Genomic DNA, 57,671 nt, shown 5'->3' with positions numbered 1-57,671 from the left:
CGCCCGCTACTACGTGTGCGGCATCACGCCCTACGACGCGACGCACCTCGGGCACGCGAACACCTACCTGGCGTTCGACCTGCTGCACCGTGCGTGGCTCGACGCCGGGAAGTCGGTGACCTTTGTCTCGAACGTCACGGACGTCGACGACCCGCTGCTGGAGCGCGCCACCGCCACCGGCGTGTACTGGCGGGACCTGGCCGCCGACCAGGTGGCGCTCTTCCGCGAGGACATGACGGCGCTCGGCATGGTGCCGCCCGCGACGTGGACCGGCGCGGTCGAGTCGGTGCCCGCGGTGGTCGAGGCGGTGGAGCGGCTGCTGGCCGACGGCGCGGCCTACCGCGTGCCGAACGAGCCGGGAGCCGGTGGCGACGACCCGGGCCTCGGCGACGTGTACGCGGACCTGTCCGCCGACCCGGACTTCGGCGCGGTCGCCCGCCTCGACCCGGACGCGATGACGGCCCTGTTCTCCGAGCGCGGCGGCGACCCGCGTCGCGAGGGCAAGAAGGACCCGCTCGACCCGCTGCTGTGGCGGCGCGAGCGCCCGGGCGAGCCCGCCTGGGACGGCGCGTCCCTGGGCACCGGGCGGCCCGGCTGGCACATCGAGTGCGCGGTCATCGCCCGCGACGGCCTCGGCCTGCCGTTCGACCTGCAGGGCGGGGGAGCGGACCTGCTCTTCCCGCACCACGAGATGTCGACGTCCCACGACCGCCTGCTGGGCGCCGGCGGGGCCCGCGTGCACGTGCACGCCGGCCTCGTCGCGTACGAGGGCGAGAAGATGAGCAAGTCGCGCGGCAACCTCGTGTTCGTCTCCGCGCTGCGCCGTGCCGGCGTCGACCCGATGGCGATCCGGCTGGCCCTGCTCGGCCACCACTACCGGACCGAGTGGGAGTGGACGGACGCGGACCTCGCCGCCGGCGTCGCCCGCCTCGAGCGCTGGCGCGCGGCGGTGTCCGGCAACGGGGCCCCCGACGCGACGGCGACCCTCGCCGCGCTGCGGGCCGCGCTCGCCGAGGACCTCGACGGGCCGGCGGCGCTCGCCGCCGTCGACGCGTGGGCCGACCTCGCGCTCGCCCCCGGGCGGGACACGTCCGCCGACCTCGAGGGCGCGCCGGGCGTGCTGGCCCGCGCGGTCAACGCGCTGCTCGGCGTCCGACTCTGAGGCGGCCCGGACGAGGTAGCGAGCTCGGGCCCACGGGAAGGCGTCAGCCCTTGTCGCCGCCGCGGTCGCCCCGGTCGCCCTTGTCGCCGCCGACGTCGCGGCGGCGCAGGTAGCGCTCGAACTCGCGGGCGATGGCCTCGCCGGTCGCCTCCGGCAGGTCGGCGGTGTCCTTCGCCTCCTCGAGCTGCTGCACGTACTCGGCGATCTCGGCGTCGTCCGACGCGAGCTCGTCGACGCCGTGCTGCCACGCCTCGGCGTCCTCGGGCAGGTCGCCCAGGGGGACGGTCGCGGCGATGAGCTCCTCCACCCGCGTGAGGATGGCCAGCGTGGCCTTGGGCGACGGCGGGTTCGCGACGTAGTGCGGCACGGCGGCCCACAGGGACACGGCCTGGAAGCCGCGCCGGTCGGCCTCGTGCTGCAGGACGCCCACGATGCCCGTCGGGCCCTCGTACGTGCTCGGCTCGACGTCGAGCACCGCCTGCAGGCCGTCGCTCTCCGTGGTCGCCGTCATCGGGATGGGGCGCGTGTGCGGGACGTCGGCCAGCAGGGCGCCCAGCGTCACGACCGTGCGCACGCCCAGCTCCGCGGCGAGGTCCAGCAGCTCCGCGCAGTACGACCGCCACCGGAACGAGGGCTCGATGCCGTGCACCAGCACCACGGTGCGGTCGGGCAGCTCAGCGACCGAGACGGTGGTGGTGGGCCAGGTGATGGTCCGCTCGCCGTCCGGCCCGGTCTCCATGACCGGCCGGTTCACCTGGAAGTCGTGGTAGTCCTCCGGGTCGAGCTCGCGCACCTGGCGCGCGTCCCAGACCTCGGCCAGGTGCCCGAGCGCCGCCGTGGCGGCGTTCCCGGCGTCGTTCCACCCCTCGAACGCGGCGATCATCACGGTCTGCCGTGCGGCGTGGCGCCCGGTGGGCTCCGGCTCGGTCGTCATTCGTCCAGCGTATACAGCACGCCCACGGCGCGGGGCCGCGTCGGCGGCCGGGTCGCGTGGCCGGTCTCACCGGGCACGCGCGCCCGGCCCGCCGCCCGCGGTCCGTACGATGGACGGGTGCCCGAGACCCTCGCCCCCGCCCCCCAGACCCCCGAGCTGACTCTCCCCGCGGCCGTCCTGTGGGACATGGACGGGACCCTGGTGGATACCGAGCCGTACTGGATCGAGGCCGAGCACGAGCTCGTGGCCGAGCACGGCGGCACCTGGAGCCACGAGCAGGCGATGCAGATGGTCGGGAACGCGTTGACGGTCTCCGCGCAGATCCTGCGCGACCAGGGCGGCGTCGACCTTCCCGTCGATGCCATCGTCCGCCGGCTCCTGGGGCGGGTCGTCGAGCAGGTGCGCGTGCGGGTGCCGTGGCAGCCGGGCGCCCTCGAGCTGCTCTCGGGCCTCGCCGAGGCCGGCGTGCCCTGCGCGCTCGTGACGATGAGCTACGCGGAGCTGGCCGAGGAGGTCGTCTCCCGCGGGCCCGCGGGCGCGTTCGTCACCCTCGTCACGGGCGACCAGGTGGAGCGCGGCAAGCCGGACCCCGAGCCCTACCTGGTCGCCGCCGAGCGGCTGGGCGTCGACCCGGCCGCGTGCGTCGCCATCGAGGACTCGCCGACGGGGATCGCCTCGGCGCGCGCAGCCGGCGTCGCGACCCTCGGCGTCGAGGCCGTGGTGCCCGTGCCGCACCTGGACGGGCTCAGCCGGGCGTCGTCCCTGGAGGCCGTCGACGTCGCGACCCTCGCGCGCATCGGCGCCGGCGAGGTCGTCGACCTCAGCCGCTGACGGGCTCGACCTCGGGCTCGACCCCGAGGCGGGCGCGCAGCGCGCCCGCCGGAATGACCGGCGGGGTGCCGCCGAACTCGGGGCACACCTCCTGGTGCGCGCACCAGCCGCACAGCCGGCTGCGGCGGGGCCGCCAGTCGCCCGTGCGCGCGGCGTCCTGGATCGCCGACCACAGGGCGCGCACCTTGGTCTCCGTGGCCTCGAGGTCCGGCTCGTCGGGCTGCGCGCGCAGCACCTGCCCGTCGCCGAGGTAGAGCAGCTGCAGCATGCGCGGCAGCACGCCGCGCTCGCGCCAGAGCACCAGCCCGTAGAACCGCATCTGGAACAGCGCGGAGGCCTCGAAGCCGGGCCCGGGCGCGCGGCCCGTCTTGTAGTCGACCACCCGCAGCGCCCCGCCGGGGGCGACGTCGAGGCGGTCCACGATCCCGCGCAGCAGCGGCCCGTCGTCGAGCGCGGTCTCGACGCGCAGCTCGCGCGCCTCGGGCTCCAGCCGGTTCGGGTCCTCGAGGGTGAAGTAGGTGCCCACCAGCCGGCGGGCCCGGGCGATCCACTGCTCGGGCGTGGTCCCGGCGGCGTCCCCGTCGGCGTCGAACAGGGTGGCGTACCGCGGCTCCGCCTCGACGAGCCGCTCCCACTCCGCGGGCAGCAGCGCCTCGGCCGCCTCGGGCGTGCGCTCGCCGAGCGGCGCGTCGTACAGGCGCTCGAGCACCGCGTGCACGAGCGTTCCGCGGGCGGCCGCCGACGACGGCGGCTCGGGCAGCCGGTCGACCACGCGCAGCCGGAACAGCAGCGGGCAGCGCATGAAGTCGCCCGCGCGCGACGGCGACAGCGACGGTGTCGGGGTCGACGTCGGCGACGGTGCCTCGGCCGCCGTCGACGCGTCGGGCACGTCGGGAGCGGCGGTCGTCGTCATGCGCGCCACCCTACGGTCGGCCGGTGACAGGGAGGTGCCGACGACCGGGCGGCGGCCGACGCCGGATAACCTGACCGGGTGACCTCTCGCTCCCGGGGATGGGTGGTCGGCCGCATCGCGGGCGCGCCGGTCCTCGTCACCCCCTCGTGGTTCCTCGGCGCCGTCGTCCTCACCCTGGTGTTCGCGCCCTCGGTCCGGACGTGGTTCGCGCCGCACATGCCGACGACGGGCGTCCTCGTCGTCGCGTTCTCGTTCGTGCTGCTGCTGTTCGGGTCCGTCTTCCTGCACGAGGTGGCGCACGCGCTGGTCGCCCGCCGGCGCGGGCACCAGGTCACGGAGCTCGCCCTGACCCTCTGGGGCGGGCACACGGCCTACACCGGGTCAGGGGCCCGCCCGCTCGACGGTGCGCTGGTGGCGGTCGTCGGCCCGCTGACGAACCTCGTCCTGGCGGGGGCGTTCTGGGTCGCGTTCCAGCTGCAGCCCACCGCCGGGACGGTGCCGGCCGCGCTGCTGCTCGCCGGGGCGTTCTCGAACGCGTTCGTCGGGTTCTTCAACCTGCTGCCCGGCCTGCCGCTGGACGGCGGCCAGATCCTCGAGTCGATCGTGTGGGGCGCGACCGGGTCCCGGTCGCGGGGCACGCTCGCGGCGGGCTGGGTCGGCCGCGCGGTCGCCGTCGGCGTGCTCGTCTGGGCGCTCCTGTGGCCCCTGCTCGAGGGCCGGCAGCCGTCATGGGTGCTGGTCGTGTGGGCGGCGCTCATCGGGGCGTTCCTGTGGTCGGGCGCGGGCGAGGCGATCAAGGGCGCGCAGGCGCGCGCCCGGGTCGCGACGCTGTCCGCGCGCGGGCTCGCGGTGCCCGCCGTCGCGGTGCCCGTCGCCACCACGGTGGCGGGCGTCTCCGCGGCCGCGGCGCGGCACCCCGGCGCCGTCGTCGCGGTCGTCGGCCCCGCCGGCGAGCCGGTCGGCTGGGTGGACCCGGCCGCCGTCGCGAACGTCCCCGCGGCCCGCGCGGACGCTACCCCGGTGGAGGCCGTCGTCGTGCCGTTCCCGCCCGGCTCCGCGGTCACGCCGGACCTCGAGGGCGACGCCCTGCTCGACCGCCTGGCGCACGGCTCCTCGGGGGCGCGCGTCGTGCCCGTCGTCGAGGCCGGCCGCGTCACCGGCGTGCTCGACGTCGCACGCGTCGCCGCCGCGCTGCGCCGGTAGACTCGCCCGTCGTGACCTCCGCCGACGCCGCGCCCGAGAACAACCCCACCGCCGCCCCGGCGCCCACGCCGGGTGCCACCGGCGCCGAGCTGCGCCGCGGCCCGCTGCGCGAGGGGGACCGGGTCCAGCTGACCGATCCCAAGGGGCGCCTGCACACCATCACGCTCCAGCCCGGCGGCACGTTCCACACGCACAAGGGCTTCTTCCGCCACGAGGACCTCATCGGCCGGCCCGAGGGGTGGGTCGTGACGAACACGGCCGGCATCGAGTACCTGGCGCTGCGGCCGCTGCTGAGCGACTACGTCCTGTCGATGCCGCGCGGCGCCGCCGTCGTCTACCCGAAGGACGCCGGCCAGATCGTGCAGATGGCCGACATCTTCCCTGGCGCGCGCATCGTCGAGGCGGGCGTCGGCTCGGGCGCGCTGACGATGTCCCTGCTGCGCGCCGTCGGCGACGCCGGCGAGCTGCACTCCATCGAGCGGCGCGAGGACTTCGCCGCCATCGCGCGCGGCAACGTCGAGTCGTTCTTCGGCGGCGAGCACCCGGCGTGGCGCCTGTCGGTCGGCGACCTCGCCGACGTCCTGCCCACCGTCGCCGAGCCCGGCAGCGTCGACCGCGTCGTGCTCGACATGCTCGCGCCGTGGGAGAACGTCGACCCGGTCGCCCGCGCCCTCGTGCCCGGCGGCGTGCTGATCTGCTACGTCGCGACCGCCACTCAGCTCTCGCGGACCGCCGAGGACCTGCGCGCCGACGGCCGGTTCGCCGAGCCGCAGGCGTGGGAGTCGATGGTGCGCGGCTGGCACCTGGAAGGCCTCGCGGTACGCCCGCAGCACCGGATGATCGGCCACACCGGCTTCCTGATCACGGCCCGGCGGCTCGCGGACGGCGTCGCCCCGCCGGAGCGCACCCGTCGCCCGGCCAAGGGCTCCTACCCGGCGCCCGACGCCGAGTGGTCCGAGGAGGAGCTGGGCGAGCGCGCCGTCTCGGACAAGAAGATCCGCCGCGTGCGCCGCGACCTCGGGGTCGCCCCCGACGCGGAGGTCTGACCGGGCCGGACCTCGTGGCGGGGTCCGTTGGCGGGGTCACGGCCCGGTCACCGTCCGGTCTCGGTCGGGCGACGTCGCGACCGCTCCGTGAAATGAACCCCCGGACGTCCGCGTTGATGTCTAGGGTGCTGTACTCCGGGGGCGCCTCCCGCCCGGGCAGGTGACCACCCGGGACGCACGAGAGGGGATGCGATGACCGACAACCCTGTCCGCCCGGACTCGTCGGGGCTGCCGACCGGACCGAGCCACGACGCCCAGCTCGCCCTCCTCGCCGCGAAGAACGAGCGGCTCGCCGAGGCGCTCCGCGCCGCGCGCGACCAGATCGTCGAGCTCAAGGGCCAGATCGACGAGCTCGCGAAGCCGCCGGGGACGTACGCCACCTTCCTCGCAGCGCACGACGACGGCTCGGTGGACATCTCGTCCGCGGGCCGCAAGATGCACGTCCAGGCGAGCCCGGGGCTCGACGTCGAGGCGCTGCGCCCCGGCCAGGAGGTCAAGCTCAACGAGGCCATGACGGTGGTCGAGGCCGGCGGCTACGAGCGCACCGGCGAGCTGGTCACCGTCAAGGAGGTCCTCGACGCCGAGCGGGTGCTGGTGGTGGGCCGTGCCGACGAGGAGCGCGTCGTGCGCCTCGCCGGGTCGGTCGCCGACGCCACGCTGCGCGTCGGCGACGCCCTGACCGTCGACGTGCGCAGCGGGTTCGTCTACGAGGTGGTGCCCAAGTCCGAGGTCGAGGAGCTTGTCCTCGAGGAGGTCCCGGACATCGCCTACGAGGACATCGGCGGCCTCGGCCCGCAGATCGAGCAGATCCGCGACGCCGTCGAGCTGCCGTTCAGCCACCCCGACCTGTTCCGCGAGCACGGGCTGCGCCCGCCCAAGGGCGTGCTGCTGTACGGCCCGCCCGGGTGCGGCAAGACGCTCATCGCCAAGGCGGTGGCGAGCTCGCTCGCGGGCATGGTCGCGTCCGCGCGCGGCGGGGACCCGGAGGCGAAGAGCTACTTCCTCAACGTCAAGGGCCCGGAGCTGCTCAACAAGTACGTCGGCGAGACCGAGCGGCACATCCGCCTCATCTTCGCCCGGGCCCGCGAGAAGGCGACCCAGGGCGCCCCGGTCGTCGTGTTCTTCGACGAGATGGAGTCCCTGTTCCGCACCCGCGGCACCGGCCTCTCCTCGGACGTCGAGACGACGATCGTGCCGCAGCTGCTCGCCGAGATCGACGGCGTCGAGCGCCTCGACAACGTCATCGTCATCGGCGCGTCCAACCGCGAGGACATGATCGACCCCGCGATCCTGCGGCCCGGCCGCCTGGACGTGAAGATCAAGATCGAGCGGCCCGACGCCGAGGGCGCCACCGAGATCTTCGGCAAGTACCTCACCCCGGCGCTGCCCATCCACCCCGACGACCTCGCCGAGCACGGCGGCAGCCAGACCGAGGCCATCGCCGCCATGATCCGCAGCGTCGTCGAGCGCATGTACTCCGAGGACGAGGAGAACCAGTTCCTCGAGGTGACGTACGCGTCCGGGGACAAGGAGACCCTGTACTTCAAGGACTTCAACTCGGGCGCGATGATCCAGAACGTCGTGGACCGGGCCAAGAAGTCCGCGATCAAGGACTTCCTGTCGACCGGCCAGCGGGGCATCCGGGTGGAGCACCTGCTGTCGGCGTGCGTCGACGAGTTCAAGGAGAACGAGGACCTGCCGAACACCACCAACCCCGACGACTGGGCGCGGATCAGCGGCAAGAAGGGCGAGCGCATCGTCTTCATCCGCACGATCGTCCAGAAGAAGGGCGGCGACGGCGCCCCGCGCACCATCGACACGGTGACCAGCACGGGGCAGTACCTGTAGCCCGCGCCCACCCGAGATCGAGGCACCCGCCCCGGGGCCGACCCGCCGTGGTCGACGTCGAGACGGGTGCCTCGATCTCGTCCGGGACACCTAGGGTGGTGGCGTGAGCGTTCGTCGCGTGATGGGGATCGAGACCGAGTACGGCGTGCTGGCACCGGGGCGGCCGATGGCCAACCCGATGCTGATGAGCTCGCAGGTGGTCATGACGTACCGCGCCCTCGTGGCCAGCGCGGGAGCGCGGCCCCCGGCGCGCTGGGACTACGACGACGAGGACCCCCTGCAGGACGCGCGCGGGTTCCACCTGCAGCGCGCGTCCGCGCACCCGTCGCTCCTCACCGACGACCCGTCCCGGCCCGCGCCGTCCGGCCCGGTGGGCGGCGGGGGCGCCCCGGCGTCCGCCCAGGTGGCGTCCGCGGCGGGCACCCCCGGGGCGTCGGCGCGGGGGCGCGCGCGGCAGCAGCCCGAGGAGGTCGAGCGGCCGACCGTCGAGGACTACGACGACCCGAGCGCCGCGAACTGCATCCTCACCAACGGCGCGCGGCTCTACGTGGACCACGCGCACCCGGAGTACTCCTCCCCGGAGGTCACCGGGCCGCGCGACGGCGTGCTGTGGGACGTGGCGGGGGAGCGGGTCATGCTCGCGTCGGTGCGCTCGCTCACCCAGGTGCCGGGCGGCGAGGTCGTGCTCTACAAGAACAACGTGGACGGCAAGGGCGCCAGCTACGGCACGCACGAGAACTTCCTGGTGGACCGGGCGCTGCCGTTCGGCACGCTCGTCGAGCTGCTCACGCCGTTCCTCGTGACGCGTCAGGTGTTCGCCGGATCCGGGCGGGTGGGGCTCGGCCCGACCGGCGCGGAGGCGGGGTTCCAGCTCTCGCAGCGGGCGGACTACATCGAGGCCGAGGTGGGGCTGGAGACCACCCTGCGCCGGCCGATCGTGAACACCCGCGACGAGCCCCACGCCGACCGCACCCGCTGGCGCCGCCTGCACCTCATCATCGGCGACGCCAACCTGTTCGAGGTGGCGACGTTCCTCAAGCTCGGCACCACGTCCCTCGTGCTGTGGGTGCTGGAGCACCTCGACGAGCTCGCGGCGGCGGGCGTGCCGGCGCGGGCGCAGCTCGCCGCCCTGCGCCTCGCCGACCCGGTGGCGGACGTGCAGCGGGTCTCGCGCGACCTGAGCCTGGCGCACACGCTCGAGCTCGCCGACGGCCGGCGGCTCACGGCGCTGCAGGTCCAGGAGGCGTACGCCGACGTCGTGGCGCGATCGGTCGCGGCCCTCGGGGCCGGTGCCGGCGTCGCCGGGGGAGGGGCCGACGCCGAGACGGCGGACGTGCTGGACCGCTGGCGGTCGGTGCTCACGAGGCTCGCGACCGACCCGGCCACGTGCGCCCGCGAGGTGGAGTGGGTGGCCAAGCGCCGGCTCCTGGAGCGGATGCGCTCGCGCGACGGCATCGGCTGGGACCACCCGCGGCTGCACGCCCTCGACCTGCAGTGGACCGACGTCCGTCCCGAGCGCGGCATCTACCACCGGCTCGTCGCGTCGGGCGCCGTCGAGCGCCTGGTCGACGAGGAGCGGGTGGCCGACGCCGTGCACCACGCGCCGGCCGACACGCGCGCGTGGTTCCGCGGCGAGGTGATGGCGCGCTACGCCGACCAGGTGTCGGCCGCGAGCTGGGACTCCGTGATCTTCGACGTCCCCGGCGCGGCCGCGCTGCAGCGGGTGCCGATGCTCGACCCGGCGCGCGGCACGCGGGCGCACATCGGCGCACTGCTCGATGCCAGCCCCGACGCGGCCGCCCTGCTGAAGGGCCTGCGCGGCGAGGGCTGAGCGCGGGCCGTCCGCCCGCTCGGCTCCGGCGGGTCGCCGGGTGACCGCGGGCTGACCGGCGACGATGCTCCTGGTGGAACCCGTGGAGGTCCCGTGGGCCGCCGCGCGGGCGAACTCGTTCCGCCCTGGGCGCAACCCGCGTGGACGTCGCCGCGCAGTGTCGCTCGCAGCGCATAGGCTGGCGTCGCGAGACTCTCCCGGAGCTCCTTGTCGGGAGCTCCGCAGCAGCGAAGGAGGCGGACCATGGCCGGTCAGGAACGGATCAACCCGCAGCACGAGGACCGCACGCCCGACGACGACGCGGACGTCCCCGCGCCGGTGGCCCCCGCGGCGACCGAGCGGGACGCCGAGGTGGACGCCCTCCTCGAGGAGATCGACGAGGTCCTGGAGACGAACGCCGAGTCGTTCGTCCGCGGCTTCGTCCAGAAGGGCGGTCAGTGATCGCCCATGACCACCGCTGACACCTCGGGACGGCTGCCGGACGCGTTCCTGCGGCCCGGCTCGTCCTCGTTCGTGGACTTCCTCGCCGGGCACGCGCCCGACCTGCTGCCCGGGCGGCGTCCCGGCGCCGGCGGCGGGCCTGCCGACGGCCTCGCGCCGCACGCGACGACGATCGTCGCGCTCACCTTCGGCACCGACGACGGCGGCCGCGGCGTGATCATGGCGGGCGACCGGCGCGCCACGGCGGGCAACCTCATCGCCAGCCGGGAGATGGAGAAGGTCTTCGCGGCCGACGCCTACTCGGTGGTCGGCATCGCCGGCTCCGCGGGCGTGGCGATCGAGCTCGTGCGGCTCTTCCAGCTCGAGCTGGAGCACTACGAGAAGATCGAGGGCTCGCTGCTGTCCCTCGACGGCAAGGCCAACCGCCTGTCGACGATGATCCGCGGCAACCTGCCCCTGGCCCTGCAGGGCCTCGCGGTGGTGCCGCTGTTCGCGGGCTACGACCTCGACCGCGGGTACGGGCGGCTGTTCAGCTACGACGTCACCGGCGGCCGGTACGAGGAGCACGACCACCACACGGTGGGGTCGGGCTCGGTCTTCGCGCGCGGCGCGCTGAAGAAGCTGTGGCGCCCCGGGCTCGACGCCGACGCGGCGGTCGGGGTCGCGGTGGAGGCGCTCTACGACGCGGCCGACGACGACAGCGCGACCGGCGGCCCGGACCCGGTGCGGCAGATCTGGCCGGTCGTGACGGTGGTGACCGCCGACGGCGTGCGCCGGGTCGGCGACGACGAGCTGGCGGCGACGGTGGAGCGGATCGTCGGCGAGCGGGGGGCGGCGCACCGCGCGGCCCACGGCGACCGTCCCGCGGGCGGCGGCGGCCGGCCCGGGGCGCACGGAGGTGCACGCGCATGAACATGCCGTTCTACGTCTCGCCCGAGCAGCTGATGAAGGACCGGGCCGACTTCGCCCGCAAGGGGATCGCCCGAGGCCGGTCCGTCGTCGTGCTCGCGTACTCCGGCGGCATCGCGTTCGCCACGGAGAACCCGTCGCGCGCGCTGCACAAGATCTCCGAGATCTACGACCGCATCGCGTTCGCCGCGGTCGGCAAGTACAACGAGTTCGAGAACCTGCGCGTCGCGGGCGTGCGCTACGCGGACCTGCGCGGGTACTCCTACGACCGCACCGACGTCACCGCGCGCGGCCTCGCGAACGCGTACGCGCAGACGCTCGGCACGGTGTTCACCACGGAGTCCAAGCCGCTCGAGGTCGAGCTGGTCGTCGCCGAGGTGGGTGCCACTCCCGCCGCCGACCAGATCTACCGGCTCTCCTACGACGGATCCGTCGCGGACGAGCACGGGCACGTCGTCATGGGCGGGCAGGCCGAGCAGCTCAACGCCCGCGTGGGCGAGGCCTGGCACGACGGGATGGCGCTGCCCGAGGTCCTCGCTCTCGCCGTGCGGACCCTCGGCGCGGTCGGGACGGACGGCTCCGTCTCCGCGCCGGGCGAGGAGCGGGAGATCGCGCCCGCCGGCCTCGAGGTGGCGGTGCTGGAGCGCGAGGGCCGGCGGCGGGCGTTCCGGCGGCTGCAGGGCACGGCGCTGGCCGGGCTGCTCGAGCAGCAGGGTGACTGAGACCCGCTCCTGAGACGGGCGAGCGGGTCGGACAGCAGGGTCGAGCGAGGGGAGACGTCGTGGACCGCAGGATCTTCGGTCTGGAGACCGAGTACGGGGTGACGTGCGCGGCGGACGACGGGCGCGGCCTGTCCGCGGACGAGGTGGCGCGCTACCTGTTCCGCAAGGTCGTGGCGTGGGGGAGGTCGTCGAACGTCTTCCTGCGCAACGGCTCCCGCCTCTACCTCGACGTCGGGTCGCACCCCGAGTACGCGACGGCCGAGTGCGACGACGTGCACCAGCTCGTCGCCTACGACCGGGGTGGTGAGCGCATCCTCGAGGGCCTCGTCGCCGACGCGCAGGAGCGGCTGGAGCACGAGGGCCTGTCCGGCAAGGTGCACCTGTTCAAGAACAACACCGACTCGGCCGGGAACTCCTACGGCTGCCACGAGAACTACCTCGTGCGCCGCCAGGGCGACTTCTCCCGCCTGTCCGAGGTGCTGGTGCCGTTCCTCATCACCCGGCAGGTGCTCACCGGCGCCGGGAAGGTGCTGGCCACGCCGCGCGGCGCCGTCTACTGCCTCTCCCAGCGTGCCGACCACATCTGGGAGGCGGTCTCCAGCGCCACCACGCGCTCTCGCCCGATCATCAACACGCGCGACGAGCCGCACGCCGACGCGGAGATGTACCGGCGCCTGCACGTCATCGTCGGCGACTCCTCGATGGCCGAGCCCACGACCATGCTCAAGGTCGGCGCGACCGACCTCGTGCTGCGCCTCGTCGAGGCCGGCGTCCCCATGCGGGACCTGTCCCTCGAGAACCCGATCCGCGCCATCCGCGAGATCAGCCACGACCGCACCGGCCTGCACCCCGTGCAGCTCGCCAACGGCCGCACCGCCACCGCCGTCGACATCCAGTGGGAGTACTTCCACCGCGTGCGCGAGCACGTCGACAGCCACGCCGGCGCCACGCCTGTCGTCAAGCAGGTTCTCGACCTGTGGGAGCGCGGGCTGCGCGCCCTCGAGTCCGGCGACCTGTCCCTCGTCGACCGCGAGCTCGACTGGGTGATCAAGCTCAAGCTGATCGAGCGCTACCAGGCCAAGCACGACCTGGCGCTGGACGACCCGCGCATCGCGCGCCTCGACCTGGCGTACCACGACATCTCCCGCACCGAAGGGCTCTACAACCTGCTCGCCGCCCGCGGCATGGTGGAGCGCGTGGTCACCGACCTCGAGGTCTTCGAGTCGACCGCCGTGCCGCCGCCCACCACGCGGGCCAAGCTGCGGGGCGACTTCGTCCGCGCCGCGCAGGAGGCGCGCCGGGACTACACCGTGGACTGGGTGCACCTGAAGCTGAACGACCAGGCGCAGCGCACCGTGCTGTGCAAGGACCCGTTCCGCTCCGTCGACGAGAGGGTCGACCGGCTCATCGAGTCGATGTAACCGTCGTCCTGCCGGGCGTCGGCCGGGTCCGTCGTGGCGCGCGGTCGGTAGGTCGGACGAGGGCGGAGGAGGGCGGCGAGGGCCGTGGACCGTCGCTCCGGGGGACTGTCGGTCGTGGCAGACTGTCGCGGTGCTCCGCCGACTGACGCTCCTGCTGGCTCTGCTGCTCGGCGGCACCCTCGTCCTCGGCGGGTGCAGCTCGTCGCTGCTGGACGGGCTGGGCGACGTGCCGTCGTCGGGGCCGTCGGCGTCGCCCGTGCAGGTGTCGGGCGCGGTGGGCGAGCCGCCCGCGCTGGAGTACGGGCAGCCCTACGACGTGGTGCGCCCCGGCGCGCGGACGGTGTGGCCGGGGTCGGGCGACGCGGTGGTCGACGGCGAGCCGGTGCTCCTGAACATGTACGCCGAGGACGGTCGCGACGGCACCGTCATCTCCAGCACGTACATCGACGCCCCGGCCTGGTACACGATGTCGCCGGAGTCGCTCGGCTCCAACCTCTACGACACGTTGCGGGGCCAGAAGGTCGGTGCGCGCATGCTGCTCGTCGAGGAGGACGACGGCGTCCCGGTGATCCTCGTGGTCGACGTGCTGCCGACCCGTGCGTCCGGCGCCGAGGTTCCCGTCGGCGACGGGCTGCCGACCGTCGCGCGCGGTGCGGGCGGCGCGCCGGAGGTCTCCGTGCCGAAGAAGGCGAAGCCGCCGGAGGATCTGCAGGTGCAGCCGCTGCTGCGCGGCACGGGCCCGCAGGTCCAGGTCGGCCAGGTGGTCACGATGCGGTTCACCGCCGTGCGGTGGAGCGACGGGAAGCAGTTCGACACGACGTGGACGCCCGGCACCCGGCCGCAGTCCGCGACGGTCGGCATCGGGCAGCTGGTCGACGGCCTCGACCAGGGGCTCGTGGAGCAGACGGTGGGGTCCCAGGTGCTGCTCGTGGTGCCCCCGGACCTCGGCTACGGTGGCACCAGCAGCGACCTCGCCGGCGAGACCCTGGTCTACGTCGTGGACATCCTGGACGCGCACTTCCAGGTGACCGAGGACGAGTCCACCGGCAAGGGGCAGGGCGACGACGGCGGCGAGCCCGGGTCGGACCCCGGCACGAAGTCCGGCGACCAGCCCGCCGGCAACGACAGCAAGGAAGGGTGAGTCCCGCATGTCCGTGGCCGTCCGCGTGATCCCGTGCCTCGACGTCGACGACGGACGGGTCGTCAAGGGCGTGAACTTCACCAACCTGCGCGACGCGGGCGACCCCGTGGAGCTCGCGGCGCGCTACGACCGCGAGGGCGCGGACGAGGTGACGTTCCTCGACGTGTCCGCGTCGTCGGGCGACCGCGCGACGATGGTCGACGTGGTGCGCCGCACCGCCGACCAGGTCTTCGTCCCCCTCACGGTGGGCGGCGGCGTGCGGCAGGTCGAGGACGTCGACCGCCTGCTGCGTGCCGGCGCGGACAAGGTGGGCGTGAACACCGCTGCCATCGCCCGCCCCGAGCTGGTCGCGGAGATCGCCGCGCGCTTCGGGCGCCAGGTCCTGACGCTGTCCGTGGACGCGCGCCGGGTCACCGGCGAGACGGTCACGCCGTCGGGTTTCGAGGTCACGACGCACGGCGGGCGCCGCGGCACCGGCATCGACGCCGTCGAGTGGGCGGCGCGGGTCGCGCACCTGGGCGCCGGCGAGATCCTGCTGAACTCCATGGACGCGGACGGCACCACCGCGGGGTTCGACCTCGAGATGCTCGCCGCCGTGCGCGAGCGGGTGGATGTGCCCCTGGTGGCGTCGGGCGGCGCGGGGGAGCCGGAGCACTTCGTCGCCGCGGCCCGCGCGGGCGCGGATGCCGTGCTCGCCGCGAGCGTCTTCCACTTCGGTGCGCTGACGGTCGGCCAGGTCAAGGACGCGATGGCCGCCGCGGGCATCGAGGTCCGTCGATGAGCGCCCGCGCGACGGCTCGACCGTGAGCGGCAGTCCCACCCCGGAGGGCGGGGCCACCGGCGCGGGTCGCGCCGCGGGGCTCACGCTCTCCGGGTCCCGGCTGCGCCGCTCGGCGACCCTCGTCTGGCGGGGGATGCGCTCCGAGCCGCGCCTGTACGTGCTCGCCGTGGGCGCGTCCGCCCTCTTCGGCGCGGCGACGGTGGCGGTCAGCCGCGCGGTCGGCTGGGCCACCGACGCCGTCGTCGTGCCCGCCATCGCGGGGGACGAGGCCGCGCAGGGCCGCATCTGGATGGCCGGGCTCGTGCTCGCCGCCGTCGCGCTGACCCTCGCCCTCGGCGTGGCCGGCCGGCGCATCTGGGCGGGCTACGGGTTCGCGGCGATCCAGGCGCACCACCGGCGCGGGCTGTCCGGCCAGTACCTGCGGCTGCCCGTGTCCTGGCACCGGTCGCACCCCGCGGGCCGGCTGCTGTCCGCGGCGAGCGCGGACGTCGAGGCCGCCACCGGCGTGTTCAACCCCCTGCCGTTCGCCCTCGGCGTCGTCGTCATGATCGCCGTCGCCACGGGGATGCTCCTGGCGGTCGACGTGTGGCTCGCCGTCGCGGCCCTCCTGGTGGTCCCGGCCGCGATCGCGGCGAACGTCGTGTTCCAGCGGCACATGACGCCGGCCGTGACGCGCGCGCAGCAGCTGCGCGCCGAGGTGGCCGACGTCGCGCACGAGTCGTTCGAGGGCGCGCTCCTGGTCAAGTCGCTCGGCACCGCCGACCGCGAGGAGGCCCGCTTCGCGGAGCGCACGGACGCGCTGCGGGCCGCCAACGTGCGGGTGGGCACGGTGCGCGCGGTGTTCGACCCGGTCATCGAGCTCCTGCCGTCCCTCGGCACGCTCGTGGTGCTCGGGGTCGGCACGTGGCGGGCGTCCGTCGGGGCCGTCGACGCGGGAGACGTCGTCACCGCCGCCTACCTGCTGACTGTCATGGCCGTGCCGGTGCGCGCGTTCGGGTGGGTGCTGGGCGAGCTGCCCCGGGCCCTCGTCGGCTACGACCGGATCGCCGGCGTGCTCGACGCCCCGGTCACCCTCGTCGCGGGCGACCGGGTTCTGCCCCGGCCGGCCGGCGGCCTCGCGGTCCGGCTCGACGGCGTGGGCGTGGACGTCTCCGCCGCCGGGACCACCGCCACGCTCCTCGACGGCGTGGACCTCGACATCGCGCCCGGCGCCACCGTCGCGGTGGTGGGCAGCACCGGCGCGGGCAAGACGACGCTGGTCTCGCTGCTGGCCCGCCTCAGCGACCCCACGCGCGGCCGGGTCCTGCTCGACGGCGCCGACGTGCGCGACCTCGCCGCGGGCGAGATCCCCGCGCAGGTGGCCCTCGTGACGCAGCAGACGTTCGTCTTCGAGGACACCGTGCGCGCGAACGTCACCCTCGCCGACCCCGGGGACGCCGGGGCGCCCGATGACGCCGAGGTGTGGGACGCGCTGCGCACCGCCCGCGTGGACGACGTCGTGCGCGCCCTGCCCGGCGGCCTCGACGCGCCCCTCGGGGAGCGCGGCGCCAACCTGTCCGGCGGTCAGCGGCAGCGGCTCGCCATCGCTCGGGCCCTCGTGCGCCGGCCGCGGCTGCTCGTGCTGGACGACGCCACGTCGGCCGTCGACCCGCGCGTCGAGTCCGAGATCCTCGGCTCGCTGTCGGCCGCGCGCGCCGGCGACGGGGCGCGCGCCACGACCGTCGTCATGGTTGCCTACCGGATGTCGTCGGTCGCGCTGGCGGACGTCGTGGTGCACCTGGAGGGCGGGCGCGTCGTCGACGTCGGCCCGCACGCCGCGCTGCTCGCCCGCGACCCCGGCTACCGCGCCCTGGCCACCGCCTACGAGCGGGAGACCGCGCGCCGGGCCCGGGAGGTCGCCGACGAGCGGGCCGCCGGCGAGGACGTGGACGGCACCGACCCGACCGAGGAGGGGGTCGCGTGAGCGAGTCGCGCATCGCCACCGCCAGCGAGCTCGGGGTGTTCGCCACCCTGCGCCGCGGCGTGCAGATCTCGCCGCAGATCGTCGACGGGCTGTGGGTCACGCTGGCGCTCGCGGTGCTCGCCGCCGCGGGGCGCGTCGTCGTGCCGGTCGCGGTCCAGCGCACCATCGACGACGGCATCCTCGCCGCGGGCGGCCCGGACGCCGGGCGCGTCGCGCTGCTCACGGGCCTGGCCGCGGGCGCTGTCGTGATCGCCGGTCTGTGCACCGCGGTGGTGAACGTGCGGCTGTTCCGCCGCACGGAGGCGGGTCTGGCCGCGCTGCGCGTGCAGGCGTTCCGGCACGTGCATGACCTGTCCGCGCTGGCGCAGGGGACCGAGCGGCGCGGGGCGCTCGTGTCGCGCGTGACGTCCGACGTCGACACGATCTCCCTGTTCGTCCAGTGGGGCGGCATCCAGCTCCTCGTCTCCACGCTGCAGGTGCTGGTCGCCACGGCACTCATGGCCGTGTACTCCTGGCAGCTCACCCTCGTGGTGTGGGCGTGCTTCGTGCCGTTGTTCCTCGTGCTGCGGCGCGCGCAGGGGTCCGTCAACCGGGCGTACGCGGCGGTGCGCCAGGCCGTCGGGGCGATGCTCGGCGCGATCTCGGAGGCCGTCGTCGGGGCCGAGACGGTGCGCGCCTACGGCGTCGCCCGGCGCACGGGCCGGCGCGTGGACGCGGCCATCGAGGAGACCCGTGCGACGCAGGCGCGCGCGCAGCTCCTGGTGTCGTCGGTGTTCTCGAGCGGCGTGCTGGTCGCCAACCTGGTGCTCGCCGTGGTGGTCGTGGTCGGCACCCTCCTCGGGGTGGGCGGCGGACTCACGGCGGGCCAGGTGGTGGCGTTCCTGTTCCTGGTGCAGCTGTTCACCGGGCCCGTGCAGCAGGCCACCGAGATCCTCAACGAGCTGCAGAACGCGGTGGCCGGGTGGCGGCGCGTGCTCGCCGTGCTGGAGACGCCGGTCGACGTGGCCGAGGCCGACGACGCCGTGGCCAGCCCGCGCGGGCCCGCCGCCGTGACGCTGCGGGGCGTGCGCTTCGCCTACCCGGACGGGCCGGACGTGCTGCACGGGGTGGACCTCGAGCTCCCCGCGCGCCGCAAGGTGGCCGTGGTCGGCAAGACCGGGTCGGGGAAGACGACGGTCGCCAAGCTCGTCACCCGGCTCATGGACCCCACCGAGGGCCAGGTGCTGCTCGACGGCGTGGACCTGCGCCGCCTCACCCTCGGATCCCTGCGCGAGCGCGTCGTCCTGGTGCCGCAGGAGGGCTTCCTCTTCGACGGGACCGTCGCCGAGAACGTGGCCTACGGGCTGCGGGACGACGACGGCGCGATCCCCGGCGGGACGGGTGCGCCCGACGACGCCGTGGCCGCCCGGGTCGCCGAGGCGGTCGACGCCCTCGGTCTCACGGACTGGGTGGCCGGGCTGCCCCAGGGCCTGGCGACCCCGGTCGGGCAGCGGGGCGAGTCGCTCAGTGCGGGGGAGCGACAGCTCGTCGCCATCGCGCGGGCCTACCTCGCCGCGCCCGACCTGCTGGTGCTGGACGAGGCCACCTCCGCGGTCGACCCGGCCGCCGAGGTGCGCATCGCCCGGGCCCTGGACTCGCTCACCTCGGGCCGCTCCACGCTGACGATCGCGCACCGACTCTCGACCGCCGAGGCGAGCGACCTCGTCGTCGTGGTCGACGACGGCCGCGTGGTCGAGGTGGGCGGGCACACCGAGCTCGCCGCGGCCGGCGGTGTCTATGCCCGGATGCACGCGAGCTGGGTGGCGCAGACGCGCTGACGGCAGGACGGACGGCCTCGTCCGTGTTGTCAGAACGACGGGTCGGTCGTCGTCTGCGTCGTCGTCCGGCCAGTCGGTGCTGTCGTGTCGGCGGCCTTCGTCCGCCCGGTCGACGCCTCGGGCACGGTCTGGAGGGCGAGGTGCGCGGCCTCGGTGGCCCAGGCGTCGAGGTGGTCGAGGGTATGGATCGGCGGATCCGGGCTCGGTGAGGTAGGTGCGGCCGCGGGGTGAGGTCCAGGCCAGGACGCCGGTGCCGGGCCGGCCGCCCGGCCGGTCGTGGAGGTGTTCGACGGTCCAGCGGGACTCGTGCTTGAGCGTGTGGTGGCGGCGGCACAGTGCGGTGAGGTTGGTGGCGTCGGTGGTGCCGCCGTGCTCCCAGGCGGTGGTGTGGTCGAGGTCGCAGCGTCGTGTGGGGATGCGGCAGCCGGGGAACCGGCAGGTGAGGTCGCGTTGGGTGAGGAAGGCGCGTAGGTCGGCGGGCACGACGTAGGAGCGTCGGTCCACGGTGAGCATCGCGCCGGTGACGGGGTCGGTCAGGACACGTCGCAGCGTCGGGGCGCGCGCGACGAGGTGGCGGGCGGTCTCCGCGTCGACCGGTGTCATGCCGTCCAGCAGGCCCGGACTCTCGCCGGTGCCGGTGAGGGTGGTGATCGGGACGGTCACGTGCACCACGGGCCGGACGTTCCGGGCGAGGGTGGCGAGCGGGTCCGGCAGGTCGGGTGGCGCGGTCCCGGGCACGGTTCCCGGCGTGGCGTCCGATGCTGTGCCCGATGTCGTTCCCGGCGGCGTGCCCGGTGGACTTGTTGGGCGGGTCGCCAGGCCCGGCGGCCCCGTGACGTCCGTGGCCTGGTTGTCCGCGCCGTGCTCGTTCGTCGCGTGGCCGTCGGTCACGTGGTGGTCGTCGAGGAGGAGAGCGGCCAGGGTCGCGGCGCGCAGCTGCCCGACACCCCTGGGGTCACCGTCCGCCTTGGCGCGGGCGGCGGTGCGGTGCAGGCGGTCGTAGACGGCGCGCGCGACGGGCGTCGGCAGGTGCGCGGTGAGCCAGGACATGCCGTCCTTGCCGTCGTCGACCCATACGTCCGCCGTCAGGGCGGCGGCGTGGCGGACCTCGGCGGGCACCGGGTGCAGCCGGTCCCGCGCGGCGCGGACGAGCGCGCCGAACCGTGCCGCCGTCATCCCGGGTGCCCGGTCCAGGACCGCGCGCTCGATCCGCACGGCGACGCTCGGGGGAAGGTCCGCGACCGCGTCGGCGAGCTTGGCCGCATGCTGGTAGGTGATCGTCCCCGCACACAACGCCTCCAGGGTGGCGGTCGCCTTCGAGGCCAGGACGTCCGCGTCCGCGAGCCAGCCGGCCGCGACGTGCTCGCTGACCCCGAGCGCGCACGCGACCTCCGCGACCAGCGCACGGTGCGCGACCGAGCCGCGACGCTCCGGAGAAGCCGACGACACCCGCTCCACGCCCAGGTCCAGCATCGCCGACTCGTGCGTCGTGGCGAGGACCTCGGCCAGCGCGACCGTGCGCCGACCCGCCGCCGCGTTCACCGCCGCCTGCTCGTCCGCCGCCCGGTCCAGCGCAGCATCAAGCCGCGAAGCGGCGGTACTGGGCGGTGTGGCCATACGAGTACCCAACCACCCGCCACCGACACTTCTTCGAACAGGCGTTCGATAATCAGCTCGACGACGAGCGTCGGCCGCTCGGGCGTGAAGGGGCGGGCGCGACGGTGGGACGTCGCCCCTCGGGGCGGCCGGGGCGTGGGAGGATGCACGGGTGGCCGACGTGACCGACACCCCCGCGCCCGACGCAGCTCTCGACCCCGCGATCGCGGCGCGTCTCAAGCGTGACGAGCACGGGCTCGTCGCGGCGATCGTGCAGCAGCACGACTCGGGCGAGGTGCTGATGCTCGGCTGGATGGACGACGAGGCCGTCCGCCGCACCCTCACCGAGGGTCGCGTCACGTTCTGGAGCCGGTCGCGGCAGGAGTACTGGCGCAAGGGCGACACGTCCGGGCACGCCCAGCTCGTGCGCTCCGTGGCGCTGGACTGCGACGGCGACGCCCTGCTCGTCCGCGTGCACCAGATCGGCGCCGCATGCCACACCGGCGCCCGCACCTGCTTCGAGGCGGGCGGCGACCTGGGGGCCGTCGTCGGCCCCGACGCGCCGGCCGCCTGACCCCGGCCCCGCCGAGCACCGACCAGCACCACCAGCCCCGACGATCCCCAGGAGAGAACCGGTGACCACTCCCGCCGTCGTGCCGCCCCCCGCCGTCCCGCGTCCCGCCCCCGTGGCCGGGCCCTCGGCGCAGGACCTGGCGTGGGGCACGACGTGGCCGGGTCTCGACACGTTCCGCGACCTGGCCGCCGACCGCCGCGTCATCCCCGTGGTGCGCCGCGTGCTGGCGGACGACGTCACCCCGGTCGGCGTGTACCGCACCCTCGCGCAGGACCGGCCGGGCACGTTCGTGCTCGAGTCCGCGGAGTCCGCGGGCGGCTGGTCGCAGTGGTCGTTCGTCGGCGTGGACTCGCGCGCCACGCTCACGTCCGACGGCGGGCGCGCCGTGTGGCACGGGGACGTGCCCGCCGGTATCCCGACCGAGGGCGACGTCGTCGACGTGCTCGGCGCCGCGCTCGAGGCCCTGCGCACGCCCCCGGTCGAGGGGCTGCCGCCGCTGACGGGCGGGCTGACCGGCGCGCTCGGCTGGGACGTCGTGCGGCACTGGGAGCCGACCCTGCCGGCGACCGCCCCGGACGAGCTCGGCGTGCCGGAGGTCGCGCTGAGCCTCGCGACCGACCTCGTCGCGATCGACCACCACTCCGGCACGGCCTGGCTCATCGCCAACGCGATCAACGGGGACGGCACCGACGAGCGTGTCGACGAGGCGCACGCCGACGCCGTCGCCCGTCTCGACGCGATGCAGGCGCGCCTCGCCGCGCCGGCCCCCGCCGTCCCCACCGTGCTGCGGGGGCCGGACGAAGTGACCGAGCCGGCGCTGGAGTTCCGCTCCACCCGCGACGAGTTCGAGGCCGCCGTGCGCGCCGGCCAGGAGGCGATCCGCGACGGGGAGGTGTTCCAGGTGGTGCTGTCCCAGCGGCTCGGCCTCGACTGCCCGGCCGCGCCGCTGGACGTGTACCGGGCCCTGCGCACCATCAACCCGAGCCCGTACATGTACTACTTCCGCCTCACCGGCCCCGACGGGCGGGAGTTCTCCGTCGTCGGCTCCAGCCCGGAGACGCTGGTGAAGGTGACCGACGGCCACGTCACGACGTACCCGATCGCGGGCTCGCGCCCGCGCGGGGCCACCGTCGAGGAGGACGTCGCCCTGGGCGAGGAGCTGCTCGCCGACCCCAAGGAGCGCGCCGAGCACCTCATGCTGGTCGACCTCTCGCGCAACGACCTCGTCAAGGTGTGCGAGCCGACGTCGGTCGAGGTGGTCGAGTTCATGGCCACCCGCCGCTTCAGCCACATCATGCACCTGTGCTCCACCGTGGTCGGCCGGCTGCGGGCGGGTGCGACCGCTCTCGACACGCTGCGCGCCACCTTCCCGGCCGGCACCCTCTCGGGGGCGCCGAAGCCGCGGGCGATCGCCCTCATCGACGAGCTCGAGCCGGCGTCGCGCGGGATCTACGGCGGCACGGTCGGCTACTTCGACTTCGGCGGCAACATGGACATGGCGATCGCGATCCGCACGGCCTGCATCCGCGACGGACGTGCGTGGGTGCAGGCCGGCGGCGGCATCGTCGCCGACTCCGTGCCCGCGCTCGAGTACGAGGAGTCGCGCAACAAGGCGGCCGCGGCGGTGCGCGCGGTGCAGCTGGCCGCGCGGTTCCGGGCGCTCTGAGCGTGGGGACGGACGGGGCGCCGGGCGCGAACGGCGCCCAGGGCGTCGACAGGCAGGACGGACGGGCAGGACGGATGGACGAGGCAGCAGGAGCCACGCAGGACGGCGACGCCGGGCGGACGCCGGACCAGGTGCCGGAGCAGGGGCACAACCAGGGTCCGGGCCGGGGGCCGCTGCGCGCGCGTTCGCGCGCGGTGTGGTCGGTGGTCGCGGTCGGCGGGCTCACGCTCGCGACGGCGTCGCCCACGTGGGTGAGCACGACGGTGTCGACGGCGCTCGCGCCGACGGTGGACGTCGCGGTCCAGGGCACGACGGCCGCGCCCGCGGTCGCCGCCGCGGCGCTCGTCGTGGTCGCCGGCGGCGTCGCGCTGGCCATCGCGGGGCGGGTGGCGCGCTGGGTCGCGCTGGTGGTGGTGGCCCTCGCCGGCGCGCTGGCGACGGCGTCGGCGCTGGCCGTGCTGCTCGACCCGGTGCCGGCGGCGACCTCCGGGGCCTCGGAGACCGCCGGGGTGACCGACCTCACCTCACCGGTCGCGGTGGCGGTGTGGCCATGGCTCACGGTGGCGCTGGGCGCCCTCGCCGTGGTCGTCGCGGTGCTCGCCGCGGTGGGCTCGCCGGCCTGGGGCGCGACCTCCGGGCGCCACGAGCGTGCCTCCGCCGACCCGTCGTCGGACGGCGCGGACGCCGGGGCCCGGCCGGACGTCGCCGACCGAGCGCCGGGGGGCGGCGCCGACGACGCCGCACAGCATGACCCGCACGACGCCTGGGACGCGCTCACCCGGGGTACGGACCCGTCCGCGGACCGCTAGGCTGGACCGCGCACCACGTCACGAAAGGGCATCACATTCCAATGACCGACAACCGCAACGCCGAGGTCGCCTACCTGCCCCCGGCCGTCCCGCCCACGAACCACGGCCACACGACCGCCGCGTGGACGGCGATGATCGGCATCATGCTGGGCGTGGCCGTAGGAGCCGTCGGGATGCTTCCCGACGTCCCGGACGCGGTGGTCTGGGTGGGTGCCGTGATCGTCGCCGGCTCGCTCGTGCTCGGCGCCGTGCTGCGCGGCATGGGCTTCGGCCAGCCGAAGCCGGGCGTGACGCCCCGCAACGCGACGTCCGGCCACTGAGCCCCGCGACCTGACACCACGACGGCGCGTCCCTCCCCGCGGGAGGGGCGCGCCGTCGTCGTCTCCGGGCCGCCGCGGGCGTCTCACGCTCGGAGACGTGTCAGGGGTGTCCCGCGGACGGGCCTACGATGGCTGGCAGGGCGTCGGTGCGGCGTCACGGGCACGGGGGAGGCAGACCATGACGGTCCTGGAGGACATCGTCGCGGGGGTCCGCGAGGACCTCGCGGTGCGCCAGGCGCGCACGTCGCTCGACGAGCTCAAGGAGCGTGCGGCACGCGTGCCCGGCGCGCTCGAGTGCTGCGGGCGCCTGCTCTCGGAGGATCGCGTCGCCGTGATCGCCGAGGTGAAGCGCTCCAGCCCCAGCAAGGGCGACCTGGCACCGATCTCCGACCCGGCGGCCCTGGCCGAGGAGTACGCCCGCGGCGGCGCGAGCGCGATTTCCGTGCTCACCGAGCAGCGGCGGTTCGGCGGCAGCCTCGCGGACCTGGACGCCGTGCGCGCCCGGGTGGACGTGCCGGTGCTGCGCAAGGACTTCGTCGTCACGCCGTACCAGGTCTGGGAGGCGCGCGCGCACGGTGCGGACCTGGTGCTGCTCATCGTCGCAGCCCTCGAGCAGACCGTCCTCACGTCGCTCATCGAGCGGGTGCACTCGCTCGGCATGACGGCCCTGGTCGAGGCCCACACGGCCGACGAGGTGCGCCGCGCGCTGGACGCCGGCGCCCGCATCGTCGGCGTGAACGCCCGCAACCTGAAGACGCTCGAGGTGGACCGCACGACCTTCGCGCGGCTCGCCCCCCTCATCCCGGACGACGTCGTGCGCGTCGCCGAGTCCGGCGTGCGCGGCCCGCACGACGTGCTCGACTACGCCCGGTCCGGCGCGCACGCGGTGCTCGTCGGGGAGGCGCTCGTGACCGACGGCGCTCCGCGCCGCTCCGTCGCCGACCTGGTCGCGGCCGGGCAGCATCCGGCCCTGTGGTCGGTCCGCCCGGCGGCCCAGCCGTAACGTCCGACCGGACGGCCCCGCGGCGGGCCGGGCCGGTGGCAGCAGGACGCCGCACCGCCGAGGGCCGGACGACCGGTACCCTCGGACGACCCTTCATGCAGACCCGCAGGCCGGACCCGCCGAGCGGCGACGACGAGAGACGGAGGACCCGTGCCCGACCAGCCCGTACGGGACGCGCTGACCGAGAGCCTGGCGCACCAGGTGCTCGGGCGGCTGGCGGACGTCGAGGGCCCGTACTTCGGGCAGTTCGGCGGCCGCTTCGTGCCCGAGGCCCTGATCGCCGCGCTCGACGAGCTCGAGACGGAGTACCGCAAGGCGCTGGGCGACCCGGCGTTCACCGACGAGCTGGCGCGGCTGCACCGCGAGTACACCGGCCGCCCGTCGCCGCTGACGGAGGTGCCGCGCTTCGCCGCGCACGCCGGCGGACAGCGGGTCTTCCTCAAGCGCGAGGACCTCAACCACACCGGCTCGCACAAGATCAACAACGTGCTCGGCCAGGCCCTGCTGGTGAAGCGGATGGGCAAGACCCGCGTCATCGCGGAGACCGGCGCCGGCCAGCACGGCGTCGCGACCGCCACGGCCGCCGCCCTGCTCGACCTCGAGTGCGTCGTCTACATGGGCGAGGAGGACACGCGGCGCCAGGCGCTGAACGTGGCCCGGATGCGCCTGCTCGGGGCCGAGGTCATCCCGGTCACGATCGGGTCGCGCACGCTCAAGGACGCCATCAACGAGGCGCTGCGCGACTGGGTCGCCAACGTCGAGTCCACGCACTACCTGCTCGGCACGGTGACTGGGCCGCACCCGTTCCCGGAGATGGTGCGCGAGTTCCACCGCATCATCGGCGAGGAGGCGCGCGCGCAGATCCTCGAGCGCACGGGGCGCCTGCCCGACGTCGTCGCGGCCTGCGTGGGCGGGGGCTCCAACGCCCTGGGCATCTTCAACGCGTTCCTCGACGACGAGGGCGTCGCCCTCTACGGCTTCGAGGCCGGCGGCGAGGGCGTCGAGTCCGGCCGGCACGCGGCGCGGTTCTCCGGCGGCGCGCCGGGCGTGCTGCACGGCGCGCGCTCCTACCTGTTGCAGGACGACGACGGCCAGACGCTGCCGAGCCACTCGGTCTCGGCCGGCCTGGACTACCCGAGCGTCGGCCCGGCGCACTCCTGGCTGCACGACCTGGGCCGCGCCACCTACGAGCCCGTGACCGACGACGAGGCGATGGAGGCCTTCCGCCTCCTGTGCCGCACCGAGGGGATCATCCCCGCGATCGAGTCCGCGCACGCCCTCGCCGGCGCCCTGCGCGTCGGGAAGGCGGCCGCCGAGGCCGGTCGCACGGACGAGATCGTGCTGGTGAACCTGTCGGGCCGCGGCGACAAGGACGTGGCCACCGCGGCGCGCTGGTTCGGGCTGCTCGACGAGCAGGCCGACGCCGACGCCCCGCAGCCGCCGGAGGGGGACCAGTGAGCACCAGCACCGACGCCTCGCCGACCACCGTGTCGCCCGCGGGCTCGCCCACGGCCGCCCTCCTGGGCAGCCTGCGCGCCGAGGGGCGTTCGGCACTGGTGGGCTACCTGCCCGTCGGGTTCCCGGACGTGGACCGCTCGATCGAGGCCGTCCTCGCGATGGTCGAGGCCGGGGTCGACGTCGTGGAGATCGGTGTCCCGTACACCGACCCCGTGATGGACGGCCCCGTGATCCAGCGGGCCGCGGAGGCGGCGCTGGCGGGCGGCGCCCGCGTGCGCGACGTCCTCCGCGTCGTGCAGGCCGTCGCGGAGAGCGCGGGCGGGCGCGTGCCCGCCCTCGTGATGACCTACTGGAACCCGGTGCTGCGCTACGGGGTGGACGCGTTCGCGCGTGACCTCGCGGGCGCCGGCGGCGCCGGGCTCATCACGCCCGACCTGATCCCCGACGAGGGCGCGGCCTGGCTCGAGGCCTCGGAGGCCCACGGCCTCGACCGGGTCTTCCTCGTCGCCCCGAGCTCGACCCCCGAGCGGCTGGCGCTCACGGCCCGCGCCTCGCGCGGTTTCGTGTACGCGGCGTCGACGATGGGCGTGACTGGCGCCCGGGCCCAGGTGGGCCCGCGCGCGGAGCAGCTCGTCGCGGACACCCGCGCGGCCGGCGCCGAGAACGTCTGCGTCGGCCTCGGCGTCTCGACGGGGGACCAGGCCGCTGAGGTCGGCCGCTACGCCGACGGCGTCATCGTCGGCTCCGCCCTCGTCCGCCCCCTGCTCGCCGACCGGCCCTGGGCCCAGCGCCTCGACGACCTGCGCGCCGTCGTCACCGAGCTCGCCGACGGCGTGCGCCGCTCGCGCCGGGAACCCGGGCCCACGACCGCCGAGGAGCGTCCGTGACCCCCACGATCCTCGCGTCGGCCTCGATGGTGGCCGTGCAGGCCGCCATCCCGAGCCCGTCGCAGCACACCTGGTACCTGGGCCCGCTGCCGATCCGCGCGTACGCGATCGCGATCCTCGCGGGCATCGCCGTCGCGATCTGGATCACGACGAAGCGCTGGGTCGCCCGCGGCGGCGTCGCGGACGACGTGCTCGACATCGCCTTCTGGGCGGTGCCGTTCGGCATCGTCGGCGGCCGGCTGTACCACGTCATCAGCACGCCCGACCCCTACTGGGGCCCGGGCGGCGACCCCGTCCGTGCCCTGTACGTCTGGGAGGGCGGCCTGGGGATCTGGGGCGCCGTCGCGCTCGGCGGCGTCGGCGCGTACATCGGCTGCCGCCGCAAGGGCGTGCGGCTGAGCAGTTACGCCGACGCCCTGGCGCCGGGCCTGCTCGTCGCGCAGGCGATCGGACGCCTCGGCAACTGGTTCAACCAGGAGCTCTTCGGCGCGCCGACCACGCTCCCGTGGGGCCTGCGCATCGACCCGCAGTACCTCCCGATCGACCCGGCCACGGGGGCGGCGTACGCCGAGGGCACGCTCTTCCACCCGACGTTCCTGTACGAGATGGTCTGGAACCTCGCCGCGGCGGCGTTCCTGGTCTGGCTCGACCGTCGGTACAGGCTCGGTCATGGGCGGGTATTCTGGGCCTACGTCGCGCTCTATACTCTCGGCAGGGTGTGGATCGAGATGCTCCGCATCGACACCGCCGAGCACGTGCTCGGGCTGCGTCTGAACGTGTGGACGTCGATCATCGTGGGCCTCGGTGCCCTGGTCGCGTTCTACCTCATCGGCAGGCGCTACCCGGAGCGTGAGGACGGCGTCGAGCTGCCGGGCCGCACGCGTCGCGTGCGGGCGGGGGAGCAGGACACCAAGGACGCCGCGGCCGAGGCCGGGGCGGACGGCCAGCAGGACACCGAGCTTGACACCACGAGCACCGCGCACGCCGGTGCCGCCGCAGGCGGCCCCGGCCGGGACGACGGCCGAGACAACGGCACCGGACCGCACCGTGCGGACGCGGACGCCACCGGGCCCGACCAGGGGCCGGCAGACCGCGCCTGAGGCGTCTCCCACCCCGGGGCACCACCCGGGGAGGGGCGCCTGATGTTTCCGACGGGCCGACGATGTCCCGACCACCTTTGAGCATGACGCGCCCGCGTGCGGGCGTGCAGGAGGACGGTGTTGATGACCACGCCGCAGCATCGGGTCGCGCGGCCCTCGGCCCAGGGCCTCTACGATCCGTCGGCCGAGCACGACGCGTGCGGTGTCGCCTTCGTCGCGACCCTTCGCGGGACGCCCGGGCGCGACATCGTGGACGCGGGCCTGACCGCCCTGCTGAACCTCGACCACCGCGGGGCGGTGGGCGCCGAGGAGAACAGCGGTGACGGGGCCGGGATCCTCACGCAGATCCCGGACGCCTTCGTCCGCGACGTCGTCGCGGCGGAGCTCCCGCCCGCCGGCCACTACGCGATCGGCATGGCGTTCCTGCCGCAGGACGTGGCCGAGGCCGACGCGGTCGCGCGCCGGTTCGAGGCCATCGCCGCGGAGGAGAAGCTCGACGTCCTCGCCTGGCGCGACGTCCCCGTCACGGCCGACCTGGTCGGCCCGACGGCGCGTGCGTCCATGCCGCTGTTCCGCCAGGTCGTCGTCGCCGACCCGGCCCGCGAGCTGTCGGACCTCGAGCTCGACCGGCGCACGTACCGGCTGCGCAAGCGCGCGCAGCACGAGCTGGACTTGTTCCTCGCGTCGCTCTCGAGCCGCACGCTGACGTACAAGGGCATGCTCACGACGGCCCAGCTGGAGCCGTTCTTCCCCGACCTGAGCGACCCGCGCTACGCGTCGGAGATCGCCCTGGTGCACTCGCGCTTCTCGACGAACACGTTCCCGTCGTGGCCGCTGGCGCAGCCGTTCCGCCTCGTGGCGCACAACGGCGAGATCAACACGGTGCGCGGCAACCGCAACTGGATGGCGGCTCGCGAGAGCACCATGGCCAGCGAGGCCCTGGGCGACCTCGCGCCGCTGCTGCCGGTGTGCACCGAGGGGTCGAGCGACTCGGCGAGCTTCGACGAGGTGCTCGAGCTGCTGCACCTGTCGGGCCGCTCGCTGCCGCACGCCGTGCTGATGATGATCCCCGAGGCGTGGGAGAACCACGCCGAGATGGACCCGGCACGGCGCGCGTTCTACCAGTACCACGCGAACCTCATGGAGCCGTGGGACGGCCCCGCCTGCCTCACCTTCACGGACGGCACCCTCATCGGCGCGGTCCTCGACCGCAACGGGCTGCGCCCGGGCCGCTACTGGGTCACCGAGGACGGCCTGGTCGTGCTCGCGTCGGAGGCCGGGGTCCTCGACCTCGACCCGGCGACCATCGTCCGCAAGGGCCGCCTGGAGCCGGGCCGCATGTTCCTGGTCGACACGGCCCAGGGGCGGATCGTGGAGGACGACGAGCTCAAGTCGCAGCTCGCCAGCCAGCGCCCGTACGCCGAGTGGGTGGCGGACAACACGATCACCCTCGACTCGCTGCCGGAGCGCGAGCACGTCGCGCACTCGCCGGCGTCGGTCCAGCGCCGTCAGCGCGCCTTCGGGTACACCACCGAAGAGCTCAAGATCATCCTGACGCCGATGGCGGACACGGGCGCGGAGCCGCTCGGGGCCATGGGCTCGGACACGCCGATCGCCGTGCTCTCGAGCCGGCCGCGGCTCCTGTTCGACTACTTCACCCAGATGTTCGCCCAGGTGACGAACCCGCCGCTGGACTCGATCCGCGAGCAGCTCGTCACCGCGATCGACAGCACCATCGGGCCGGAGCCCAACCTCCTGGAGGAGGTCGCGCAGCACGCCCGCAAGCTCGACCTGCCCTTCCCGGTGCTGGACAACGACGAGCTCGCCAAGATCGTGCGCATCGACCGGGACCCGCGCCTGGAGGGCGAGTTCCGGGCCGGCATCGTGCGCGGGCTGTACGAGGTGTCCGGCGGCGGCCGCGCCCTGCAGGCCCGGCTCGAGGAGATCTTCGCGCAGGTCGACGCGGACCTCGAGGACGGCGTGACGCACATCGTGCTGTCCGACCGCGACTCGGACTCGGAGCTCGCCCCGATCCCGTCGCTGCTGCTGACCAGCGCCGTGCACCACCACCTGCTGCGCCGCGGCACCCGCACCCGGATCTCGCTCGTCGTCGAGGCGGGCGACGTGCGCGAGGTGCACCACGTCGCGCTCCTCATCGGCTACGGCGCCGCCGCGGTCAACCCGTACCTCGCGATGGAGACGGTCGAGGACCTCGCGCTGCGCGGCTACCTCCAGGTCACGCCCGAGAAGGCCGTCGCGAACCTCATCACGGCGCTCGGCAAGGGCGTGCTCAAGGTGATGAGCAAGATGGGCATCTCGACGATCATGTCGTACCGCGGTGCGCAGATCTTCGAGGCCGTCGGGCTCTCGCACGAGCTGGTGGCGGACTACTTCACCGGCACGACGAGCCGCCTCGCGGGCGTCGGCCTGGACGTCATCGCGGCCGAGGTCGCGGCCCGGCACGCCGAGTCGTACCCGGCGTCGGGCAACCACAAGCCGCACCAGCGGCTGACCAGCGGCGGCGAGTACCAGTGGCGCCGCGACGGCGAGGAGCACCTCTTCGACCCGGAGACGGTCTTCCGCCTGCAGCACGCCACGCGCACGGGCCGGATGGACATCTTCCGCCAGTACACGCGACGCGTGGACGAGCAGGCCCGGCGCCTCATGACGCTGCGCGGGCTGCTGCGGTTCACGCCCGACCGCGAGCCGGTGCCGATCGACGAGGTGGAGCCGGTCAGCGAGATCGTCAAGCGGTTCAACACCGGCGCGATGTCCTACGGGTCCATCTCGGCCGAGGCGCACGAGACGCTCGCGATCGCGATGAACCGCCTCGGCGGCCGGTCGAACACCGGCGAGGGCGGCGAGGACCCGGAGCGCCTGTACGACCCGGAGCGCCGCTCGCGGGTCAAGCAGATCGCCTCGGGGCGCTTCGGCGTCACGAGCGAGTACCTGACCCAGGCGGACGACATCCAGATCAAGCTCGCGCAGGGCGCCAAGCCCGGCGAGGGCGGCCAGCTGCCCGGGCCCAAGGTCTACCCGTGGGTCGCGCGGACCCGGCACTCGACGCCGGGCGTCGGCCTCATCTCGCCGCCGCCGCACCACGACATCTACTCGATCGAGGACCTGGCGCAGCTCATCCACGACGCCAAGAACGCGAACCCGAGCGCGCGCGTCCACGTCAAGCTCGTCAGCGAGTTCGGCGTCGGCACGGTGGCCACGGGCGTGTCCAAGGCGCACGCGGACGTCGTGCTGATCTCGGGCCACGACGGCGGCACGGGCGCGAGCCCGCTGACGTCGCTCAAGCACGCCGGCACGCCGTGGGAGATCGGCCTGGCCGAGACCCAGCAGACCCTGGTGCTCAACAACCTGCGCGACCGCATCGTCGTGCAGGTCGACGGCCAGATGAAGACCGGTCGCGACGTCGTCGTGGCCGCGCTGCTGGGCGCCGAGGAGTTCGGCTTCGCGACGGCGCCGATGGTGGTCTCGGGCTGCGTCATGATGCGGGTCTGCCACCTGGACACCTGTCCCGTGGGCGTCGCGACGCAGAATCCCGAGCTGCGCCAGCGGTTCACGGGCAAGCCCGAGTTCGTCGTGAACTTCTTCGAGTTCATCGCGCAGGAGGTGCGCGAGCACCTGGCGTCGCTCGGCTTCCGCTCGATCGAGGAGGCCGTCGGACACGTCGAGGCCCTCGACACCCGCAAGGCGGTGGACCACTGGAAGGCGGAAGGGCTGGACCTGGGCCCCGTGCTCGCCGCCCCGTCGGCCGCCGAGGGTGCCCCGCTGCACCAGGCGGTGACCCAGGACCACGGGCTGGCCAAGGCGCTCGACAACCAGCTCGTCGAGAAGGCGCGCCCCGCGCTCGAGGACGCGCTGCCGGTGAAGATCGAGCTGCCGGTGCGCAACGTCAACCGCACCGTCGGCACGATGCTCGGCCACGAGGTGACCAAGCGCTACCGCGGCGAGGGGCTGCCGGACGACACGATCGACGTGACCCTCACGGGCTCCGCCGGCCAGTCGCTGGGCGCGTTCCTGCCCCGCGGCGTCACGCTGCGCCTGTTCGGCGACGCCAACGACTACGTCGGCAAGGGGCTGTCGGGCGGCCGGATCGTCGTGCGCCCCGACCGCTCGGCGGTGCTCGACGGCGCCGCGAACGTCGTGGCGGGCAACGTCATCGGCTACGGCGCGACGTCCGGCGAGATCCTGCTGCGGGGCCGGGTCGGCGAGCGCTTCGGCGTCCGCAACTCCGGTGCCACCCTGGTGGTGGAGGGCGTGGGCGACCACGGCTGCGAGTACATGACCGGCGGCACCGTGCTGGTGCTCGGCCCGACGGGCCGGAACTTCGGTGCGGGGATGTCGGGCGGCGTGGCGTACGTGCTCAACCTGCGCGACGTCGCGATGAACACCCAGGCCGTGTCCGGCGGCGAGCTCGAGGTGGGCCCGCTCGACGACGCGGACTGGGAACGCGTGCGCGGCCTGCTGGAGCGGCACCTGGAGGAGACGGGGTCGCCGGTGGCGGCCGAGCTCCTCGAGGAGGACGGCTCCCGGGCGCGCTTCTCGCGGGTGCTGCCCGCGGGCTGGGCCCGCGTGCGGGCCGCACTGGCCGACGCCGAGGCCGCCGGGAAGACGCTGGGCGAGGGCGACGACTTCGACCCCGCGATGTGGGAGCAGATCATGGAGGTGGCGCGTGGCTGACCCCCGCGGATTCCTGAAGGTGCGGGAGCGCGAGCTCCCGCCGAACCGCCCGGTCGAGGTGCGGCTGCGTGACTGGAAGGACACGCACGCCCACCGCGAGGAGGGCCAGCCGTTCCTCAAGGAGCAGGCGGGCCGCTGCATGGACTGCGGCGTCCCGTTCTGCCACCAGGGCTGCCCGCTGGGCAACCTGATCCCCGAGTGGAACGACCTGGTGTGGCGCGGCCAGTGGGAGGACGCGATCGAGCGCCTCCACGCGACCAACAACTTCCCGGAGTTCACCGGCCGCGTCTGCCCGGCGCCGTGCGAGACGAGCTGCGTGCTCGGCATCAACCAGCCCGCGGTGACGATCAAGAACGTCGAGGTCTCGATCATCGACGAGGCGTTCGCTCGCGGCCTGGTCACGCCTCAGGTGCCGCAGCGGCTCACGGGCTCGACCGTGGCCGTCGTGGGCTCCGGCCCCGCGGGCCTGGCGGCGGCCCAGCAGCTGACCCGGGCGGGCCACACGGTCGTCGTGTACGAGCGGGACGACGCCATCGGCGGCCTGCTGCGCTACGGCATCCCCGACTTCAAGCTGGAGAAGCTCCACATCGATCGCCGCCTGGAGCAGATGGAGGCCGAGGGCACCCGGTTCCGCCCGGGCGTCGCCATCGGCCGCGACATCAGCTGGGACGCGCTGCGCCGCCGGTTCGACGCGGTCGTGGTGGCCACGGGCGCGACCGTGCCCCGCGACATCGCGCTGCCGGGCCGCGACCTCGCGGGCATCCACTTCGCGATGGACTTCCTGACGCCGGCGAACAAGGCCGCGGCGGGGAACCCGGTCGAGGGTGCCCCGTCGGCCGCGGGCAAGCACGTCGTGATCATCGGCGGCGGCGACACCGGGTCGGACTGCCTCGGCACCTCCCTGCGCCAGGGCGCGGCGAGCGTGACGACGCTGGCGATCGGCAAGAAGCCGCCGCTGGAGCGCCCGGCGAGCCAGCCGTGGCCCACCGACCCGATCCTCTTCGAGGTCTCCACGTCTCACGAGGAGGGCGGGGAGCGGAGCTACCTGGCCTCGACGGTAGAGTTCGTGGGCGGCGAGGACGGCACCGTCCGGGCCCTGCGGGTCGCCGAGACGGAGTACCTGCCGGACGGTCGCCGGGCGCCCCGCGCGGGCACCGAGCGGGAGATCCCGGCCGACCTGGTCCTGGTCGCGATGGGCTTCACCGGTCCGGAGACGGACGAGCTGGTGACCCAGACCGGGGTCGAGCTGACCACCCGCGGGCTGGTCCGGCGCGGCGACGACTACGCCACGAACCTGCCCGGCGTGTACACGACGGGCGACGCGGGGCGCGGTCAGTCCCTGATCGTCTGGGCGATCGCGGAGGGCCGCGCGACGGCGGCCGCGGTCGACGCCTACCTGCAGGGCAGCAGCGAGCTGCCCGCGCCGGTGGGCCCGCGGACCGTCGCGCTGCGAGGATAAGAAGTAGAACGAAGAAGAAGTACCCGGGTGCCGTACCGACGCCCGGGCGTCGCCCCGGCTCGCGCCGGGGCGGATCGACGACGAGGCTGGAGACATGCGCAGAGCGAAGATCGTGTGCACCATCGGACCCGCGACGGCGTCCCCGACCAAGCTCCGTGAGCTGGTCGACGCGGGCATGGACGTGGCCCGGATCAACCGGAGCCACGGGGAGCAGGCGGAGCACGAGGCCGTCTACCACGGTGTACGGAAGGCGGCGAAGGAGTCCGGCCGCAACGTCGCAGTCCTCGTCGACCTCCAGGGCCCGAAGATCCGGCTCGGCCGGTTCGCGGGCGACCAGAAGCACTTCCTGAACGAGGGCGACACCTTCACGATCACCACGGAGGACGTGGAGGGCACGAAGGAGCTCGTCTCGACGACCCACAAGGGCCTGGCGCAGGACGCCCGCGTCGGCGACCCGCTCCTCATCGACGACGGCAAGGTTCGCGTGCGCGTCACCGCCGTCGAGGGCCCGCGCGTCGTGACGACCGTCGAGGTCGCCGGCCCGGTCTCGAACAACAAGGGCATCAACCTTCCCGGCGTCGCGGTCTCCGTGCCGGCGCTGTCGGAGAAGGACACCGACGACCTGCGCTGGGCGCTGCGCATGGGCGCGGACATCATCGCCCTGTCGTTCGTGCGGTCCGCGAAGGACTACGACGACGTCGCGGCGATCATGGCGGAGGAGGGCCGCACGGTCCCCGTCGTCGCCAAGATCGAGAAGCCGCAGGCGGTGGAGAACCTGGAGGAGGTCGTCGCGGCCTTCGACGGCTTCATGGTGGCGCGCGGCGACCTCGCCGTGGAGATGCCGCTGGAGCAGGTCCCGCTGGTGCAGAAGCGCATCGTCGAGCTGGCCCGCCGCAACGCGAAGCCGGTCATCGTCGCCACGCAGGTGCTCGAGTCCATGACCACGAGCCCGACGCCGACGCGCGCCGAGGCCTCCGACTGCGCCAACGCGGTGCTCGACGGCGCCGACGCGGTCATGCTCTCGGGCGAGACCAGCGTGGGCGACTACCCGATCATCACGGTCCAGACGATGGCCCGGATCATCGAGGCGACCGAGGAGATGGGTCGCGAGCGCATCGCGCCGCTGGGTTCCTCCCCGCACACGCGCGGCGGCGTCATCACCCGCGCGGCCGCCGAGATCGGCGAGACGCTCGGCGTGAAGTACCTGGTGACGTTCACCCAGTCGGGCGACTCGGCCAAGCGCATGTCGCGCCTGCGCTCGGGCATCCCGCTGCTCGCCTTCACCCCGGAGGAGAGCGTGCGCAGCGTGCTCGCGCTCACCTGGGGCACCACCACGTACCAGGTGCCGAAGGTCGACAGCGTCGACGCCATGGTCGGCCAGGTGGACTCGACGCTGCGCGCGAACGGGCTCGCCGAGCCGGGCGACCGCGTCGTGATCGTCTCGGGCGCCCCGGTGGGCGTGCCGGGCACGACGAACTCGATCCTCGTGCACAAGGTCGGCAGCCACGGCGACCTGTCCGCGATGGCGGAGTGACCTGGCACTGACCTGACGCGGAACGCTCCGCGACGACGCCGGGGGCGTGCGGTGGGCTGAGCCCTGCCGCACGCCCCCGGCGTCGTTCCCGTCCCGGTGGTGCGGGTCAGCGGTCCACGAGCCGCCAGCCGACGGCCTGGAACGCCCCCGGGTCCGCCTCGCCGTCGAGCAGCAGCCCGCCCTGCGCCCGCGCGACGACGTCGTCCACGAGGACGCCACGGCCCAGGTAGGACGGGTCGGTCACGACGCGCCAGCGCACCAGCTGCGCGCCCGGCGCCAGGTCGGCGCGCGCCTGCGTCCACCGGCGGGTGCCGGAGCCGGACGTGACGCCGTCGGGCTGGTCGACCGGGCCGCGGTCGCGCACGACGAACGGCAGGGGCTCCCAGGTGGCCCCGCCGTCGGCGGAGGTCTCCAGGTGCAGCAGGTCGCTCTCCTCGGTGTCGAGCCAGAGGTCGAACGCGAGCCGGCCGCCCGTCGCGGGGACGTCCAGCGCAGCGGTGAGCGTCGACGTCGTGGCGTTGGCGTCCCCGGAGAACCAGGCGTCGTCGCCGCGGTTCGCGTCGACCCCCTGCGCGTAGGCGAGGCCGTGCGCCCACTCGCGCCGGGCGCCGTTGACGCTGCCCGAGCTGCGCGACGGGTGCACGCGGTTGGTCAGCAGGATCGCGAACGAGTGCGTGTCGAAGTCGATGACGATCGACGTGCCCGTGTACCCGGTGTGCCCGGCCGTGTGCGGGCCGGACATCGCGTCCATGTACCACCGCTGGTCCAGCTCGAAGCCGAGCCCGTGGGCGTCCCCGGGGAACGCGGTGTTGAAGTCCGTGACCATGAGACGCACCGACGCGGGGGACAGGATGCGGGCCTTGCCGTACCGGCCGCCGTTGAGCAACGCCTGGGACAGGACCGCCAGGTCGCCGGCGGTCGAGAACACGCCGGCGTGGCCGGCGACCCCGCCGAGGGACCACGCGTTCTCGTCGTGCACCTCGCCCCGGACGACGCCGCGCGGCGGGCTGGACTGGTACTCGGTCGCCGCGGTGCGCTCCACCGCGGTCGGGTTGTAGCCGGTGTCGCTCATGCCGAGCGGGCCGGTGATCCGGTGGGCCACGACCTGGTCGAGCGGCTCGCCCCGCATCTTCTCGACCAGCACGCCCAGGCTGATGAGGTTGAGGTCGCTGTACAGGTAGCGCGTGCCCGGCGGTACGTCGAGCGGCTGTGCCATGACGGCCGCGATCCGGGACTCGCGGTCGGGGTAGGCGCTCCACAGCGGCAGCCACGCCACGAAGCCGGAGGTGTGCGTGAGCAGCTGGCGCACCGTGACGTGCTCCTTGCCGCCGGCGGCGAACTCGGGCAGGTACGTGGCGAGCGGCTCGTCGAGGCCGACCTTCCCCTCCTCGACGAGCTGCACGACGGCGATCGACGTGAAGAGCTTCGACACGGAGGCGAGGTCGAAGATCGTGTCCTCGCGCATGGGGACGCGATGGTCCGCGGGCAGGGGCACGCCCTTCTCGCCGTAGGCCACGGCCCAGCCGCTGGCGTCCGTGCGCACCACCTTGCCCTCGTAGCCCATGAGCCCGACGGCACCCGGGTACAGGGGGTACGCCGCGCTGCCGACCGGCTGCTCGTGGGAACGCACCTGGGCCACGGCGGCCTCGATGGGCGCGGGGTCCAGCCCGACGTCCGCCGGGTCTGCCGCTCCGAGCGTCGTCGACGGGGGCATGAACTGCACGGCGGGTCCACCGTCCGCGGTGGCCGTCGTGACGTGGACGAGCGGCACCACGAGGAGGCCGGCCGCCAGTCCCGCAGCGATCATCGCCCGCCCCCGTCCAGGTCCACGTCCTCGTCCCGGCCCGCGCCGCACCCGGGCGCTCATGCCTGGGGCCCGTTGTACAGGAGGTACTGCTGGCGCCGCCGGTCGAAGTCGGCCAGCTCGTCCTGCCAGGCGCCGACGACCTCGTCGGTGGCCGCGCCGGCGTCGATCTGCTGGCGCAGCCGCGGAGACCCGGTGAGCTTGTCGATCCAGAACGGGCGCGCGGTGTCCCACGCGTCCTGGCGCCAGGCGAACTCGGGGTACAGCGCCGCGGCGGTGACGAGCATCGCCACGCCCGTGCGGACCGGGTCGAAGCGGGCCGGGTCGTCCACGGTGACCTGGACGCCCCCGCACACCTTGTTGGCGTGCTTGTTGAACGTCGGGTTGAAGTACGCCTCGCGGAAGAGCACCCCGGGCAGCCCCGCGTCCGTGAGGGCCTGCGCCCAGCGGTGGTCGACGAACGGCGCGCCGATGAGCTCGAACGGCCGGGTGGTGCCGCGGCCCTCCGACAGGTTCGTCCCCTCGAACATGCACGTGCCGGGGTAGGCGAGGGCCGTGTCGGGGGTGGGCATGTTGGGGCTGGGCATGACGAAGTCGAGCCCGGTCCCGGCGAACGTGACGTCTCGGCGCCACCCGGCGACCTGGACCACGTCGAGACGTGCCAGGCGCTCGCCGACGACGTCGGGCAGGAACTCGCCGTCGAAGAACCGGGCGAGCTCGCCCACCGTCATGCCGTGCGCCTGCACGATCTCCTTCGCGCCGACGCCCGAGGTGAACGCGCTGGTCATCATCGGCCCGCGGGCGGTCCCGCCCACGGGGTTGGGTCGGTCCAGGACGACGAACCGCGATCCCGTCGCGACGGCGGCCTGTATGGCCGTCCACATCGTCCAGATGTACGTGTAGAAGCGGGCGCCGACGTCCTGGATGTCGAAGACGACGGTCTCCACGTCGGCGGCGGCGAACATCTCGGTCATCTTCGCGACGCCGGCCCCGTAGGCGTCGTAGACCGTCAGACCGGTGCGCTCGTCGACGAACGTCCCCTCGGAGCTGCCCGCCTGGGCGGTGCCGCGGAAGCCGTGCTCGGGCCCGAAGACGCCGACGAGGTCGACGGCGCCGGAGGCATGCATCTCGTCGACGACGTTGCGCAGGTTGCGCAGCACGCCGGTGGGGTTGGTGATGATGCCGACGCGCTCGCCGCGCAGCGCGGCCCAGCCGTCGGCGTGGGCGCGGTCGGCGCCCGGCACGACCGGCCGGGCGGGCACACCGGCCGACGTGGCGGCGCCGGGCAGGGCCTGGGCGCCCGGTGCCGTGAGAGGGATGGCGGCCGCGCCCAGCGCGGTACCGGTGAGGAGCTGGCGGCGGTTGAGCCGGGGGCCGCGGTCGGCCGGTGGTCGGGCGTCGGGATGGTGGCGCATCGTCAGGGGTCCTTTCTGCCTCGTGCTGCGTGCAGGGCGTCCCGGGAGCGTCGTCGGGCCCGGGTCGTCCGGCGAGGGGCGCCGGCGTCATCGCCGGCGCGAGGGTGCCGACGCGCCCCGCCTCGTCGCGGGACGCTCGCACCGGACACGTCGCGTCTTCGTCAATGGTTGCCCCGTGGGGCCGTGCTCCTGAAAGTTACCGACACCGCGAGCCCGCGGCAAGGGACCGGGCGGGAAGGAGCGTGCGGGTGGGAGTGGTCCCTGGCGCGCGACGGCGGCGCGAGGTGACGGGAGATGCCGGGGGGAGACATCCCCGGGACGGTACGAGGTGCCCCGGGCGGGATTCGAACCCGCACTGGATCGGGTTTGAGCCGATTGCCTCTGCCGGTTGGGCTACCGGGGCGGTGCGAGGCCCATCGAACCACACGTGCAGGTCACGGGCCGAACCGTCCCGACCCGGGGACGCGCGCCGACGCGCGAGTCGTCGCCCTCGTCACACCCGGCACGGGACGCGTCGCCCCGTGGCGGCCACTAGGATGGAGCGCGTGACCGACGAGAAGCCCCACGACGCGAAGCCCGAGGCGACGGTGCCGCTCGACCTGCCGCCCCTGATCGACCAGGAGCCCGAGGCCCCGAAGACGCCGGAACGACCCGCGCGTCGAGCGGTCGTCGTCGAGGACGAGGCCCTCATCCGGATGGACGTCGTCGAGACGCTCCGTGAGGCCGGCTTCGACGTCGTCGGCGAGGCCGGCGACGGGGAGACCGCGGTCCGCCTCGCCACCGAGCTCAAGCCCGACGTGGTGGTCATGGACGTCAAGATGCCCGAGCTGGACGGCATCTCGGCGGCCGAGCGGATCGGCAAGGCGCACGCCGCGCCGGTCGTGCTGCTCACCGCGTTCTCGCAGACCGAGCTCGTCGAGCGGGCGCGCGACGCGGGAGCGATGGCCTACGTCGTCAAGCCGTTCACCCCGGCCGACCTGCTGCCGGCCGTGGAGATCGCCATCTCCCGCTACCAGCAGATCGGCGCCCTCGAGTCGGAGGTCGCGGACCTCACCGAGCGCTTCGAGACCCGCAAGCGCGTGGACCGCGCCAAGGGCCTGCTGATGACCAAGATGGGTCTGAGCGAGCCGGAGTCCTTCCGCTGGATCCAGAAGACGTCGATGGACCGCCGCCTCACCATGCGCGAGGTCGCGGACGCCGTCATCGAGCAGGTCGGCGGGGCCTGATCCGCACCTGTCGTGGCCGCTATCGTCACCTGGGTGTCGTAACCGATCTGTGATATTCATGCTTCAACGACCGTGAGTCCGGGCGCCGCCCGGACCGGATCCCGAGCAGTCGGGTGGGAGTGCTCCCACCGCGCCAGGAGCCGGGGACGCGGTCATTCGTCGAGGAGGTGCCGATGCGTGCAGCGGTCGAGGTCCGGCCGGCCGAGCAGGACGACATGGTCGCCGTCGCGCACCTCGCCGAGCGCGCGGTCGAGGAGTCGCCGTCCGCGGTCCAGGGCTCTCCCGCCGACGCGTCGCGGCTCCTGGAGCACCTGAGCGTCCTGCTGGGCGCGGGCGGGCAGGTCCTCGTCGCGACCCACGAGGACCAGGTCGTCGGGTTCGCCGTGCTGCGCGTCATCGACCCCCTGCTCTTCGCGACGACGACGAGCCTCTACGTCGACGCGGTCTTCGTCTCCCCGGCGGCACGCCGCCGGGGCGTCGGTCATGCGCTGGTCGCGGCGGCCGCGGCCGTCGCGGGGGAGCGCGGCGCGGAGAACGTCTACTGCGCCCCCGCGCCCGGCGCCCGAGGGATGCACCGCTTCCTCGCCCGCCTGGGGTTCGCCCCCACCTCGGGGCACCGCGTGGTCGCCACGGCGACCCTGCTGCGCCGCCTGGCCCAGGAGAACCCCCGGGCGTCGCGCGCCGCCGTGCGCGTCGGGCGCCGCGAGGCGACCCGGGCCGCGATCGAGGACCTCGTGGCGCGCCGCCGCCGAGCCCGTGCCGCGGGCCTGCCGACCGGCCCGGTGGACCTGCGGGCCTTCCAGGAGGAGCGGGACGCCGCCCTGCGCGAGGCGGCCGAGCGGGCCGCCGACGGCACGGAGGTCGGCGCCGACGAGGTGCTCGGCGAGCTCGGCGTCGTCCCCCGGCGCGGCGTGACGAGCGAGTCCGTCCCCTCCTGAGGCATCGGGCGGGCGCCGGCAGGCGTGCGCCGCGCTGACGCGGCCTAGCGGCCGTCGAGGATCATGCAGGTCAGCCGCGCGGTGCACACGCGCCGGCCGTCGTCGTCGGTGACGACGATCTCGTAGGCCGCCGTCGACCGGCCCAGGTGCAGCGCGCGGGCCTCCCCGTGCACGGTCCCCGACCGCACCCCGCGGTGGTGCGTCGCGTTGAGCTCCAGGCCGACCGCCGCGCGCCCCGTCCCGGCGTGCTGCTGCGCCGCGACCGAGGCGAGCGTCTCGGCGAGGGACGCCGTCGCGCCGCCGTGCAGGAGCCCCGCGGGCTGCGTGTTCCCGGCCACCGGCATCGTGCCCGTGGTGAGGTCGGCGGCGACGCCCGTGAGCTCGATGCCGAGGCGCTCGATGAGCGTGCCGCGGCTGGCGGCCGCCCACTGGTCCAGGGTGCTGGGGAGCTCGGGCGTGCCGGTGGAGGTGTCAGCCATGGGCGATAGGTTGGCACCCGTGACGACCTCCGCGCGAACCGGGACCCGCCCACGCCTCCTCCTGATCGACGGCCACTCCATGGCCTACCGCGCGTTCTTCGCGCTGCCGGACACGCTGGTGACCTCCAGCGGCCAGGTGACGAACGCCGTCTACGGGTTCACGTCGATGCTGACCAACTTGCTGCGCGACGAGCAGCCGACGCACGCGGCCGTGGCGTTCGACGCCGGCCGCGTGACGTTCCGCACGGAGCGGTTCCCGGAGTACAAGGGCAACCGTGACGCGACGCCCGAGGTCTTCCGCGGCCAGGTGCCGCTCATCAAGGAGGTCCTCGAGGCGCTGCGCATCCCGGCGCTGCAGCGCGAGGGCATCGAGGCCGACGACATCCTGGCGACGCTCGCCCGCGAGGGGGCCGAGGCGGGCCTGGACGTGCTGGTCTGCTCGGGGGACCGCGACTCGCTGCAGCTCGTGACCGAGCGCGTGACCGTGCTGTACCCGAAGCGCGGGGTCTCGGACCTGGCCCGCATGACGCCGGAGGCGGTCGAGGAGAAGTACGGCGTGCCGCCGCACCAGTACCCCGACCTCGCCGCACTGGTCGGCGAGTCGAGCGACAACCTGCCCGGCGTGGCCGGCGTCGGCCCCAAGACGGCCGCGAAGTGGGTCACGACATACGGCGGGCTGGACGCGCTGCTCGAGCACGTGGACGAGCTCAAGGGCAAGGCCGCCGGGAACCTGCGCGAGGCGATCGACCAGGTGCGTCTCAACCGCGAGCTCAACGCGCTCCTGGACCACCTGGAGCTGCCGCTGGCGATCGACGACCTGACCCTGGCCGGGTTCGACCGCGAGGCCGTGCACCGCGTCTCCGACACCCTCCAGTTCGGCACGCTGCGCGACCGGCTGCTCGCCGCCGACCCGTCTGCGGAGCAGGCCGAGGAGGTCGCGGTCGCCGGGATGCAGGTCGAGCTCGCGGCCCTGGCGGCGGGCGGGCTGGGCGACTGGCTCGCGGCCCGCGCCGGGCGCGCGCTGGGCCTCGAGGTCACGGGCACGCCGACGCCGGGCGCAGGCGACGCCTGGGAGGTGGCGATCGCCGAGGGGCCCTCGGGCGACGGCCAGGGAGCCGCCGTCGCGGTCGACCTCGCGGACGTGCCGCCCGAGGACGAGCGCGCCCTCGCGGCCTGGCTCGCGGACCCTGAGGCGCCGAAGGTCGTGCACGGCGCCAAGGCGGCGTGGCACGAGCTCGCCGGTCGCGGGCTCGACCTGCGAGGCGTCACCTTCGACACGGAGCTCGCGGCGTACCTCTGCTACCCGGACCAGCGCGGCTACGACCTCGCGGACCTCACGGTGCGCCTCCTCGGTCGGGAGCTGTCGGCGGGCGGGGCGGCCGACGCCGGTGGCCAGGGCGCGCTGGACCTGGCTCTGGACGGCGGGGACGACGCCGACGACCCGCGGGCCCGGCAGGCGGCCGTGCGCGCCGCCGCCGTCGTGGAGCTGGCCGAGGCCCTCACGGGGCAGCTCGCCGACCGGGGTGCGGCCGACCTGCTCACCGACCTGGAGCTGCCGCTGACGGCAGTGCTGGGGCGGATGGAGTCCACCGGCATCGCCGCCGACGTCGAGTACCTCACCGAGCTCGAGCGGCAGTTCGCCGCGATGGTGGCCGACGCGGCGGCGGACGCCTACGACGTCATCGGACGGCAGGTGAACCTCGGCAGCCCCAAGCAGCTGCAGGAGGTGCTCTTCGACCAGCTCGGGATGCCCAAGACCAAGAAGATCAAGACGGGTTACACCACCGACGCCGCGTCGCTGCAGGACCTGTACGTCAAGACCGAGCACCCGTTCCTCGAGCACCTCCTGGCGCACCGCGACGCCACGCGCCTGCGCTCGACGGTCGAAGGGCTGCTCAAGTCCGTCGCCCCGGACGGCCGGATCCACACGACGTTCCAGCAGACCATCGCCGCCACGGGGCGCCTGAGCTCCACCGACCCGAACCTGCAGAACATCCCGATCCGCACCGAGGAGGGCCGCCGCATCCGCCGCGCCTTCCGGGTCGGCGAGGGCTACGACACCCTGCTCACCGCGGACTACAGCCAGATCGAGATGCGGATCATGGCGCACCTGTCGGGCGACGAGGGGCTCATCGAGGCGTTCCGGTCGGGGGAGGACCTGCACCGGTACGTGGGCTCGCGTGTCTTCGAGGTGGCCCCCGAGGACGTCACGCCCGAGATGCGCTCCAAGATCAAGGCGATGAGCTACGGCCTCGCCTACGGGCTGAGCGCGTTCGGCCTCTCGCAGCAGCTCACCATCCCCACCAGCGAGGCGCAGTCGCTGATGGACGACTACTTCACGCGGTTCGGCGGGGTGCGCGACTACCTCACCGGCGTCGTGGAGGAGGCGCGGGCCACCGGGTACACGGCGACGATCCTGGGCCGCCGGCGCTACCTGCCGGACCTCACGAGCGACAACCGGCAGCGCCGCCAGATGGCGGAGCGGATGGCGCTCAACGCGCCGATCCAGGGCAGCGCCGCGGACATCATCAAGGTGGCGATGCTCGGCGTGCAGCGCGAGCTGGACGAGCGCGGACTGGCCTCGCGGCTGCTGCTGCAGGTGCACGACGAGCTCGTGGTGGAGGTCGCGCCGGGGGAGCGGGAGGCGGCCGAGGACGTGCTGCGCGGCCAGATGGGCTCCGCGGTGTCTCTCGACGTGCCGCTGGACGTCTCGGTCGGCGTCGGTCCCACCTGGCACGACGCCGGGCACTGAGGGTCCGGGTCCGCCGGGCGCGGCGCGTCAGTCCTTCGTGGTGACGAACACCGCCGTGCCCGGCAGGACGGCGCCGCGCTCGGGGCTCCAGCCGCCCCAGGTCGCGGTGTTCCACGCCGGCCACTCGGGCTCGACGACGTCGCGCAGCCGCAGCCCGGCCGCGGCGACGTCGCGCACGTGGTCGCCGACGGTGCGGTGGTACTCCGCGTACCGGACCTCGCCGCGGTCGTCGGCCTCCACGTAGGGGCGCCGGTCGAAGTACGAGCGGTCGGCGGTGAGCCCGCGGACCGACGGGTCGTCGGGGAACGCCCAGCGCACGGGGTGGGTCACGGAGAACACCCACCGGCCGCCGGGGCGAAGCACGCGCGCCGCCTCGGCGTGGACCCGCGCGGCGTCGGCCACGAACGGGATCGCCCCGTAGGACGTGAAGACCACGTCCGCGCTGCCGGAAGCGAACGGCAGGCGCCGGGCGTCGGCCTGGACGAGGGGGACGACCACGCCCGTCGTCGCGTTGAGGCGTGCGGCGCCGGCGAGCATCCGCGCGGACACGTCCGTGGCGACGACGTGGGCGCCGCGGGCGGCGAGCCAGCGGGCGCAGTGCGCGGCGCCGGCACCGACCTCCACGACGCGGGCGCCGGTGACGTCACCGAGGAGCCCGGCCTCCGCCTCGGTGAGGCCCTCGGGCCCCCAGCGGAAGCCGGCGTCGCCCAGGAACGCGCCGTGCTCGGCGAGGTACTCGGTGGCGTTCTCGTCCCACCACCCCCGGGCGGCCGCGTTGCCGGCGTCGTCCGGGACGTCCTGGTAACCCGCGTGCGAGATCGGGCGCGGCGCGGGAGGATGGTGGCTCACCCGGTCATCGTGGCACGGGCTCCGGACGGGCGGTCGGCGGCGACGCCGGGTGGCTCCCAGGGCGTGTTGACCCCACGCTGCGCCGTCGATAAGATGTTCGGCGGTGCAGTGCGCCCGAGGACGTCCTGGCGTGCGGAACGCAGACGTGCGGATCGTTCGCCACGTCGACTCCCGGTGCACGTACCACAGACCCTGTCCGCACTACGTCCTGTCCGCATCGGAGCATCTACTCAATGACCATCTCCACCACGAAGTCCGCCCCCCAGGTTGCCGTCAACGACATCGGCACCGAAGAGGACTTCCTTGCCGCCGTCGACGCCACCATCAAGTACTTCAACGATGGTGACATCGTGGAAGGCACGATCGTCAAGGTCGACCGCGACGAGGTCCTCCTCGACATCGGTTACAAGACGGAGGGCGTGATCCCGTCCCGGGAGCTCTCCATCAAGCACGACGTGGACCCGGGCGAGGTTGTCGCCGTGGGCGACGCCGTCGAGGCTCTCGTCCTCCAGAAGGAGGACAAGGAGGGTCGCCTGATCCTGTCCAAGAAGCGCGCCCAGTACGAGCGCGCCTGGGGCACGATCGAGAAGATCAAGGAGGAGGACGGCGTCGTCACCGGCACCGTCATCGAGGTCGTCAAGGGTGGCCTCATCCTCGACATCGGTCTCCGTGGCTTCCTCCCCGCCTCCCTCGTGGAGATGCGTCGCGTCCGCGACCTCGCGCCGTACGTCGGCAAGGAGATCGAGGCCAAGATCATCGAGCTCGACAAGAACCGCAACAACGTGGTCCTGTCGCGCCGTGCCTGGCTCGAGCAGACGCAGTCCGAGGTCCGCTCCACCTTCCTGCAGACCCTGCAGAAGGGCCAGGTGCGCCCCGGTGTCGTCTCCTCGATCGTCAACTTCGGTGCGTTCGTGGACCTCGGCGGCGTCGACGGTCTGGTGCACGTCTCGGAGCTGTCCTGGAAGCACATCGACCACCCGTCCGAGGTCGTCGAGGTGGGCCAGGAGGTCACCGTCGAGGTTCTCGACGTCGACTTCGACCGCGAGCGTGTCTCCCTGTCGCTGAAGGCGACGCAGGAGGACCCGTGGCAGACCTTCGCCCGCACGCACGCCATCGGCCAGGTCGTGCCCGGCAAGGTCACCAAGCTGGTGCCGTTCGGTGCGTTCGTCCGCGTGGAGGACGGCATCGAGGGTCTCGTGCACATCTCGGAGCTGGCCGTGCGCCACGTCGAGCTGCCCGAGCAGGTCGTCAGCGTCGGCGCCGAGGTGTTCGTCAAGGTCATCGACATCGACCTCGAGCGTCGCCGCATCTCGCTCTCGCTCAAGCAGGCCAACGAGGGCATGGACCCGGAGTCCGAGGACTTCGACCCCGCGCTCTACGGCATGGCTGCCGAGTACGACGAGAACGGCGAGTACAAGTACCCCGAGGGCTTCGACCCGGAGACCAACGAGTGGCTCGAGGGCTTCGAGACGCAGCGCGAGGCCTGGGAGGCGGAGTACGCCAAGGCGCACGCCCGCTGGGAGTCGCACCGCGAGCAGGTCCGTGCGGCCATCGCGGCGGACGCCGACGCGGCCGTGAACGACGCGGTCCCCGGCAGCAGCTCGTCGAGCAGCAGCTCCTCGTCGTCCTCCTACTCGTCGGCGGCGCCGGCGCAGGAGGCCGCGGGCACGCTCGCCTCGGACGAGGCGCTCGCCGCGCTCCGCGAGAAGCTCACGGGTAACTGATCCGACCGGGTCGGCCACGACCCACCGGACGCCCACGGCGGCCCGTCACCCCTCGGGGTGGCGGGCCGCCGTCGTGCGCGCGGGGAGTGCCGGCGCGGTGCGCGCCCCTTGCGTCGAGGGTGGGTCGGCGTCGCGGACCCGGTGCGCCACCGGAAGCGGCCGGCGGCCGCTCGGCCCCGACGCGCGAGCGGCTACTCGGCCGCCGGGGCCTCGGCGTCGGCGAACTGGGTGGCGTAGAGCTCGGCGTACAGCCCGCCGGCGGCCAGGAGCTCGGGGTGTGTCCCGACCTCGACGACCTGGCCGTCGGCCAGCACGACGATGGCGTCCGCGGCGCGGACGGTCGAGAGCCGGTGGGCGATGACCAGGGAGGTGCGGCCGGCCAGCGCCTGGTCGAGCGCCGCCTGCACGGCCGCCTCGGACTCGGAGTCGAGGTGCGCGGTGGCCTCGTCGAGCACGACGACGTCCGGCGCCTTGAGCAGGAGCCGGGCGATGGCGAGCCGCTGGCGTTCCCCGCCGGAGAGCCGGTAGCCGCGGTCGCCGACGACGGTGTCCACCCCCTCCGGCAGCCGCGCGACGAGGTCCCAGATCCGGGCCTGGCGCAGGGCCCGCTCCAGGTCCTCGTCGGAGGCGTCGGGGCGGGCGAAGCGCAGGTTGGCCGCGACCGTGTCGTGGAAGAGGTGCGCCTCCTGCGAGACCACGCCGACGGTGCCGCGTAGCGACGCCGCCGTGACGTCGCGCAGGTCCTCCCCGGCGATCCGCACGGCCCCGGAGGTCGGGTCGTACATGCGCGACACGAGCTGGGAGACGGTGGTCTTGCCCGCGCCGGACGGTCCGACGAGTGCGACCATGGCGCCCGCCGGCACGGTGAAGGAGACGTCGTGCAGGGTGTCGTCGGTGGGGTCCGAGCGCAGCGTCGCGACGGACTCGAGGGAGGCCAGCGAGACCTCCTCGGCGGTCGGGTAGCGGAACGTGACCCGGTCCAGCTCGACGGAGGCGCCCTGGCTCGCCACCGCCGCGCGGAGGTCGGCGGCGGCCGGCCTCTCGGTGATCGCCGGCTCGAGGTCGAGCACCTCGAGCACGCGCTCGAAGCTCACCAGCGCCGTCATGACGTCCACCTGCACGTTCGACATGGCCGACAGCGGACCGTACAGGCGACCGAGGTAGGCGGTGAGGGCCACGACGGTGCCCACCGTGAGCTCGCCCGCGATGGCCTGCAGCCCCCCGAGCCCGTAGACCAGGGCGATCGCGACGGAGGCCAGGGTCGTCAGGCCCACCCGGAACCAGGTGCCGAGCAGCGCGGTGCGCACCCCGAGGTCGCGCAGCCGGCGCACCTGGGTCTCGTAGCGCGCGCTCTCGAGGTCGGGGTCGCCGAACACCTTGACGAGGTGCGCGCCGGCGACGTTGAAGCGCTCGTTCATCATCTGGCCGGCGTCCGCGTTGAGGTCGTAGCCGGTGCGGGCCAGCGCGGCGAGCCTGCGGCCGAACCAGCGCGCGGGGAGCACGAACGCGGGCAGGAGGACCAGGGACACGAGCGTGAGGCGCCAGGACATGGCGAACATGGCCGCGAGCGTGAACACGATCGTCAGGCCGTTGGAGACCACGGTCTGCAGCGTCGACGTGAACGCCTGCTGCGCGCCGAGGACGTCGCCGTTGAGGCGTTGCACGAGGGCGCCGGTGCGCGCCCGGGCGAAGAACGCGAGCGACATCCGCTGCACGTGGTCGAAGACGGCGGTGCGCAGGTCGAGGATGAGACCCTCGCCCACGCGGGACGACAACCAGCGTTCGGCCACGGCGAGCGCGGCGGAGGCGAGCGCGATCGCGACGGCCGCCGCGGCCATCGAGAGGACCAGCGCCCGGTCGCCGTGGGCGATGCCGTCGTCGATGAGCCGCCGGAACAGCAGCGGAGTCACGGCGCCGGCCCCCGCGCTGAGCACCAGGAGGGCGACGAAGCCGGCGAGCTGGGCCCGGTACGGCCGGGCGAAGGCGAGGATCCGCCGGAGCGTCGAGCCCGTCAGGCGTCGGTCCTTGACCGACGAGTCCTTCAGGTACGAGCGCATCATGCCGCCGCCCGCCATGCCACCTCCCCCTCGCGCCGCGGCCCGGTGCCGTGGGCGCTCATGGCGGGAAGCCTACGCCGGGGGCAGGATGGTCCCCATGCTTCGCATCGGCCTCACGGGCGGCATCGCCGCAGGCAAGTCCGTCGTCGCGCGCCGCCTCGCCGAGCTGGGCGCCGTGGTGATCGACCACGACGTCCTCGCGCGCGAGGTGGTGGCCCCGGGCACGGTCGGGCTCGAGGAGGTGGCGGCGGCCTTCGGCGACGGGGTGCTCGCCGACGACGGCTCGCTGGACCGCCCGGCGCTCGGGCGTCTCGTGTTCGACGACGCGGCGGCTCGGGAACGCCTCGAGGGCATCCTGCACCCCGAGATCCGCCGGATCGCCGCCGAGCGGGAGGCGCTGGCCGGCGCGGCCGACGACCGCGCCGTCGTCGTGCACGACATCCCGCTCCTGGTCGAGACGGGTCAGGCCGACCGCTTCCACCTGCTCGTCGTGGTGCACGCCCCGGCCGAGCAGCGGGTCCGACGGCTCGTCGACGGCCGCGGGCTCGACGAGCCCGCGGCGCGCGCCCGGGTCGCGGCCCAGGCGACGGACGCCGAACGGGTCGCGGTCGCCGACGTCACCCTGGACGGCTCGGGCGCCGAGGACGGGCTGCGCGACCAGGTCGACGCCCTGTGGCAGCGCCTGTGCGCCGAGGTGGACGAGGAGTCCGACGCTGCGGCCGAGGCCTGACGGCGCGACGACGACGGCGACGACGATGGCGCCCGGTGCGGGGAAGGCCGCCGCGTCGGCCGCGACCTGGGCCGGGTCGTCGCTGGCCGATCGTGATCGCGTCCGGGTGATGTCGGAGCTCCACGTGCCCGCCGGGTCGTCGACCAGGCCTTTCGGTCACGGTGCACCCCGTCCCGACGGGCAGGTCGCCGATCGGGTCCGAGGTCTCGCCGGCGGCGAGGGTGACGCTCCCCGTCGTCACCTCGTCCGGCGTGGTGCAGACCCGGTCGACGGTGAACTCGTCCGCCGTGCCGCCGTCGTCCCCGGTCACCTCCTTGGTGATCGTGACCGCGCCCGCCGTGCTGCTCGTGACGTCGTTCGTGACCGTCACGACGCGTGCGGACGGGTCGCCCACGGCGACGGAGCACACGGTCCCCACGGGGAAGCCGTCGAGCGCCAGCTCCTCGCCGTCGGCCAGCGGCCAGTCGCCGGAAGAGCTGCCGTCGGAGGGGAAGAACGACGGTCGGAGGACGTCACCTGGTCGCCCTCGACCAGGTCCGCCGGGCCGTTGACGACGGTCCCGTCGGCCGCGACCTCCACCGTGCCCGACCGGCCCACGCTCGCCGACCCCTCCGGTCCGGTGACCTCCCAGGCGACCGTGAAGGTGGTGGCGTCCGGCACCTCGTCGGCACCGCCGCCCGTGACGTCCTTCGCCAGCCAGAACGTGCCCGGCATCGCTCGCGCGCAGCCGAGGGCGCCGTCGAACGGGTACGCGTGGAACTCCTTGCCCGAAACCGCCGAAGGTGTTCGTGTGCACCAGGTCGCTCGGCGTGCACGTGCAGCCGTTGACGCCTGCGTAGCTCTGGTCGAGGGGCGACGGTGCGCTGCCGACCAGGATCGACCCGGGCAGCTGGGCCCCGCCGCTGATCGTCAGGTCGTCCGAGAACGGGTAGCTCCGCAGGATCGACCGGACGTGCTCCAGTCCCGCCGTGCCCGAGCCGAGGGGCGCCGGCAGGTCGAAGACGACCAGGTCGCCGCCGCCGTCGCTGGTGAGGGTGACGTCGGGGCCTGCCTGGGCCACCGTGCCGTGCTCGAGCGCGAGCGTGCCGCCCGCGTCGGTCACCGACATCGCGCTGGTGGTGCTCAGCTCGGCGTAGCACTGCTGGGCGTAGCGGGTCATCTTCCCGCCCGCCCGATGAGATCGGTGTAGTGGTCTGTCTCGAGCACGCTCGCGTCGTCGAGCAGCACGTTCTGGAACTGGGCCGGTGGGTCCCGGTTGGCCGTGTCCGACTCTCCGAGCTGGCCGAAGGGGCCGCCGGTGGCATCGTCGAAGGGGTCGCGGAGGTTGCGCACGCCGCCGACCCGGATCGTGCCCGTGCGGTACGGGACGATCGGGCTGCCGACGATGACGTTGCCCGGGCGCGCGCGGGCGGGTCCGGGCAGCCCCCCCGGACCGGCCCGGCACGCGGGCCTGCTCGATCCCGCGCGGGCCGGTCAGGCGCCCGCGTCGACCGCGGGCTTCCGGCGGCGGAGCACCACGAGCAGCGCCCCGGCGCCGAGGAGGGCGGCGCCGAGCGCGGCGGTCATGACCACGGCCGCCCCGGTGCGCGGCAGCTCGTCGTCGGCCTCCGGTCGCGCCGCCTCCGGGCTCGGGGTGCTGGCGCCCGCCACGACGTCGGCCGCGACATCGACGTCCGGGGAGCTCGCGTCGGGACCGTCCACGGCCGCGCCGGACGGCGTGCCGGCCGACGGCGCGGGCTCAGGGCGGGTGGCCTCCGTCGACGGGGTCTCCTCCGGAGCCGGCTCTGTCGGCGCGGGCGTCTCCGTGCCGTCCGCCTCGCCCCCCTCGGTGGTCGTCTCGTCCGGAGGGGTCACCGTGCCCTCGCCCGGGACCGTGTCGCACTCGCCGGACCACGGGTAGTTGTGGTGCTCGAGGCCGCTCCCGCCGGTACCGAGGTCCAGGTCCCCGCCCACCCACAGACGCCCGTTGGTGTGCGCGCCCTGCCGGACGTCGGCGCGCGGCGCGAGGATCGAGCCGACGAGCTGGCTGCCCCCGGCGAGCTCGAGCGTCGACGCCCGGCCGAAGTTCCACACGATCCGCGGCGCCCAGGCGCCGAGCGCCGCGCCGTCGTCGATCCGGTCGCCGACGGTCCCGGCGGCGGTGTGGACCGTGTCGAGGCGTCCGGCGTCGCCGCTCACGTTGACGACCACGCGGGCGTCGCCCACGTGGGTGAGAACCAGGGTGTCGAGCGTCGCGGCCTCGGCGGTCGTGAGCGAGAAGACCTGCGGGTCGGAGACGTCGTCCCCGACGAGCGTCGGGTAGGCCCCGGAGGTGTCGAGCCGACCCGTCGGCTCGAGGCCGGAGAACGCGGCCGAGGCCGTGTCGAGGTCTGCGCCCGCGCGCGCCGCGATCGTCGCGGCGTCGGCGGACCGCGTGCGGCTCGCCCCGCCGTTGAGCTCGATCTCGCCGGTGGCGACGCCGCCGGTGCGCACGTCGCCGCCGCCGGGCACGCCGTGGTTGACGTCCAGCCGCGAGCCGGGAGACACGGTGACGTCGCCCGCCGAGACGAGGACGTCGCCCGGCGTGGGCACCACGCCCGAGCCCACGCCGACGCGGCCGAGGTTCAGCAGGCCGGCGTCGACGGTGGTGCTGCCCGCCACGACGAGCCGGCCCTCGCTCTCGGCCGCGGCCTGGTGGGCCACGTAGTCCCCGCCGACGTAGACCGCGACGCCGGAGTCGGTCGAGGTGAGGTCGTTCTGCAGCCCGGGGAGCAGCCCGAGCGAGCAGACGGGGTTGCCCGAGCCCGTCGTGGCGGCCGTCGACGGGAGCGCCGCCGCACCGCCCGCGACCGCGCCGGCGGCGGCGACGGCCGCCCCCAGGCCCAGCGCGAGCGGGCGGAGCAGGAGGCGGGAACGGGCAGGGCGAGGGGCGGTGGCGCGCATGGGTCTCCTGGGTGAGGGCGGCCCGTCGCACGGTCTTCGGGCGGGGGCCGGACGGTCGGTCCCGCGCCCGGGCTGAAAGGGGGGTGGCCCGGGCGCGGGCTCGCCGTCACCCTAGGGTTTGCGTGGGCACCTGACAAAACAGATGTCGGATATTTCACCCGCTCGGGCGTCCGTGGGACCCTGCGGCAGGTGGGCTGTCGGAGGGTCGCCGTACCGTGGTGGCATGCGACCCGTGACCGACCTGCAGCGTGCGGTGGCCCCCTTCGAGGTGGTGTCCGAGTACCAGCCGTCCGGTGACCAGCCGACGGCGATCGCGGACCTCACCTCGCGTGTGCAGGCGGGGGAGAAGGACGTCGTGCTGCTCGGCGCCACCGGTACCGGCAAGAGCGCCACCACCGCGTGGCTCATCGAGAAGCTGCAGCGGCCCACCCTCGTCATGGCGCCGAACAAGACCCTCGCGGCGCAGCTCGCCACGGAGTTCCGCGAGCTGCTGCCGAACAACGCCGTCGAGTACTTCGTCTCGTACTACGACTACTACCAGCCCGAGGCGTACATCGCGCAGACGGACACCTACATCGAGAAGGACTCGTCGATCAACGACGAGGTCGAGCGCCTGCGCCACTCCGCGACGTCGTCGCTGCTGACCCGGCGCGACGTCGTGGTGGTCGCGTCGGTGTCCTGCATCTACGGCCTCGGCACGCCGCAGGAGTACGTCGACCGGATGGTGCGGCTCGACGTCGGCGACCTCGTCGACCGCGACGACATGCTGCGGCGCTTCGTCCAGATGCAGTACACGCGCAACGACACGGCGTTCACGCGCGGCACCTTCCGGGTCCGGGGCGACACGGTCGAGATCATCCCGGTGTACGAGGAGCTCGCCGTGCGCATCGAGATGTTCGGCGACGAGATCGAGTCGATCCAGACGCTCCACCCGCTCACCGGCGAGGTGATCCGGGAGGAGCGGAGCGTCTACCTGTTCCCGGCCACGCACTACGTGGCCGGCCCCGAGCGCATGGAGCGCGCGATCGGCGGGATCGAGACGGAGCTCGCCGACCGCCTCGCCGAGCTCGAGCGGCAGAACAAGCTCCTGGAGGCGCAGCGCCTGCGCATGCGCACCACCTACGACATCGAGATGATGCGCCAGATCGGCACGTGCAGCGGCATCGAGAACTACTCGCGGCACATCGACGGTCGCGAGCAGGGGTCGCCGCCGAACACGCTGCTCGACTACTTCCCCGAGGACTTCCTGCTCGTCATCGACGAGTCGCACCAGACGGTGCCGCAGATCGGAGCCATGTTCGAGGGCGACATGTCGCGCAAGCGGTCGCTCGTCGAGCACGGGTTCCGCCTGCCGAGCGCGATGGACAACCGGCCGCTGCGCTGGGAGGAGTTCGTCGAGCGGATCGGCCAGACGGTCTACCTGTCCGCGACGCCCGGCGACTACGAGCTGTCGATGTCGGACGGCGTCGTCGAGCAGGTCATCCGGCCCACCGGGCTCGTCGACCCCGAGGTCATCGTCAAGCCGACCACCGGCCAGATCGACGACCTGCTGCACGAGATCCGCGAGCGAGTGGAGAAGGACGAGCGCGTCCTCGTCACCACCCTGACCAAGAAGATGGCCGAGGACCTCACCGACTACTTCCTCGAGAAGGACGTGCGGGTGCGCTACCTGCACTCGGAGGTGGACACGCTGCGGCGCGTCGAGCTGCTCCGCGAGCTGCGGCTGGGGGAGTACGACGTGCTGGTCGGCATCAACCTGCTGCGCGAGGGCCTCGACCTGCCGGAGGTGTCCCTCGTCGCGATCCTCGACGCGGACAAGGAGGGCTTCCTGCGCTCGGAGCGGTCGCTCATCCAGACGATCGGCCGCGCGGCCCGCAACGTCACCGGCCAGGTGCACATGTATGCCGACAAGATCACGCCCGCCATGCGGTACGCGCTCGACGAGACCGACCGGCGGCGCGCCAAGCAGGTCGCGTACAACACCGAGCGCGGCATCGACCCGCAGCCGCTGCGCAAGAAGATCGCCGACGTCACCGACATGCTCGCCCGCGAGGACATCGACACCCAGGAGCTGCTGTCCGGCGGCTACCGGAAGGCGCCCGCGTCGGGGCAGGGCCGGGGCCGCGCGCCGGTGCCGGGCTCGCCGAAGGAGGGCGCGACGACGGGCAACCGCCTCGCCGGCGCGGCCGCGGGCGAGCTCGCGGAGCTGATCCAGGAGCTGAGCGACCAGATGCATGCCGCGGCGGCGGAGCTGCAGTTCGAGGTCGCGGCGCGGCTGCGCGACGAGATCGGCGGCCTGAAGAAGGAGCTCCGCCAGATGCAGGCGGCTACCGCCTGAGGCGGCGACCGCACCTCTGGCAGGACGGTGCGCCGCCGGGCCCCGGACCTGTGCCGGGGCGCCGTTTCGCGTCCTGACGTGCGCGGATCCGGTGCCCGGGGTGTCATGTAGGGTATGCGGGTTGGAGGGGAGTACCCCGCCCACGATGAGGTCGTCATCACGTCCGGCACCGACGCCGGTCCGGCCTCGTCGGCCCGGACGCACGGCGCGCAGCCTGCCCGGGTGGGGAAGACCTCCGGTGCTCAGTGCTACGTACCGGAGGTTGGTCAATGAACGTGCCCTTGTGGGTCTGGATCGTCACCGTCGTCGTCATCCTGGCGATGCTCGCCGTCGACTACGTCGGCCACGTGCGCACCCCGCACGCCCCGACCCTCCGCGAGTCCGCCACGTGGTCCCTCGCCTACGTCGCGGTCGCCCTGGTGTTCGGAGTGGTCGTCTGGATCGTGTGGGGCGGGCAGTACGGCGGGGAGTACTTCGCCGGGTACATCACCGAGAAGTCGCTCAGCGTCGACAACCTGTTCGTGTTCGTCCTCATCATGACGAGCTTCCGGGTACCGCGGGAGTACCAGCAGCGTGTGCTCCTCATCGGCATCACCATCGCGCTGGTGCTGCGCACGGTCTTCATCGTCGCGGGCGCGGCGATCATCGCGAACTTCGCGTGGGTCTTCTACGTCTTCGGCGCGTTCCTCATCTGGACGGCGATCGCCCAGGCCCGCTCGGGCACGGGGCACGACGAGGAGTGGAACGAGAACGGCGTCCTGCGCCTGACGCGGCGCCTGTTCCCGACGACGGAGACGTACGTCGGCGACAAGATGATCGCGAAGATCGACGGCAAGCGGTTCATCACGCCGATGCTCATCGTCATGGTCGCCATCGGCAGCGCGGACCTGCTGTTCGCCGTGGACTCCATCCCCGCGATCTTCGGGCTCACGCAGGAGACGTACCTCGTCTTCGCGGCCAACGCGTTCTCGCTGCTCGGGCTGCGCCAGCTCTACTTCCTCGTCGACGGACTGCTCGACAGGCTCGTCTACCTCAACTACGGCCTGGCCGCGATCCTCGGCTTCATCGGCGTCAAGCTGGTGATCCACGCCCTGCACACCAACGAGGTGCCGTTCGTCAACGGCGGGCAGCACGTGGAGGCGATCCCCGAGATCCCGACCTCGCTGTCCCTCGGCTTCATCGTGGTGGTGCTCGCCGTCACGACGATCGCCTCCCTGGCCCGGGACCGCCGTGACCGTCGGGTCGCGGCGGGCGCGCCCTCGTCCTCCGAAGGAGATGCATGATCCACGAGCTGCCGTTCTGGTTCGAGGCGGCGTCGCTCGCAGCACTGATCCTGCTGCTGGCCGCCGACCTCGCGATCGTGGGCCGCCGGCCCCACGTCCCGTCGATGAAGGAGAGCGGCCTGTGGGTCGCCTTCTACGTGGGACTGGCCCTGGTGTTCGGGCTGGTCGTGCTCGCGGTCGGGGGCGCCGCGCCGGCGGGCGAGTTCTACGCAGGCTGGCTCACCGAGTACTCGCTGAGCGTCGACAACCTGTTCGTCTTCGTCATCATCATGTCGCGCTTCGCGGTGCCCAAGCAGCACCAGCAGATGGTCCTGATGGTCGGCATCATCATCGCCCTCGTGCTGCGCGGGGCGTTCATCCTCGCGGGCGCGGCCATCCTCGAGCAGTTCGTGTGGGTGTTCTACCTGTTCGGCGCGTTCCTCATCTACACCGCGATCAAGCTGGTCGCGGGCGACGACGAGGACGAGTACAAGGAGAACGTCGCGATCCGCGCGCTGCGGCGGGTGCTGCCGCTGAGCGAGAAGTACGACGGCGCGAAGGTGCGCACCGTCGTCGACGGCAAGAAGCTCTTCACCCCGATGCTCGTGGTCTTCGTGGCGATCGGCTCGACGGACCTGCTGTTCGCGCTCGACTCGATCCCCGCGATCTTCGGCCTGACGAAGGACCCGTTCATCGTCTTCACCGCGAACATCTTCGCGCTCATGGGCCTGCGGCAGCTGTACTTCCTGCTGGGTGGCCTGCTGGAGCGGCTGGTGTACCTGCCGATCGCGCTCGCGGTGATCCTCGGCTTCATCGGCGTCAAGCTCATCCTCGAGGCGCTGCACACCAACACGCTGCCGTTCCTCAACGGCGGCGAGCCCGTCGCGTGGGCGCCGGAGATCCCGATCTGGCTGTCGCTCGTGATCATTCTCGGGTCGCTCGCGATCGCGACGGTCGCGAGCCTGGCCAAGACCCGCCGCACCGCCGTGGTGGCGGCCGAGGGCGTCGAGGGCGTCGAGGACGCGGCCTCGGAGGAGTCGCCCGGTCGCTGACGGCGACAGCCGCGAAGGAAGAGCCCAACAAAACACCGTCACGAGCCCCCTCTCCTCCCCAG

General features: G+C 73.9%; 45 protein-coding genes, 1 tRNA gene and 1 pseudogene (1 of these 47 cut by a window edge). 34 read left to right on the top strand and 13 right to left on the bottom strand.

All coding sequences use genetic code 11. The annotated features are described in order from the left end of the window. A protein-coding gene (gene mshC / locus ACWF41_RS08015) for a cysteine--1-D-myo-inosityl 2-amino-2-deoxy-alpha-D-glucopyranoside ligase (RefSeq protein WP_380316942.1) crosses the window boundary here: on the top strand, nucleotides 1-1,162 show its 3' portion. Its footprint begins 122 nt before the window's first position; only the last 1,162 of its 1,284 coding nucleotides appear in the window; its start codon lies beyond the left edge, outside the window; the stop codon is at nucleotides 1,160-1,162. 43 nt (nucleotides 1,163-1,205) lie between these two features. Here mshC and ACWF41_RS08010 read toward each other — a convergent pair whose 3' ends face one another. Beyond that, the gene (locus tag ACWF41_RS08010; RefSeq protein ID WP_380316939.1) at nucleotides 1,206-2,096 is read right to left on the bottom strand and encodes a PAC2 family protein; all 891 of its coding nucleotides are present in this window, start codon (nucleotides 2,094-2,096) and stop codon (nucleotides 1,206-1,208) included. 117 nt (nucleotides 2,097-2,213) lie between these two features. On the opposite strand from ACWF41_RS08010, the gene ACWF41_RS08005 reads away from it, so the two are divergent. Further along, on the top strand, nucleotides 2,214-2,927 hold the full coding sequence (locus ACWF41_RS08005; protein WP_380316936.1) for an HAD family hydrolase: 714 nt from the start codon (nucleotides 2,214-2,216) through the stop codon (nucleotides 2,925-2,927). Here ACWF41_RS08005 and ACWF41_RS08000 read toward each other — a convergent pair. After that, nucleotides 2,917-3,840 (bottom strand): RecB family exonuclease, encoded by a 924-nt coding sequence (locus ACWF41_RS08000; RefSeq protein ID WP_380316933.1) that lies wholly within the window; start codon nucleotides 3,838-3,840, stop codon nucleotides 2,917-2,919. The genes ACWF41_RS08005 and ACWF41_RS08000 overlap by 11 nt on opposite strands. A 78-nt stretch (nucleotides 3,841-3,918) precedes the next feature. Between ACWF41_RS08000 and ACWF41_RS07995 the strand changes: the two genes are divergently transcribed. The 12 genes from ACWF41_RS07995 (at nucleotide 3,919) to ACWF41_RS07940 (ending at nucleotide 18,963) form a co-directional block, all read left to right on the top strand. After that, nucleotides 3,919-5,043: a site-2 protease family protein gene (locus tag ACWF41_RS07995; RefSeq protein ID WP_380316930.1), complete on the top strand. Its 1,125-nt coding sequence runs from the start codon at nucleotides 3,919-3,921 to the stop codon at nucleotides 5,041-5,043. A gap of 11 nt (nucleotides 5,044-5,054) precedes the next feature. Continuing rightward, nucleotides 5,055-6,089 (top strand): tRNA (adenine-N1)-methyltransferase, encoded by a 1,035-nt coding sequence (locus tag ACWF41_RS07990; RefSeq protein WP_380316928.1) that lies wholly within the window; start codon nucleotides 5,055-5,057, stop codon nucleotides 6,087-6,089. 192 nt (nucleotides 6,090-6,281) lie between these two features. Next, nucleotides 6,282-7,937, top strand: a complete 1,656-nt coding sequence (gene arc, locus ACWF41_RS07985; protein ID WP_380316925.1) for a proteasome ATPase — start codon at nucleotides 6,282-6,284, stop codon at nucleotides 7,935-7,937. 121 nt (nucleotides 7,938-8,058) lie between these two features. Further along, nucleotides 8,059-9,768 carry a depupylase/deamidase Dop gene (gene dop, locus ACWF41_RS07980; RefSeq protein ID WP_380317009.1) on the top strand — a complete coding sequence of 570 codons (1,710 nt, stop codon included), beginning with the start codon at nucleotides 8,059-8,061 and terminating at the stop codon, nucleotides 9,766-9,768. A gap of 243 nt (nucleotides 9,769-10,011) precedes the next feature. Further along, nucleotides 10,012-10,209, top strand: a complete 198-nt coding sequence (locus ACWF41_RS07975; RefSeq protein ID WP_380316922.1) for a ubiquitin-like protein Pup — start codon at nucleotides 10,012-10,014, stop codon at nucleotides 10,207-10,209. 6 nt (nucleotides 10,210-10,215) lie between these two features. Then, nucleotides 10,216-11,121 carry a proteasome subunit beta gene (gene prcB / locus ACWF41_RS07970; RefSeq protein WP_380316919.1) on the top strand — a complete coding sequence of 302 codons (906 nt, stop codon included), beginning with the start codon at nucleotides 10,216-10,218 and terminating at the stop codon, nucleotides 11,119-11,121. Beyond that, a complete protein-coding gene (gene prcA, locus ACWF41_RS07965) occupies nucleotides 11,118-11,840 on the top strand; it encodes a proteasome subunit alpha (protein WP_380316916.1) in 723 nt (240 codons plus the stop codon). Before prcB ends, prcA begins: the two co-directional genes overlap by 4 nt. A 59-nt stretch (nucleotides 11,841-11,899) precedes the next feature. Then, nucleotides 11,900-13,261 (top strand): Pup--protein ligase, encoded by a 1,362-nt coding sequence (gene pafA / locus ACWF41_RS07960; RefSeq protein WP_380316913.1) that lies wholly within the window; start codon nucleotides 11,900-11,902, stop codon nucleotides 13,259-13,261. A gap of 130 nt (nucleotides 13,262-13,391) precedes the next feature. Continuing rightward, entirely contained in the window at nucleotides 13,392-14,402 is a 1,011-nt protein-coding gene (locus ACWF41_RS07955; protein WP_380316910.1) for an FKBP-type peptidyl-prolyl cis-trans isomerase, read from the top strand. Nucleotides 14,403-14,409: 7 nt separating this feature from the next. Further along, on the top strand, nucleotides 14,410-15,183 hold the full coding sequence (hisF, locus tag ACWF41_RS07950) for an imidazole glycerol phosphate synthase subunit HisF (RefSeq protein WP_380316907.1): 774 nt from the start codon (nucleotides 14,410-14,412) through the stop codon (nucleotides 15,181-15,183). Between the two features lie 133 nt (nucleotides 15,184-15,316). After that, nucleotides 15,317-17,146, top strand: coding sequence for an ABC transporter ATP-binding protein (locus ACWF41_RS07945; protein WP_380317002.1), 1,830 nt, complete (start codon nucleotides 15,317-15,319; stop codon nucleotides 17,144-17,146). After that, a complete protein-coding gene (locus ACWF41_RS07940; protein ID WP_380316904.1) occupies nucleotides 17,143-18,963 on the top strand; it encodes an ABC transporter ATP-binding protein in 1,821 nt (606 codons plus the stop codon). Before ACWF41_RS07945 ends, ACWF41_RS07940 begins: the two co-directional genes overlap by 4 nt. Nucleotides 18,964-19,278: 315 nt before the next feature. Here the strand turns inward: ACWF41_RS07940 and ACWF41_RS07935 are convergent. After that, nucleotides 19,279-20,436, bottom strand: a pseudogene (locus ACWF41_RS07935) (DUF222 domain-containing protein); the annotation flags it as partial. A gap of 295 nt (nucleotides 20,437-20,731) precedes the next feature. On the opposite strand from ACWF41_RS07935, the gene hisI reads away from it, so the two are divergent. From hisI to pyk, 11 genes are all read left to right on the top strand, one after another. Beyond that, a complete protein-coding gene (gene hisI / locus ACWF41_RS07930) occupies nucleotides 20,732-21,133 on the top strand; it encodes a phosphoribosyl-AMP cyclohydrolase (protein ID WP_380316901.1) in 402 nt (133 codons plus the stop codon). 112 nt (nucleotides 21,134-21,245) lie between these two features. Beyond that, nucleotides 21,246-22,799, top strand: coding sequence for an anthranilate synthase component I (locus ACWF41_RS07925; RefSeq protein ID WP_380316999.1), 1,554 nt, complete (start codon nucleotides 21,246-21,248; stop codon nucleotides 22,797-22,799). Nucleotides 22,800-22,873: 74 nt separating this feature from the next. Beyond that, nucleotides 22,874-23,608, top strand: coding sequence for a Trp biosynthesis-associated membrane protein (locus tag ACWF41_RS07920; RefSeq protein ID WP_380316898.1), 735 nt, complete (start codon nucleotides 22,874-22,876; stop codon nucleotides 23,606-23,608). A gap of 41 nt (nucleotides 23,609-23,649) precedes the next feature. Next, nucleotides 23,650-23,928 (top strand): HGxxPAAW family protein, encoded by a 279-nt coding sequence (locus ACWF41_RS07915; protein WP_380316895.1) that lies wholly within the window; start codon nucleotides 23,650-23,652, stop codon nucleotides 23,926-23,928. 178 nt (nucleotides 23,929-24,106) lie between these two features. Further along, complete coding sequence (trpC, locus tag ACWF41_RS07910; protein ID WP_380324291.1) at nucleotides 24,107-24,931, top strand: indole-3-glycerol phosphate synthase TrpC; 825 nt, start codon at nucleotides 24,107-24,109, stop codon at nucleotides 24,929-24,931. A gap of 150 nt (nucleotides 24,932-25,081) precedes the next feature. Next, nucleotides 25,082-26,389, top strand: coding sequence for a tryptophan synthase subunit beta (gene trpB / locus ACWF41_RS07905; RefSeq protein ID WP_380324288.1), 1,308 nt, complete (start codon nucleotides 25,082-25,084; stop codon nucleotides 26,387-26,389). Beyond that, complete coding sequence (gene trpA, locus ACWF41_RS07900) at nucleotides 26,386-27,276, top strand: tryptophan synthase subunit alpha (RefSeq protein ID WP_380324285.1); 891 nt, start codon at nucleotides 26,386-26,388, stop codon at nucleotides 27,274-27,276. Before trpB ends, trpA begins: the two co-directional genes overlap by 4 nt. Nucleotides 27,277-27,302: 26 nt before the next feature. Beyond that, nucleotides 27,303-28,376 carry a prolipoprotein diacylglyceryl transferase gene (gene lgt / locus ACWF41_RS07895; protein ID WP_380324294.1) on the top strand — a complete coding sequence of 358 codons (1,074 nt, stop codon included), beginning with the start codon at nucleotides 27,303-27,305 and terminating at the stop codon, nucleotides 28,374-28,376. A gap of 123 nt (nucleotides 28,377-28,499) precedes the next feature. Continuing rightward, complete coding sequence (gene gltB, locus ACWF41_RS07890) at nucleotides 28,500-33,068, top strand: glutamate synthase large subunit (protein WP_380324282.1); 4,569 nt, start codon at nucleotides 28,500-28,502, stop codon at nucleotides 33,066-33,068. After that, nucleotides 33,061-34,527: a glutamate synthase subunit beta gene (locus ACWF41_RS07885; protein WP_380324279.1), complete on the top strand. Its 1,467-nt coding sequence runs from the start codon at nucleotides 33,061-33,063 to the stop codon at nucleotides 34,525-34,527. Before gltB ends, ACWF41_RS07885 begins: the two co-directional genes overlap by 8 nt. A gap of 94 nt (nucleotides 34,528-34,621) precedes the next feature. Next, nucleotides 34,622-36,061, top strand: coding sequence for a pyruvate kinase (gene pyk / locus ACWF41_RS07880; protein WP_380324276.1), 1,440 nt, complete (start codon nucleotides 34,622-34,624; stop codon nucleotides 36,059-36,061). 106 nt (nucleotides 36,062-36,167) lie between these two features. On the opposite strand, the gene ACWF41_RS07875 is transcribed toward pyk, so the two are convergent. From ACWF41_RS07875 to ACWF41_RS07865, 3 genes are all read right to left on the bottom strand, one after another. Beyond that, nucleotides 36,168-37,868, bottom strand: coding sequence for a serine hydrolase (locus tag ACWF41_RS07875; protein ID WP_380326762.1), 1,701 nt, complete (start codon nucleotides 37,866-37,868; stop codon nucleotides 36,168-36,170). A 56-nt stretch (nucleotides 37,869-37,924) separates the two neighbouring features. Then, entirely contained in the window at nucleotides 37,925-39,280 is a 1,356-nt protein-coding gene (locus ACWF41_RS07870; protein ID WP_380326765.1) for an exo-beta-N-acetylmuramidase NamZ family protein, read from the bottom strand. Nucleotides 39,281-39,609: 329 nt separating this feature from the next. Next, nucleotides 39,610-39,683, bottom strand: a tRNA-Leu gene (locus ACWF41_RS07865). A gap of 133 nt (nucleotides 39,684-39,816) precedes the next feature. Here ACWF41_RS07865 and ACWF41_RS07860 point away from each other — a divergent pair. Both ACWF41_RS07860 and ACWF41_RS07855 read left to right on the top strand, forming a co-directional pair. Then, nucleotides 39,817-40,506, top strand: coding sequence for an ANTAR domain-containing response regulator (locus ACWF41_RS07860; RefSeq protein WP_380326768.1), 690 nt, complete (start codon nucleotides 39,817-39,819; stop codon nucleotides 40,504-40,506). Between the two features lie 173 nt (nucleotides 40,507-40,679). Further along, nucleotides 40,680-41,444 (top strand): GNAT family N-acetyltransferase, encoded by a 765-nt coding sequence (locus ACWF41_RS07855; protein ID WP_380326067.1) that lies wholly within the window; start codon nucleotides 40,680-40,682, stop codon nucleotides 41,442-41,444. Nucleotides 41,445-41,488: 44 nt separating this feature from the next. Here the strand turns inward: ACWF41_RS07855 and ACWF41_RS07850 are convergent, their stop codons facing one another. Then, nucleotides 41,489-41,923: a hotdog fold thioesterase gene (locus ACWF41_RS07850; RefSeq protein WP_380326064.1), complete on the bottom strand. Its 435-nt coding sequence runs from the start codon at nucleotides 41,921-41,923 to the stop codon at nucleotides 41,489-41,491. On the opposite strand from ACWF41_RS07850, the gene polA reads away from it, so the two are divergent. Beyond that, a complete protein-coding gene (polA, locus tag ACWF41_RS07845; RefSeq protein ID WP_380326061.1) occupies nucleotides 41,922-44,675 on the top strand; it encodes a DNA polymerase I in 2,754 nt (917 codons plus the stop codon). The two genes, ACWF41_RS07850 and polA, sit on opposite strands and share 2 nt — an antisense overlap. A gap of 27 nt (nucleotides 44,676-44,702) precedes the next feature. Here polA and ACWF41_RS07840 read toward each other — a convergent pair whose 3' ends face one another. Next, entirely contained in the window at nucleotides 44,703-45,524 is an 822-nt protein-coding gene (locus ACWF41_RS07840) for a class I SAM-dependent methyltransferase (RefSeq protein WP_380326058.1), read from the bottom strand. A 233-nt stretch (nucleotides 45,525-45,757) separates the two neighbouring features. On the opposite strand from ACWF41_RS07840, the gene rpsA reads away from it, so the two are divergent. Beyond that, on the top strand, nucleotides 45,758-47,248 hold the full coding sequence (rpsA, locus tag ACWF41_RS07835; RefSeq protein WP_380326055.1) for a 30S ribosomal protein S1: 1,491 nt from the start codon (nucleotides 45,758-45,760) through the stop codon (nucleotides 47,246-47,248). A gap of 191 nt (nucleotides 47,249-47,439) precedes the next feature. Here rpsA and ACWF41_RS07830 read toward each other — a convergent pair whose 3' ends face one another. Beyond that, complete coding sequence (locus ACWF41_RS07830; protein ID WP_380324843.1) at nucleotides 47,440-49,323, bottom strand: ABC transporter ATP-binding protein; 1,884 nt, start codon at nucleotides 49,321-49,323, stop codon at nucleotides 47,440-47,442. Between the two features lie 79 nt (nucleotides 49,324-49,402). On the opposite strand from ACWF41_RS07830, the gene coaE reads away from it, so the two are divergent. Further along, on the top strand, nucleotides 49,403-50,035 hold the full coding sequence (gene coaE, locus ACWF41_RS07825) for a dephospho-CoA kinase (protein WP_380324846.1): 633 nt from the start codon (nucleotides 49,403-49,405) through the stop codon (nucleotides 50,033-50,035). Here coaE and ACWF41_RS07820 read toward each other — a convergent pair. Continuing rightward, nucleotides 49,923-50,405: a DUF5979 domain-containing protein gene (locus ACWF41_RS07820; protein WP_452182348.1), complete on the bottom strand. Its 483-nt coding sequence runs from the start codon at nucleotides 50,403-50,405 to the stop codon at nucleotides 49,923-49,925. The two genes, coaE and ACWF41_RS07820, sit on opposite strands and share 113 nt — an antisense overlap. Further along, nucleotides 50,402-50,749: a hypothetical protein gene (locus ACWF41_RS07815; protein WP_452182353.1), complete on the bottom strand. Its 348-nt coding sequence runs from the start codon at nucleotides 50,747-50,749 to the stop codon at nucleotides 50,402-50,404. Before ACWF41_RS07815 ends, ACWF41_RS07820 begins: the two co-directional genes overlap by 4 nt. Nucleotides 50,750-51,003: 254 nt before the next feature. Between ACWF41_RS07815 and ACWF41_RS07810 the strand changes: the two genes are divergently transcribed. After that, nucleotides 51,004-51,171 carry a hypothetical protein gene (locus ACWF41_RS07810; RefSeq protein ID WP_452182351.1) on the top strand — a complete coding sequence of 56 codons (168 nt, stop codon included), beginning with the start codon at nucleotides 51,004-51,006 and terminating at the stop codon, nucleotides 51,169-51,171. Nucleotides 51,172-51,190: 19 nt separating this feature from the next. Here ACWF41_RS07810 and ACWF41_RS07805 read toward each other — a convergent pair whose 3' ends face one another. Both ACWF41_RS07805 and ACWF41_RS07800 read right to left on the bottom strand, forming a co-directional pair. Further along, entirely contained in the window at nucleotides 51,191-51,367 is a 177-nt protein-coding gene (locus tag ACWF41_RS07805) for a hypothetical protein (RefSeq protein ID WP_380324852.1), read from the bottom strand. A 141-nt stretch (nucleotides 51,368-51,508) separates the two neighbouring features. Next, the gene (locus tag ACWF41_RS07800) at nucleotides 51,509-52,957 is read right to left on the bottom strand and encodes a choice-of-anchor A family protein (protein WP_380324855.1); all 1,449 of its coding nucleotides are present in this window, start codon (nucleotides 52,955-52,957) and stop codon (nucleotides 51,509-51,511) included. A gap of 223 nt (nucleotides 52,958-53,180) precedes the next feature. Here ACWF41_RS07800 and uvrB point away from each other — a divergent pair, with 223 nt between their 5' ends. The 3 genes from uvrB to ACWF41_RS07785 all read left to right on the top strand — a co-directional run bounded on the left by uvrB (nucleotide 53,181) and on the right by ACWF41_RS07785 (nucleotide 57,609). Further along, the gene (uvrB, locus tag ACWF41_RS07795; RefSeq protein ID WP_380324858.1) at nucleotides 53,181-55,295 is read left to right on the top strand and encodes an excinuclease ABC subunit UvrB; all 2,115 of its coding nucleotides are present in this window, start codon (nucleotides 53,181-53,183) and stop codon (nucleotides 55,293-55,295) included. A 269-nt stretch (nucleotides 55,296-55,564) separates the two neighbouring features. Then, the gene (locus tag ACWF41_RS07790; protein ID WP_380324861.1) at nucleotides 55,565-56,578 is read left to right on the top strand and encodes a TerC family protein; all 1,014 of its coding nucleotides are present in this window, start codon (nucleotides 55,565-55,567) and stop codon (nucleotides 56,576-56,578) included. Then, complete coding sequence (locus tag ACWF41_RS07785) at nucleotides 56,575-57,609, top strand: TerC family protein (RefSeq protein ID WP_380347108.1); 1,035 nt, start codon at nucleotides 56,575-56,577, stop codon at nucleotides 57,607-57,609. Before ACWF41_RS07790 ends, ACWF41_RS07785 begins: the two co-directional genes overlap by 4 nt. The last annotated feature ends 62 nt before the right edge of the window (nucleotides 57,610-57,671 follow it).

Source organism: Isoptericola sp. NPDC055063 (assembly GCF_053608125.1).
Note: the sequence above shows the minus strand (reverse complement) of the source record. Positions and strands in the feature narration are given on the sequence as shown.

Excerpts from the sequence above, each read along its gene's own strand:
- ACWF41_RS08010 (WP_380316939.1), bottom strand. The coding sequence starts at position 2,096 with ATGACGACCGAGCCGGAGCCCACCGGGCGCCACGCCGCACGGCAGACC.
- ACWF41_RS08000 (WP_380316933.1), bottom strand. The coding sequence starts at position 3,840 with ATGACGACGACCGCCGCTCCCGACGTGCCCGACGCGTCGACGGCGGCC.
- arc (WP_380316925.1), top strand. The coding sequence starts at position 6,282 with ATGACCGACAACCCTGTCCGCCCGGACTCGTCGGGGCTGCCGACCGGA.
- dop (WP_380317009.1), top strand. The coding sequence starts at position 8,059 with ATGGGGATCGAGACCGAGTACGGCGTGCTGGCACCGGGGCGGCCGATG.
- ACWF41_RS07975 (WP_380316922.1), top strand. The coding sequence starts at position 10,012 with ATGGCCGGTCAGGAACGGATCAACCCGCAGCACGAGGACCGCACGCCC.
- prcB (WP_380316919.1), top strand. The coding sequence starts at position 10,216 with ATGACCACCGCTGACACCTCGGGACGGCTGCCGGACGCGTTCCTGCGG.
- prcA (WP_380316916.1), top strand. The coding sequence starts at position 11,118 with ATGAACATGCCGTTCTACGTCTCGCCCGAGCAGCTGATGAAGGACCGG.
- hisF (WP_380316907.1), top strand. The coding sequence starts at position 14,410 with ATGTCCGTGGCCGTCCGCGTGATCCCGTGCCTCGACGTCGACGACGGA.
- ACWF41_RS07945 (WP_380317002.1), top strand. The coding sequence starts at position 15,317 with ATGCGCTCCGAGCCGCGCCTGTACGTGCTCGCCGTGGGCGCGTCCGCC.
- ACWF41_RS07920 (WP_380316898.1), top strand. The coding sequence starts at position 22,874 with ATGGACGAGGCAGCAGGAGCCACGCAGGACGGCGACGCCGGGCGGACG.
- ACWF41_RS07915 (WP_380316895.1), top strand. The coding sequence starts at position 23,650 with ATGACCGACAACCGCAACGCCGAGGTCGCCTACCTGCCCCCGGCCGTC.
- trpC (WP_380324291.1), top strand. The coding sequence starts at position 24,107 with ATGACGGTCCTGGAGGACATCGTCGCGGGGGTCCGCGAGGACCTCGCG.
- lgt (WP_380324294.1), top strand. The coding sequence starts at position 27,303 with ATGGTGGCCGTGCAGGCCGCCATCCCGAGCCCGTCGCAGCACACCTGG.
- gltB (WP_380324282.1), top strand. The coding sequence starts at position 28,500 with ATGACCACGCCGCAGCATCGGGTCGCGCGGCCCTCGGCCCAGGGCCTC.
- pyk (WP_380324276.1), top strand. The coding sequence starts at position 34,622 with ATGCGCAGAGCGAAGATCGTGTGCACCATCGGACCCGCGACGGCGTCC.
- ACWF41_RS07875 (WP_380326762.1), bottom strand. The coding sequence starts at position 37,868 with ATGATCGCTGCGGGACTGGCGGCCGGCCTCCTCGTGGTGCCGCTCGTC.
- ACWF41_RS07870 (WP_380326765.1), bottom strand. The coding sequence starts at position 39,280 with ATGCGCCACCATCCCGACGCCCGACCACCGGCCGACCGCGGCCCCCGG.
- ACWF41_RS07860 (WP_380326768.1), top strand. The coding sequence starts at position 39,817 with ATGGAGCGCGTGACCGACGAGAAGCCCCACGACGCGAAGCCCGAGGCG.
- ACWF41_RS07855 (WP_380326067.1), top strand. The coding sequence starts at position 40,680 with ATGCGTGCAGCGGTCGAGGTCCGGCCGGCCGAGCAGGACGACATGGTC.
- polA (WP_380326061.1), top strand. The coding sequence starts at position 41,922 with ATGGGCGATAGGTTGGCACCCGTGACGACCTCCGCGCGAACCGGGACC.
- ACWF41_RS07850 (WP_380326064.1), bottom strand. The coding sequence starts at position 41,923 with ATGGCTGACACCTCCACCGGCACGCCCGAGCTCCCCAGCACCCTGGAC.
- rpsA (WP_380326055.1), top strand. The coding sequence starts at position 45,758 with ATGACCATCTCCACCACGAAGTCCGCCCCCCAGGTTGCCGTCAACGAC.
- ACWF41_RS07830 (WP_380324843.1), bottom strand. The coding sequence starts at position 49,323 with ATGGCGGGCGGCGGCATGATGCGCTCGTACCTGAAGGACTCGTCGGTC.
- coaE (WP_380324846.1), top strand. The coding sequence starts at position 49,403 with ATGCTTCGCATCGGCCTCACGGGCGGCATCGCCGCAGGCAAGTCCGTC.
- ACWF41_RS07815 (WP_452182353.1), bottom strand. The coding sequence starts at position 50,749 with ATGCCGGGCACGTTCTGGCTGGCGAAGGACGTCACGGGCGGCGGTGCC.
- ACWF41_RS07800 (WP_380324855.1), bottom strand. The coding sequence starts at position 52,957 with ATGCGCGCCACCGCCCCTCGCCCTGCCCGTTCCCGCCTCCTGCTCCGC.
- uvrB (WP_380324858.1), top strand. The coding sequence starts at position 53,181 with ATGCGACCCGTGACCGACCTGCAGCGTGCGGTGGCCCCCTTCGAGGTG.
- ACWF41_RS07790 (WP_380324861.1), top strand. The coding sequence starts at position 55,565 with ATGAACGTGCCCTTGTGGGTCTGGATCGTCACCGTCGTCGTCATCCTG.
- ACWF41_RS07785 (WP_380347108.1), top strand. The coding sequence starts at position 56,575 with ATGATCCACGAGCTGCCGTTCTGGTTCGAGGCGGCGTCGCTCGCAGCA.